We start from the raw sequence: 56,261 nt of genomic DNA on the forward strand, positions 1-56,261 counted from the left end.
AGTGGAAAATTTAAAGGCGCATTAATGTATAAGCCATATTGCGTTTGTGAATCATGCTGCCAATAAGTACTGTATTGATAATTAATAGAAATATTAAAATCATCAAAATATTTATTTAAATATAATTGATAATTTTCTTTTGCTGCCTGAACACCATTGCCTATTCTATCTTCATCCATAAATTGCGTCAGTGTTCGGTATTCTTTGTCAGCAAAGCGGTAACCCGCAAAGGTAATATCGGTACGTAAATCATCGAAAGATTTTGCGTAATTAACACGATAAGAGCGCCCTTGGCGTCTTTTATCTGAAAAATCGGCAAAGGATTGAGTGATATCAAAAGAAACCGCGCCTATTGAAAAAAGATCTCGTCCTATCCCTAGCGCTGCACTTTGGTAATAACCATTAAGCTGAGTTCCGCCATATAATGACCATGCATTTGAAACACCATATGATAATTCACCACTTACAACAGGCTCCCCCGTCAAATGCCGATTGTCATAACGCGTCTTTCCCATCGCAACCTTATAGATAGCCCGTCCAGGACGTGTTAAATAAGGTAACGAGGCGGTACTAATACTAAATTTACTCTCTTCGCCATTTTCTTCACGTACCGTCACATCCAATACGCCACGAATACCACTATCGAGTGTTTGAATTCGAAATGGCCCTGGAGGAACGGCTGTTTCAGAAATAATACGTTCTTGACTGCGAACAGTCACAATTGCATTAGTGTTTGCCACACCAATAATTTCAGGTGCATACCCCACTAATTTAGGCGGTAGCATGCGGTCATCACTTTCTAAAGAAAAACCGGTATATTGCCAAGACTCAAAAATATCCGAATAAAAATAATTTTCTCCCACGGTAAAAATTGAAGCGCTATCTTTCAATGAAGTAAATGCATAAAGACGAGTAAAATCAAAGTTGTGTTTCTCTTGAGGGTAATCCCACCGTTGCTTCTGATAAGATGTACTGTAATCCCCACGTAAGCGCCAAGCCCCCCAATTTACCCCTGTAATCCCATTGCTTGATAAATAGATTTGCCGATTACTATCCGTTTCTTTAGTTGCAGAAATATTCGCATTGTAATCAATAAATGCGCCATCTATTCCCTCTTCCCATAAATTAGCAGGTACCCAATATGGGTCGCGATATTCCATCCGTATTTGTGGAATAATCATTTTCAGCGACAGCGTACTGAGCTCAATGATAGTTTGAATCCCATCTAGCGCAGAAAAATCGAGACATTTCCCATTATGGGAAAGTGTCACCTTTTTCATTGCAGAACGCTTTAAACCAATTAACTCAAGGACATCAGGAGGAATACAGATAGTTTGTGCCACTTGAGTTGATTCACCTGCGATTGGTTTGTTTTCATAAACAGAGATATCGCGGGGTGCCCCTAAACGTTGCCCATTAACAAAGAGAGTAAAAACATAATTCCCCGGTAGCGTATACCCGGCAACCGAAAACTGGCTCATATCAATATTTTGAATATCATCTGCATCTAACACATCTGTATTAAATTCAGTTGCAAATGCTTTCCATCCCATAAGACTCGGTAACAGAAAAGCAATGTGCCAAGCTAGTTTCAATTTTTCGTTAATTTTGAACACCATGCTCTATACCATCCTAGCTATACCAGATTAAATGCAATAAGAATGCATCTTCAAAATGAAGTTTATAAAAGCGTATTACTCGTGTGTGTTATTGGTAATCGATGAAGAAACGGACCAGTCCGTAATAACGACCTGCTTGGATCGGCTGTCCGGTTAATTCCAAACGTAGGAAATAGCGTAGGAAAAGGCTGTACCCTGATTTATCTTGATACAACACATTGTTAGATAATGAATAATCCTTATTAGGTTGTAATCGTATTTTTGCATTATCTAATACCGATATACCTAATCCTTCCGAGGCACCTTGTAGTGTAAAAGCATCAATATATGGTGCATTTTGGCCAACAAAGCGTATCTTCCATGTTTTTAGATCAATGCTTGAATAGGCACTACCGCAATCTTGTAGCTCGATAATAAAAGGCTGGTCATGCATTTCTCGTTGCAAGTTATTAGATAAAAAAGAAAGAGCCAAAGAAGAAAAATCAATAGTTTGATAGCGGTTTTGTAACGAAATTGAACACGGTGCATCAATGACGCTTCCTTTAAGTAACGTTATTGCATTGACGTTGTAGGGTTTACCATTTTTGGTGTCTGCATGTGAATGAATACTAAAAATAAGCATTACCAACAGTACCGTTATATTCATAATCCTTTGATAACTATCCACAACCCCTCCTATAGCGGCTCACTATTTAACCACCAGTTAATTCTGGCGGTTAAACAATTTAGTTATTGATAGGTAATACGAAAGTTTGTGACTGCACTGAACTTACCTTCCGATACACTTTTCGTTGTATCAACAGCTTTCGCTAATGCTTTGAAAGATAAAACATTATCACCTTTTTTATTGATGATCCGTGAGAGTACATCTTTCGCTTTTCCAAATTCAAATCCATCAATGCCAATTCCCACATTGTTGGTATTACCTGCAGAAGTAGAAAGTAAAGTATTTGTTGCATCCGCATAGCTTTGGCCTGTAAACACTAATTCCATTGATTTAACAGCAATAGGTTTTCCGGTTACATCAGTATCGAAATCAGTGAAATCACACCCAGTAAATTCAATATTAAATTTCACTTCAGCCACACGACCATTTTCCAGTGCTCTACGAGATAACTGTCCAAAATCAATAACTTGCTTTAGTGAAGATTGGGCTATATTACAAGGCGTGCTAACAACGACACCCTCAAAATCAACCGTGCCTGTATTGTCTGCAGCAGAATTTGCTGATAATAAACCCGCCATCAATGCAGTAAAAATAAATAACTGAGTTGATTTTGATAATTGAGGTGCAATATTTAATTTGGTTAATCGCATAGATTTTTCCTTTCAATTAAAAAATAAAACTACAACAAATACACTATTAGAAATTTAATAGCGTAAATCTGATTCCCATATTTAATTCAATGAAAGAGGATACAAAAACCAAGTATCACACTATGAGCGCATAATTAAATTAACGATATATTTGATTGAAAATCATCTTTTTTTTGGTTTTCCATAATAATAGAAAAATGATCTTTCGATGAGATAAAAAAGCTCATCCTGTGTTCTTATATCTGCAATTTCACTCGAGTAATTAACTAAAACTTTGAAGAAAAATTCTAGCCAGTTTTTTTCTAATACGATAAGAAGGGTATTCAATACTTCAACATTAATACCAGTTTCCCCTCTTTCATAACGAGAAACCTGCTGTTGACTTATTTTTAATATTTCCGCTAATTGGTATCCTGTTAATGATTTATCAATTCTAGCTTGTCTTAAAAACAACCCAATATCTCGACGTAATAATATATTTGTTTTTGTCATATTATTTCCAATGAGTAGTACTCTTATATGAAATTTTAAATTACTCATTGCTAATTTAAAAATCGATTTATTTTTATATAAAGTAAAATTTAGACACATCAAAAAATAGATAGAAATAACTTAATTTAAATATAGGTTTATTAATTAATTCTGTAAATACGTTTGTATCGATCGAATTTATATAATTTGATAGTCATTTCCTATTAAATTATATAGATTGTGTTTCATGATTAATAAAATTAAAAAATAAACAATTAAAATCAAAGTGTTAAAATAAATTTCAATTAAGATAATAGAAAAGTAAATTAATTACATTAAAATATTAACATACCGGGAAAAATAAAATTAAAAGAACACATTAAAGCTTTCAATTAAGACAGATAAATATATCAAATTTACACAAAAATAGAGTTAAATAATAAAATCAATAAATAAAAAAATGACAAATATAACGCATTAATAATTATTTAAATAATTACTATCAGCTTACGTTATATTCCCCAGAATTAACATAATTAAGATTTAAAATAAAATATCCATTTACTGCATTTTTTATGCATTTATAGCATTTTTTATTTAAACACCTAACAACTTATTCAAATATCCGTTAGAGTAAAACTAAAAAGGAATTCACAATGACAGCAAAATTTTATAGTTACCAACCACAGCAAGGTCACAAGCTACCCCACGACCCTATTCCATCACTTATTGGCCCTAGGCCGATTGGTTGGATATCAACCCGTGATAGCAAAGGTAGAACCAACCTAGCTCCCTATAGTTTTTTCAATATTTTCAATTATTCACCACCTATATTGGCCTTTTCGAGCGTTGGGAAAAAAGATTCAGTCACCAATGCCATTGAAACAGGGGAATTCGTTTATAACCTCGCAACATTGTCACTAGGTGAGCATGTAAATATGAGTAGCGCCACACTCGCACGTGGCGAAAGCGAGTTCACACTAACGGGGCTATCAACTCTCCCCTCGACATTAGTTTCGCCGCCTCGTGTTGCTCAAACACCCGTTTCAATGGAATGTGTTGTCACACAATACCAACAACTTAAACGTGCTGATGGCCAGTTATTGGATACTTGGATGGTGATGGGTGAAGTCGTCATGGTGCATATTGATGAGTCAGCATTGAATGATGGCTTATATGATTGTGCTGGCCAGAAACCACTATTACGAGCAGGAGGACCTGCTGATTATTATTGGATTGAACAACAGCAAAACCTCAAAATGTATCGCCCTAAGTAACCAGAAATCGGAGTAATAAGTATCTTTCTGAGGTTTATTACTCCGATATGTTACTCTTATGGATAGAATTGACAGTTTAGCTGCTCACTGCTTTCTGGATAGGAAAAATGCTCAGTAATTAAATCAAATTGCATTTCAGATGTTTGAAATGGGTTTTCCCCTGCTAAATTGCGGGCCACAAGCCTTGCTTTACACTCATCATTACTGACCTGCAATACATGAAATATATAATGAGCATTAGATGTCTGCGCCAATGATCTTAACCATTGCCTTTGCAAGGGTGTATTAGCAGGAAAATCCATCACAATATTATTTCCAGCCTGTATCAATTGCTTGATATGACCTTCTAATACTTGCTTCACTAAAGCACTTTTCTCAATATAGTGAACTAATTCAGTAATTTCATTAGGGTAAAGTGCAGCAAGCCACTCATCTTCACAAAGCAAAATAGTACAAGGCGAGTTAGCCAATTGTTTTGCTAATGTGGATTTCCCTGAAGCGATTTTGCCACAAAGAAAATGCAAACGAGGTTGATTTTTTAGTAATGATGATGCTTCTGCTAAATTCATAAATCGTTCCTTACTGAAGTATTAACCAGATAAGAACAAAAAACCCGCCTTATCTGGCGGGTTTAGGATGTCGCTTATCCCCACCACTAAGTGATGGTAATAATAATGTTTAAGCTAACGACACCCTGCGACATATAAATTTCCCAAATGGAATTATAATCAACTTATCAGTGGTCAATACAAACTGTCAAACTTAGTTGAATTATGAGCATAAATAAAAGAGGTTTTGAAAATAAATTTGGAAAATCAATTTTTTGATTTTCGGCTGATAACACAAAGCGGGAAAAACCACGCTTTTATCCCGCTTTGTCAACAACCTTAGACCTGAATAAATTCAGGTCTTTTATTTCACTAACTAATGTTTACCATTTTTATGGTGATTAAGTGTTTCTTCTTTTAAATCAAGTTCATCACGTAAACGATGGTACACCCTTTCATTGATATTTTTGCTTTTACGCATTTGATATAACGCGTCCCGTTTTGCTTTTAATGCTGACTTGGACATCTCACGTTCCATATCAATCATCTTATGTAAGTCATACACATCTGACTCAGTTTCATCTGAGTTATCGAGTCGTCTGCCATAAATTTCTAACAGTTGCGCCCCAACCTCAGTACGCATCGCAATTTCATCCATATCATCCGATGGGTGGTTCATCAATTCACGTAAATGCGCCATTGCTGCCTCATTTAAGGCTAAACGCGCTCGAATTTCGTCATTATCATAAGGTAAATCTTGTACCAGCCCCTTGGTTAAAATTGGCAGCGCAATACTGGCAATCAGCAATGAACATAAAATCACTCCCATTGCTAAGAAAATAGCCACATCACGATTCGGAAATAATGAACCATCTGGCATCAGTAATGGTAATGTCAAAATACCCGCTAACGTAATCGCTCCACGCACACCTGCTGTCGCCATAACCGCCATCATACGAATATGCATGACATCAGCTTCTTTACCGCGACGGCGTTTATGGAAGACCGTTAGAGTCATCGAGATCCACACCCAGCTAAACCGTAAAACCGCCAAGGCCACAGTAATGATTGCCACATACACAAATAACATCCAAGGGTGACTCGCCCCAGCCGCTTCTGCGACAGCAGGCATGTTTGTCCACATACCGGGTAACTGCTCACCTAACAAAATGAAAATCATTCCGTTCAACGCGGTTTGTACCGTGTCCCATACCGCTTTACTTTGCATCCGTGTAGCGGCTTGCATACGCCCTGCAATTTTTTCATAGTGCATGGCAATACCAGCAACCACTGCGGCTAAAATACCGGAAACATGTAGATGTTCAGCTAATAAGTAAGCCGTAAATGGCATCAATAGGCTGATCATAATTTGAATAGCAGGCTCTTCACCAGTACGCTTAACTAACAATTGATTTAACCAACCAATTGCCCAAGCCACCAGCAAACCAATTAAAATTCCCCCGAATGCAACGAGCACAAACTGCCCCGCCGCTGAAGCAAGAGAAAATGTACCTGTTAACGCAGCGACCACCGCAAAACTGAAACACACTAGGCCCGTTGCATCATTCAGCAATGACTCCCCTTCTAGAATATGTGCCATTCGCGATGGCAATGGGGAATTGACAGTCATTGCAGACACTGAAACAGGGTCTGTTGGCGACAAAATAGCAGCCAAGGCAAAGGCAACAGCTAAAGAAATAGCCGGAATTAACCAATGTATAAAAAAGCCCATACCAATAACCGTGACAACCACTAGGCCGATGGCTAACGACATGATCGGTTTAATTTCTTGGAATAAGGCTTCTTTAGGAATACGCCAACCGTCCAGAAACAGCAAAGGAGGGATAAATAAAAATAGAAATAGATGAGGTTCAAATTCAACTGTAAAACCGTATAAAGACAAGCCAGCCCCTAATGCTATCTGAATCAGAGGTAATGGAATAATATCTTTGAGCAATCGTGAAACAAAAACGCTCACAACAACGGCTAATAAAAAAACGAGTACAAGTGTCACTACTGACATTGATTGCTCCATGTTTAGCTAATCATTAATTATCAGTTATGCAGTAAATAGATAAATTGAATCAATGTAAAGTAGCAATTAATCATCTGATATAAAAATAATAAATTTAAGAAATAGCCTATCTATCATTAAGTTATAAAATTACCGTCAACTTGAGCCGTCCATAAAAAACTTATTTATCTATTTGATATAGAACAATTAAATTCTTATTTAAACAATAAGTTATGCCTTACTATTAAAAACCAAACTAAAGCACCATTAACTGACTATTCTTTTGTTTCACTAAATCCATTTCCGCTACCCAGCTTTTTCTTTTTATGATTATTATCAGAAGTACTTTTATAGGTAGTATTGGCATTTTCTAGGCTATACCGCTCAATTAATTCTTGTAGTACTTGCTTAATAACCTTACTTTTACGTAACCCCAAGGGCGCTAAAACAGCCTCTTCGTGTTGCTGTGCAGCAATAAGTAAACCATCAACCAATGACATTCCACTTGATGTCACACTAACAAGTGTTATGCGCTTATCACTGCCATTATAGTTACTGTGGCGAACCACGTGCCCCTGCTGCTCTAATCGTTGTAGTACACGAGTAATTGTAGGTTGTTTACTCACCGTTTTTTGTGCAAGTTCGGTGATCCCCATCGAGCCATTTCCTGCCAGTGTGGATAACACTCTCCACTCTAATACTGACAAACCTTTTTCTTCAACAATGGCATGAAACTCGGATGAAACCAACATCCAAGCCTGCCCCAACAGGGCAGGCAAATAGTTATCAACAAAAATCTTTGAGTTTGCCATTCGCTCCCCTTGATAAATTCTTGAATTATTGCGTTTGGTTACAACTCCTCAAGAGTAACAGAAGCCGGCTATAATTCAGCTAAAACTTTCCACTTAACAATGAACCAAACCCATCAACGCGCGTTTCTAAACCCAGCTTTTTTAACATCATATAGGTAGTCGCCACTGAAGAAGACAATACGGGTAAACCAACTCTGTCTTCAATTAGCTGTATCGAAGGTAGTGAAGGCATTTGCACACAGGCAGACGCCACAATTGCATCTACTTTAGTATTGAGTTTTTTAGTAATTTCCACTGGTGCTAATGGATTTTGCCGCCCTACGTCTAAATTATCGGGGATTTCCAGTGAAATACTGTCTACCACCTCAATGCCTTCACTTTCAATATAATCAATCACAAGCTGTGTCAGCGGTTTCATATACGGCGTTAAAATAGACACTTTCTTAGCGCCTATCGCATGCAAACCATCAACCAATGCTCCTGCGCTAGTCACTACTGGCGCTGAATGGCCGTTATCTACCGTTCGTTGGAATAAGCGTTTTTCGGACACTCGATGATAACCCTTACCCATGCTCATAATGGCCACTAAGCAGGCATACCCCAGTACATCAACCGCTGCATCAGACAATTCAATAGCGCAGCGGTCACTATCAGAGTCCATTTTTGCTAATTCTTCTTTGGTCACTTTCTGCATACGCATACGGCTTGAATGGAAAGTGAAGCGTTCCGCAAATAGGGCTTCTCTTGCCCGTAATATGGACGGAATTTCTGTTTCCATCGTCGTATTTGACGATGGGACAATCTGCCCGATACGGTATGTACGTGCTAAACTCATGCCTCGTTCTCCCCAAATGACTCACCTGATTCTGGAAATACGTTTAACGCCTCAGTATCTTGCCCATCACCATGAAAACGTGCGGCGGTTAATGGCCGACGGTTTACCTGTAAATCAAAGATATCAAAACGATTATAATGCCCTGTAATATCATGCATTTGCCGTGGTTGAATGCAGCGATTTAAATCAATTTCACCATAAACGATACCTTCTTCGTCAATCAATGGTTCGCCGACAACACGCCCATCAGGCCCGATAATTCCAGAAAAAGCACTATTTGGCCGAGCCAGTAGCTCCCGTGCTTCTGGGTGAGTTTCAGACATTGCATCAATAATCTCTTCTGACACCGTCGAACAGGAAACTATCGTGAAAACCTTGCCTTCGAAACAGTGGGCTGAAGCGCGCAGACGGATCGCCTCTGCCATGTCATAGTCTTTCGGCGCAACGGGTAAGGCGATATAACTCGCAATATGGACTAACTCACCCTGTGCCAATAAAGCAAAACGAGCCAGTGTATTGGTGTTTTCCCCACAAGCTAAGGCGCCGAGAGGCCCAATACTGGTTTGGTGCACTTTTAATGAGGACGCATCTCCATTTGCCCACGTCAGTTTTTCCGCCCATGTTGGAACTAATTTGCGATGGCGCCCTAAAATTTTTCCTTCATCTGAAATAGTCACTAACGTGTTATATAACGTAGCAATTCCATTCGGATTGCGTTCATTCACCCCTATCACAACATTGATGTGATGACGTGCCGCCGCTTGAGCGATTTTTTGGATTTCAGGCCCTGGGACTTCAATGGCAGATTTGCACAGTTTTTCAAACCATGGGCTGCCGTCTATCGGGTTCATCACCCAGCTCCAATAGGGATAACCAGAAACAAACACCTCTGGAAACGCGACCAATTTCGCCCCGTTGTCTGCCGCTTCTTCAATTAAACGACAAACTTTATCTACCGTAGCATGGGTATCGAGAAACACGGGAGCAGCCTGTACTGCAGCCGCTTTAAATGTCTGCAAATTCAGCATATTTCCCCCTTAAACGGCAACAACTGGATGACGCAATTCACCAATGCTCTCGACATATGCCTCAATGACATCTCCCGGCCAGACCCATTCTTGTGGCGTTCTACCTGCCCCCACACCCTCTGGAGTACCTGTCGCAATGATGTCACCTGGTTCTAATGTGATCCCTTGGCTAATATCTTCAATCAATGCATTTACATTAAATAGCATATGACGTGTATTTGAGGATTGTTTGGTTACCCCATTCACTTTTAAGCTTAAATCTAGGGAATGAGGGTCCGGTATTTCATCAGCAGTGACAATGCAAGGCCCAAATGGCGCATAAGTATCTTGCCCTTTAGAGTAAATCCACTGCCCCGCACGACGGCAATCACGTGCGCTCATATCAATCATCAAGCTGTAACCAAACACATAATTAAGCGCATCTTTTGCCGTAACACTTTTCGCACGCGTGCCGATAATCACTGCCAATTCAACTTCCCAGTCTAATTGTTGGGTAATTTTGGCGTTATGTTCAATAGCATCCCCCGGTCCAATCACTGTAGTTGGTGGCTTAGAAAAAATAACCGGTTGCTTTGGAAGATCTTTTGAAGTGTCTAATGTACGGCTGGATTCCGCCACGTGCTCAACATAATTCAAACCAATACCAAAAATATTTTTACGTGGACGAGGGATTGGAGCCAAAATTTTCACGTTTTGCACCGGCCAAGCAGTCCCAGCAGGAAATTGTCCCTGATAAGAATTTAAGAGTTCAGTTCCAACGCGTACGCCTTGTGGGCCTAAATCGATAAAATCCAACATATTGTCAGGCAAGTATAGCCCTTGCTCTTGGGCAAGAAGAGCTAAATCCACTACTTGATGGTTAACAATTGCTCCTAAACGAGCTGCTGCGGTTACATCAGAACGATAAGTTATTAAGCGCATTTTCTTTCTCCTTGAATGAGGTGTCTCACTCACTTCTTCACGTAAATTGGAATAATAAAATGTTTAAATTAATTAATAATAAATATGGTATTCACCTAGCTAATGACTTTTTGATTCCCATCATTTTCAACTAGAGCTTCTTCATAATAGAGCCCCAAAGATTGCATTACGGGTAAGTCATTAAAGCAAAACAGACATGCATCATCGGTTTGTGAGGTATTCACATGTTCATGGAACATCCATGATGGCACACAGAAAATATCCCGCTCTTGCCAATCAAAACGCTGGCCGTTAATCACCGAATACCCTTGCCCTTTGGCTACTTGATAAATAAAGCTACCCGTATGACGATGAGCTTTACCCACAAAGCCCGGACGTAGTAATTGCATACTTGCCCCAATAGTTGGCATCACCGGCCCACCAGTGAGAGGGTTGGTATAGTGCATTAAAACGTCATCAAATACTGAGCCATCCGCAGCCTTGGCTGCACGGCATAGAGCCTCGTAAGTTGGCCCCCATTGGTATTTAAATAATGGCGAATAAGGTTTATCCCAACCGATATCATGAGGGCGTAATGCCGTTCCCCCCCACATGCCAACTGGGTAGTCGATAGGGCGTGTTTGTGCTTGGTGCAAATCAGGATGCACTTTGTAAAAACCAGCTTCCATGGCATTGACTAACGGGATATCAAGTCCATCTTGCCAGATACAAGGTAAGCCATCTTCCGCAACACCGTGCTCATGCCATGTTCCATTTGGCGTCAGTACAAAGTCGTTGGCTTCTAGCATCATTTTCTGCCCTTCGACAATGGTGTATGCCCCACGCCCTTCCATAATAAAACGCAATGCTGAAGACGAATGAGCATGTGCCGAAGCAGCTTCTCCTGGGTGCATTACTTGCAAACCTGAGTACAGCCAACCGACTGCAGCAGCCACATCTTGGCGGCCGGGGTTATTTAAATAAATTACACGGCGTCCCGCTTTTTCTGGTGTCACCAATTCGACTGAACGTAACACATGCTCACGTAGGTCACGGTAGCGCCACAACACCGGAACTGAACTTGATTTGGGCTGCCATGGTTCAATCTTGTTTGCTACCGTCCATAGTGCGCCTGTCTTCAACGCATCCAATTCTTGGTAATACGCCACTAGTTCAGGGGTATCTGCCACATCGGCACGACCTGCCACATTTTCTCGATATTGGTCATGGGAGCGTGTATTCATGCTGTTTTCCTCTTGGTTTACCAAAGCCTTTAACGCGACTTCAAGGATTGAACGAGTTGCTGGCGCCCATACTCATACGGTGCCGGCCAACAAGTTTCCCACCCATAACGCGCACATTCATGTAAGACCCATGCAGAGTCAGAAAGTAATGGTCGAGATAAAGCGCACAAATCTGCCCGTCCAGCGGCAATAATGCTGTTCACTTGGTCTGCGTCAGTAATCGCACCGACGGCAATAACGGGTATTCCAGCCTCATTACGAATACGGTCTGCCATTGGTGTTTGATACATCCGACCATATATTGGTTGCTGTTGTGGTGATACCTCACCTGAAGAGCAATCAATCATATCCACTCCCACTTGCTTCATTGCACGGCCAATTTCCACTGCATCATCGACCGTCGTTCCACCGTCCACCCAGTCCGTCGTTGAAATACGCACACACAACGGCTTTGACCACACTTGGCGTACAGCATGAATGACAGCTAATGGGAAACGTAAGCGGTTTTCTAATGTTCCACCGTAGTTATCTGTACGCTGATTGGTTAATGGAGAAATAAAGCTCGACAGTAAATAACCCTGTCCTGCTTGCAGTTCAAGCCAGTCAAAACCGGCCTCTTCGGCACGTTTTGCTGCGGCAACAAATTGGCTTACCACCACTGTCATTTGCGCCTCGGATAATTCCACCGGAGTTTGTGAAATATTCGCTAAATAAGGCAACGCTGAAGCAGAAACTAACGGCCAGTTATCCGCATCCAGTGGGTGATTTTCTTTTTCCCACCCTCGCTGAGTTGAACCACGGCGTCCTGCATGACCTAATTGAATCCCAATTTTGGCTTCCGTTTTTTGATGAACAAAATCAGTCACCCGCTGCCATGCGGCGACTTGCTCGTCACTCCAAATACCAACACAGCCTTTTGTCACTCGAGCTTCGGGGGTAATAGCTGTCATTTCAGTCATGACTAATCCCACTCCGCCTAATGCACGACTCCCCAAATGTACCAAGTGAAAATCATCGGGTACGCCCTGATTAGCGCAATACAATAGTGTCGGTGATGCAACCACTCGGTTATTAAGCGTGACACCCCGCACGTGATAAGGCGTCAGCATAGGCGGTACTTTTGCCTTTGAAGTCACACCCGTTTGTGCTGCAAACCACTGCTCGTAATTTTCCAACCATGCAGCATCCCGCACTCGCAAGTTTTCATGGGATATACGCTGTGAACGCGTTAAGAGGGAATAAGCAAATTGCTCTGGTGCTAAGTTTTCATAGCGACAGACATTTTCGAACCACTCTGTCGAATTACGTGCTGCATTCTGAATTTTCAGCACTTCGACACTACGCACCGTCTGGTAATGCGCCAGCCCTTTACGTAAATCACCTTCTGCGGTTTTCAAGCTTTCACACAGCTCAATAGCATCTTCTAATGCTAACTTGGTTCCCGAGCCTATCGAAAAATGGGCCGTATGAGCTGCATCGCCCATCAAGACTACTGGAACATCTTTCCCCTGTGTTGGCTGTGTCCAATGCACCCAATTTTCACAGATGACGCGAGGGAAACGGATCCAAATTGCGGCACCACGTAAATGAGCAGCATTAGCAATCAGTTTTTCACCATCAAGCCACGGTGCAAATAGCTTTTCACAATAAGCGATGCCATCCTCTTGAGACATTTGGTCAATACCCGCTTTAAGCCAAGTTTCTTCCGTCGTTTCAACAATAAAAGTCGATAACCCCTCTTGAAATTGGTAGGCATGCACTTGGAACCAACCGTGCTCATTTTCGGCAAATAAGAAGGTAAAAGCGTCAAAAATTTTCTTTGTGCCCAACCAAACAAAACGGCAACGACGTGGGTCAATATCAGGTTTAAACACGTTTTCGTAACGCGTACGTACCGCACTATTAATACCGTCAGATGCAATGAGCAAATCGGCTTGGTATTCACGAGCAATCGCTTGATCATCTGTGACTTGGGTTTCAAACACCAACTCCACACCCAGTTCCAAGCAACGGTCTTGTAAAATATTGAGTAACTTTTTGCGCCCAATACCAATAAAACCATGGCCACCACTGCGATTACATACACCTTTAAAATGCACATCGATATCATCCCAGTGACTAAATTCTGCAGAAATAGTTTCTGCAGAAACAGGGTCAGCTTGGCGTAAATTAGTGAGTGTGGCATCAGAAAATACCACTCCCCAGCCAAAAGTGTCATAGGGACGATTACGCTCCACCACCACAACACGGTTTTGCGGGTTCTGCAGTTTCATCAGCAACCCGAAATAAAGCCCTGCGGGACCACCGCCAATACACACGATATTCATGGAATTTCTCCTTTACTTACACAGGTTGCTGAGCGGTTAATGCCTGATACAGGGCATCGGGAATGGGGATTGCTTGATGCGTTTCTAATGATGTTGTGACATAGGTTTGCGTCACTTGCATACGCAATACGTTATCAATACCAACACAGCGTTGATGTAACGTCAGAGACTTGCGGCCAATACGTTGGACATGCAGTTCTAGCATCACGTTATCCCCCATTTTACTAATGGCTTTGAACTCTGCTTCTAGGTGTACCGTCGGCAATCCAAAGCGTTGCTCCATGATGTAACCAGCAAAACCTTGAGGAACTAATTCATCAACCCAACGTTCAAGTAAATTATTAAACATCACGAAATACTGGGGATAGAACACGATTCCAGCGGGGTCACACTCCGAAAAGTGGATTTTGTGTGGCTTAGTAAATGTCAGTAAACTCATGATGTTGTCCTTAATTCATTGCTAAACGTTGACGGCATTTTTCTAACTCTTTACCGTGTTCATCAGCTAACGCAGCCTCGCGTAACTCCCGTAAATTAATGGGTGTTAATTTGCTTCCTTGCTGCACAACGATATCCATTAATATTTGGAAATTACGCAATCCTCTTGCATGAGTGTCGCTATAGCCCTTAACAACCCGTTGGCACTGAGTAATTTCTGTTGCTAGAGCAGGGTTAGCTTTCGCTGCTTCAATCACAGTGGCGAGCCATTTTTCAATACGTTGCGTTTCTAGTTGATAGCGTAATGTCGAACGCCGGCCTTTTCGCCATGCCGCTAATACATACAACTGTAAAAAACCAAATAAAGAACTGGTAGTGATAGTGCGCCCTTTTTCGGTCATTTTGCGAAGCGCTTTGTGTAACCAATGTGGGCGCATTAACCAGCGCCCCAAATTTTTGGGAAGCGTTTCGCAAATCTCTTCAATTCTTGGATGCATAAATTCATTGATATCCAATAATTGGCTATCTTTTGCCTGTACTTCATTACGAACGCGAGCAAAGCGGCTATCACGAATTTTAAGGTCAGCAACTCGAATGGTGTCTTCATAGGACATCCACAGTGCTAAGTGGCGTGCAAGTGCTCGTTGCAAACGTTCATCTTGTCCACCCTCTTGCGCAAAGAGGTTATTGAGGCGTTCTAAATACAAAGAGGCATATGCAGGATCTTGGTAATCAATAAGTCGGCGAACCCCTTCAGTGACGAGATACTGCGCATGAGGAGAAAATTCGTGTTGGATACGCGCTAATAGCTGCGATACTTGTTTATTTTTTGGTGAATATACGATGCTTTTTGTTGATTCAGATTGGTACGCATCTTCAGGTTTCGCGGCTTTTTCGGCTCCTAATGTAAAAGCTCGCAAACTTGGCTTTACACCAACACCACCGCGGACAATCGTTTCTTCGAATTGTGCACGGCTAAATGGCAAAACACCGGAGCCAAACAATGCACCAAATAAAACAGCGCTAATCACACTGCCACTTTCTTGTGCCGCTTGCGCCATATCAAAATGAATAAACTGGCGTGCGGATGCCGCAGCATGACGAACCAGTGCTTGGCTATCGACTCGCCCATCACCCATGGCTGATTTTTCAGCAATGGAGTAAACCCGATGTGTCGAGCTAATTAATGTTGTCCGCTCTGGGGTAACAAAACCACGCTGTACCGCTCTGCCCGCTTCCATTAACTCAGAAGCCAATACAACATCTACATCACCAGGCATGGGCATCAGAGCTAACACAGGTGAAGGTGTTTGAGGGTTGTCAGCCCCAGGGAAGAGTTCTACATAATAAATTGTTGCCCCTGTGCGCTGTGCCACACCAGGAACTGAAGTTGTTTGGGCAAAATAGCCGTTTTCTTCACCTAGGTTAACAACCCAGTCAGCAAGCACCCCACCACCTTCACCACCCATGGCTAGAATGGCAATTTTAATCGGCTGTAATGCAACTTTTGTCGATGGTAATGCAGTTGATAACGAATTCATGCATCCCCCTTAAAAACTAAATTGTTCACGTCGACGTGCATCACGACGCTGTAAATAACCAATAAACCAACTACGAACACGGTGACGTAATTTGTCCCAACTATTCGGGTTAGTAATAATTTGAGCCTTAAAGAAAGAAGGGCACAAAACAGCAGCGTGAGAGACTTCGCCACATAACCCACAGCCGACACAGCTATCCATCACTGTTGCAACTGGGTCTGTTCTTAGTGGGTCTTGACTTGGTTTAATGGATAAAGACGGACAACCAGACAAACGAATACAAGAGTGGTCTCCCGTGCAGGTGTCAGGATCGACCCCGAAACGCTCACGTACCACCCGTTTACCGGCAGCAACATCACTGCGTACTTTTTTCTTTTCGCGGCGTTGTTTGTTTAACATGCATTCGCTTTGTGCAATCAGAACTTTTGGACCTTGCTCATCGGTTGTTAGGGCTTCACGTAGCGTATTGGTCATGGCTTTTAAGTCATAGGTGTGTTTAATGGTTTTCACCCAATTGACCCCAACCCCTTTTACTGCTTTTTCAATTTCATGGCCGGTGCTGCGAGTTGGGTTCAGCGCTGTCGACGAGAGAATATCTTGCCCTCCCGTTGCAGACGTATAGTTGTTATCAATAACAATTGTTAAATTATCACTACGATTAAAAACACTGTTGGCAATACCACTGGTTAAACCGTTATGCCAAAAGCCGCCATCACCCATCACTGAAATTGCACGCTTCCCTGCTTTTGCATTCAAGGCCGCAGCACCTGCGCCACCTAACCCATATCCCATGGTGGTGTTACCTAAATTAAATGGCGGTAAGATAGAAAATAGATGACAGCCGATATCGGCACTGACATGGTGTTCGCCTAATTCACGCTCCACTAATTTCATCGCAGTGAAAATAGGTCTTTCAGGGCAACCTGTGCAAAACCCTGGTGGGCGAGCATGGACAGATTCTTCTAATGTCGGCTCTGCCGCATTGACGTACTCAGGTAAGGATTCATCAGGCTGTTGAGTGGCAATATTAATCGTTGGGATACGAATTTGTTTTGCAGCCGCTTTAACTTGTGGCGCTATCTTTCCATAACATTCAAAGAATGAGCGTAAGCCCGCAAGTACTGTCGCAGTATTATATTCTCCCGCCATTGGCAACATATCCTTACCATGGAGAGCAATATCAATCTTGCGTTGACGTAAAATATTCGCCACATTTTGCTCGACAAAATTTGGCTGCCCCTCTTCCAAGATTAAAATCGCTTTTTTATGGCGACAAAAACGTTCAAATTCATCATCAATCAATGGATAAGCTACATTCATCACATATAAGGGAATTTGGCTATTACCAAATACATCGGCTAATCCAAGCTGATTTAATGCGCGGATCAATGTGTTGTAACAACCGCCTTGTAGTGCAATTCCAACATCATCCGAGTCCTCGGAAAAAAACTCATTTAACTCATGTTGTTGAATAAATTTAACTGCTGCGGGCCAGCGAGCTTCTATTTTTTCTTTTTCATGTAAGAAACTAGCGGGAGGTAATACAATGCGACTGACATCTCGGGTTGGGTTCTCGAGTGCATCCTTGACGGTAAATTTTGGATGTTGGTTATCCGCACAAACAAATTGCCCATGAACATGACAAGAACGAATACGCATTTGTAACATAACAGGTGTATTACTGGCTTCAGAGAGCTCAAAGCCATCTTTCACTGCTTGAACGATGGACGGCAAGTTGGGACGAGGGTCAAGCAGCCACATCTGCGATTTCATCGCAAAAGCATGGCTACGCTCTTGCATAATAGAAGAACCTTCACCATAGTCTTCACCAACAATAATTAAAGCCCCCCCTAACACCCCACCAGACGCTAAGTTAGCTAAGGCATCAGACGCGACATTGGTTCCTACAGTGGCTTTAAACGTCACGGCGCCACGCAGTGGATAATTTACAGAGGCTGCCAAAGTTGCCGCTGCAGTTGCTTCGCTTGCGCTATTTTCAAAACGAATACCATATTCGGATAAAATATCTTGCGCATCAGCAAGCACATCCATCAAATGGGAGATGGGAGCACCTTGGTATCCAGCAACATAAGATACGCCTGACTCTAATAACGCTTTTGTGACAGCAAGGATCCCTTCTCCGCTAAAGGTTTCACCTTGCCCCTGCCGTAATTTTTGAACTTCTTGTACAAACGATCGCTCAGCCATTTTAACCTCACCAATCAACATCAGAACGTTTTTATCTTTTTTGTGTTTCTTATTTGTATATCTTTTGTTAATTAAAGGTCAATCCATGATTAATCATGTAAATTAGATTTATGCAGAGAGTGGATAAGGCTTGCAGACAGGGGACAAATAGTGAATTAAAACAACCAGAAAATTCGTTTTCTTTCTAAATAACTTAACAAAAATAACCCAATAAAAATAAATAAAAAATACTGAAAAGTATGAATCAAAAGGAAATAGATCTCACAAAAACAAATGAATCAGGAAAATAAATCACCATAAATAAATTACTTAGAATATTAATCTAATCAAATAAGAAGTAGATGGGTAAATATAGAATACAACATGAAAAATCATGTATATTTTGCTATTGAAAAATAAAAATAACTTTATTTTTTATATTGTTATCGATATCACAATAATCACATAGTTTCTATTTTCTTGCAGTTTTCGGATAGTTTCTGCATGTTTTTATCTAGGTAAGAAAATATGTTTATGTTATGTTCAACTCACAGTTAGTTACGAAATAATTAATAAAATGTTAACAAAAGTAGAGGGAATCCATTTGACTTAAATAGAAGTCATTCCTTCCTCAGGTAATAAGCCATCAAAAATATAATAATTAATTGAATTCATTGAGAAAAACATATAATAAGCAATATTAGTCAGACCCACTTTTGGTTATTCTATAAAGTAGGGTTGGCAAATCATTTTGGAGGTACCTCCGATGTTGAGCAACTCATGGTCCCATTCATCTGCACCTCAGATTGAAAACCAACTCTGTTCTTCAGAGCGTTTATTATTTACCTCAGCAGATCCTGAAGAGATTAAATCGATGGTTGGCCGAGTCATGAAGCCACATCAATTTAACTTACTTAATCCGCATCAACGTCTTGACGCTCGTATGCACTACATCCCAATGGGGGACATTTCTCTTAGTCGCTTGCGCTATGGTGCAGACGTTTCTATTGCACCGGGGCAATTACAAGATTTTTTTCTAGTGCAAATGCCTCTATCAGGTACAGCAATCATCGAAAGTGGCGGAAAATGTATTGAATCAACACCGCAAATGGCGTCACTCCTCAGCCCCGAAGAATCAACAACAATGCGTTGGAATAGCGATAACGATCAATTCATGTTACGTATTTCACGGTCTTTACTTGAAAGATCGCTAGTGGGTCAGCTGGGACATATTCTCGATAAGCCCCTAGTCTTTGAATTAGGATTTGCTTGGCAGTCCTGCATTGCGTGGCGTACTTTAATGAATTACCTCATTGAATGTGCAACCCGTACACCCGATCTTTTGCAACATAAACTGATCACAACACAGGTCGAACAATTAGTTTCTGTCACACTTCTTTCAACCCAAGGCCATAATTATACCGAAGATTCAGGCATGCGAAGAGCAACAATCCGCCCCCGGCACGTACGTCGAGTACAAGAATATTTAGAAGCGCATGCCCATGAGCCAATCACCGTTGAGCAGCTTGCACACATCGCAGGGGTCAGCTTACGTAGCTTATATGCTGGTTTTAAAGAGTTTTTAGATATCAGCCCCATGCAATATTTGCGCGATTTAAGAATGGAACGTGTTCGAGCAGAACTCCTTTCAGGAGAAGCCACAAGCGTCACAGGGGTCGCTTTACGTTGGGGTTTTGCTCATATGGGGCGTTTCAGCGCGGAATATAAACAACGTTATGGTGAGACCCCAAGCCAAAGCATGAAAAAAGCCTAAATTCTCAACAATATCTTTCTTACAAATAGCCCCATATTGTTATGTAAAGGCAATATGGGGTTTTTAATATGCAAATATGTTTTAAAAAGGTATCGATGCTTTCAAATAAATTTGGGAGCCTTCCGGTCGGTTTCTGACTTCAAAATCCTTTTCCCATTTAGCAGTAAATAACCATCCTTGCGGGTTTGCATAGCGAATTGAAGGGCCAATGGAATAAGCTCGAGCTTTCCCTTGTGCTGAATTTGGCCCACTGTCATCTGTCGTTTGCCAAAATGCATAGCCCCCAATTCCTGCCACCCAACCATTACCAAACCCCCAACCTAGGGCGTAATCCGCATGAAAAGCTTGGCCTGAGCGTGTTTTAGTATCGTTATTACGAAAGTTAAAGTCATACATCATTTTCAAGTCAGCATTAACACCAACTGGGGGAATATAGCTAATTGCCCATACTGGCTGCAGTGCCCAGTAATTCTTACCTAAGCTTGAGGGATCCGTTTTGCTGTATTTACCCGTAGGCGCATATGCATCTAACCCAAACACATAGTGTAAATCGGCTGAAGGGTGAAACCCTAATGCAGGACCAAATGTAATATCACCAAGGCCGCGACTGGTATCCTTCTTACCAGCGGCTTTCGCAGTGACATCCAATAATGGCACTATCGTATGAAAAGCGAGGTCACCACCAAAGACTTTTTGGTCTGTCACCCAAATCAGTCGAGGTGCTAATACGTTCACATTGACGCTAAACCCCGGAACTGGGATTTTATCTCCTTTATTATCGCGAATACTGTCGTAATGCGCATTTCCACCATACATCAGTACATGAACCCCTTGCGGCGGCAATGCACCTGACATAAAGTTTTCTAGCCCATCAGGGTATACCCCCAAACCGCCGCCTTCGGTGGCAATCGTACCAAACGATAGTACGCAGAGACAAGAACCTGCTACAAGCTTACCGATTATTGTTTTTTTCATCATGTTTCCTGCCATAGTGGATTGTTTTACTGTGTGTGCTTTGCCTGTTATGTCGCAAATCCCTTGCGGATTTATTATGTCCTGCGTTTGACTGCCAATTTTTGGGCAACAAGGTAACCTGAGCCACCACCAAGACCGGGACCAGGATGTGTTGAAGCACCGATATGAAAAAGATTTTTGACTGCGGTTTGATGTGTCTTTGTTTGGCCCGTCGCAGAAAAAGGTCGCAACCAGAAGAATTGATCGGGAGAACATGTCCCTGAATAAGGATCTCCGCCGACAAGGTTACAGTTATAGTTTTCCAAATCTGCCGGAGAAATGGCTTTGCGGCCAACAATAAGCGAAGAAAAGCCGGGCATAACAAGTTCCAAACGTTGCTGAATTCGGTCAGCAACAGCTTCTCGCACTTGCTCATTCCAACACCCATCATCTGGTATTGAAATTTCACCAGCAGAATCCCCTTTTAAAACTCGGGGAAGCTCCTGCATTTGGATCCATAAGATCCACCCTCCGTCAGGAGCTCGACTGGGATCAAGCGTGGTGGGCTGGCCAATACCAAATGTCGGTTTATCCGGTAAGTAGCCATTGTTTGCCTGCGTTACCGACAAACACACTTGTTCCATGCTTTCGGTGAAATGGACCAGTGGTACATTTAGCAATTCAGGGTTACACCACGGAGGAGGTGCGCTTAAAGCAAAATGAATTTGCATCCCCGCCCGTCCATAGCGGTAGCCTCTAGCTTTTTGTCTTACTTGAGAGGAAACGTTATCGAGCAATGAGCCATATAACTGCGTTGGGGTGACGTTACAAACCACACTTTCAGACGCAGTGACGATTTGCCCATTCACTTTCACTCCTTTAGCTCGTTGGTTTTTTCCCTCGCCGACAGTGATAATTTTTTCAACATGCATACCCGTTTTTAGTTGACCACCGTGTGCTTCAATAACCTGCGCAAAAGACTCCACAATGCGAGCACTACCGCCTTTCACTACAGGCATTCCCCCTGCGACCACAGCTGCAAAGGTTAATTTTCCAATTAATGCAGAGCTGGCTTCGTCTGGCCCCAGTCCAGTATGCAATACCCACGGTGCCATCAAAGCTCGACTAAAATCATGTTGTAATTCACGTTCTGACCAACGGCGAAAGCTTTCTATTCCCGCTTTTGCAAAATCAAGCAAGCCATCAACCCTACGTTTTCGCCATTCTGAAAATAATAATTTCAACATGTTAGCACTGTAGGGATTTTGCCCTAATAGGCCAAACGTCAGTGCTGCGTCTTGCGTAAACAGTTGTTCAGCCATATTACGAAATGCTAAGCCGTCCCCGGGAGCCAATTGGTCAAGTTGTTTCGCCGCTTGGCCGATATCCCGCTTCAGTGCTATCGACTGGCCATCCGGTTGCACTAAACCCGTTGAATAATCACACTGAGCAAACTCTAATCCATACTGTTTTAAATAGGGTTCTAATTCTTGGTATCCTGGGCTGCCAACAAATAAGGAGTACCAGCAAGAAAGTAGGTCGTGGGTATAGCCCTCAAATAAATTTTCAGTGCGGATACAGCCCCCTAAGCGGTCATTTCGCTCAAGAACCAAGACGGACTTTCCACGTACCGCCAACAAGGCGGCACACATCAATGAGTTCAGTCCACTGCCCACGATAATCACTTGAGGGGTCGAATTTGTCGTCATACCTCACCCCACAAGTGCGAGTACACGTAGCGGGCTACCTGAACCCCCTTCAATTTTAAGTGGCGCAGCAACTATCACGATGCCTGTTGCAGGCAGTTTGTCGAGATTCGTCAAGCATTGCAGACCATATTTATTATTGCCATGCATTAAAGTGTGACAGGGATAAGGTACTGGCCAACTGTATGATTGACCCGCATCTGTATTAATGGTTTCAACACCAAACCCTTTGACATCACGCTGATGAATTAACCACTCTACCGCTTCTTGAGATGGCCCTGGAGTGTGTGCACCATCTTCTCGCATACTTACATAAGCAGCTGGGTCATTCGCCTTTTTCGACCAATCCGTTCTAAAAAGCACCCAAGCCCCTTTAGGTATTTTGCCATGTGTTTCTTCCCACTTTTGTAAAAACTCCACAGTTAACACCCAATCTGAGTTTTGAGCGACTTCTTTACTGGCATCCACCACGACCGCTGGTGCTACAAAATTTTCCACAGGAATAGTATCAACGGTGTTATTGACTTGGTCTTTACCACTAATCCAATGAATTGGCGCATCAAAATGCGTGCCAGTATGTTCTCCACAGCTAAAATTATTCCAATACCATGCTGGGCCGTTATCATCGTAGCGAGAAATTTGTTCCATGCTAAATGACCATACTTGTCCAAATTGTTCTGGCAGTTGCAGTGCAGGAAATGATGGAGACAAGGTTTGTGTCAGGTCAATAACTTGAATATTTCCTTGCTGCAATTGTGTAGCAAATGCCATTAATGTTTGCTGGTTCATAGTCTCTCCCGCGCTCAAGGCGCTTCATGTAGGGCAGTAAAGCTACCGCCATGGAACACTAACGGCTTACCCGTTTGACTACCGATACGGCGAACATGCCCCACCATCAATAAATGGTCACCAATCGTGTCTTGCTTATGGTTTTCGCACACCAATGTGGCAATAGCGCCATGCAAGGCAGGAACACCTTCTGGTGTCAGGTGAATCGACACATCTGCAAATTTGTTTTCAATGCGCGGGTTCGCAAAACGCATCGCAAGCTCTTGGTGACCATGCCCTAAAATATTGATAGTAAAGTGAGAACAATCACGAAAGACCGCTAAATTGGGTGAGTGATTTACTAAGCTCCATAGCACTAAAGGTGGATCAAGTGATAACGAAGCAAATGAGTTGATAGTCAACCCAACATCACGCCCATCTGCAGTTCGAGTGGTCACAATCGCCACGCCTGTTGGGTAGCATCCCAGCAGGTTGCGCAATATTTTTGATTCAAACTCAGTTTGGCCCCATTCGCTATCACACATGGCTATATCCTCTGCAACCATAGACATATTGATATCTCCCCCATTAAGCTCTGGCTTCTTCAATCATTTGTGATTGAATATAAGCCTCACAGGCAGCTCCATCTTTCCACCAAGGGAATAATATTGGTGGATAATTAAAGGCATTCGCGATGGTGTGTGCGAGGGATGGCAGCTGCTGGGCTGCACCCAATAGATGTAAAATATGCGGCTCAGGTGGAGCGAGTAAAGAATTGGTCCATTCCACAACATGGCGACCATATTTCCAGAACTGCTCAAATGTGTCATTCATCCACTCGGCAGTGTAGGGCTTGTCACCACGGGCTAAGATTGCGTCATAGTAAACTTTGCAGGCTTTGGTCGCGTTATTTGATCCTTGGCCAGTCAGTGGATCATTGGTGACTAGTGCATCTCCTAAACCAAACACAATGTTACCTGATGGCAAAGTTAACACCGGTTTTCGCACTGTTGGTGCAAATCTTCCTGCTAAGATGCCATTATCATCTGTTAGTTCAACGTTGTGACAACGTTCAGCTTCCCAAGGTAAATAGGTATTGAGAATTTTTTTACTGTAAGCCAAATGTTCCTGTGGAGTACGCGCTTCATTCCATTGATCCATCGGCCCACCGGGGATCCCCTCAAACACCATAATGTGGCAATCACCGCTATTCGTCAGTGATGGGAAGACGAAATACTCCCCTACACCAGGGATCAAATTGAAAGACACTTGTGAAAATTCTGGGGTTGGTAACATGCCATGCACGTAAGTCAGTGCTAAGGCACGTTGTGGCTTGTCATAAGGTGAGCGGGTCGTATCGCGCTCAAGCAATTTCACAATTTCCCCTTTCCCGCCAGCCAACACGACTAAGTCGTGCGTTTGCGCTAAGCGTTCCAGTTCTGCGATACCAACATCTTCAATGCGTAAATTCCCCCCACGAGCAGCGAATAATTCCATCCAGTAAGGCATTTTGATACGTTGGTCGACAGCTTGGGCGTAATTATCGAGACGCGAGCGCCAAGAAATCACTTTTTCCCCTGCTTTTTCGGGATGAGGAACAGTAAAACCAATGCCTTCAACTGGCGGACACTTTTCTTCCCAAAAATTGATCCCTAAATCACGCTCAAATTGCAGTGAAATATCGAACATGCACTGACTCGACATCACGCGGCCATTTTTAACATCATCTGGTGTGCGGTTGGTGGCAACCGTGACTTCATAGCCTTTATCAAGTAGACCTAAAGCCAATGGCATACCCGCTTGACCACCACCTACAATAGCGATACGGCGCATAGTATTTTCCTTTGAAAAATAGTGAGAATGGTGTCTTACTGTGCAAGACGAGGGATTGCGGGCTTAGCTTGTTCAGGCCCCATAGCGGAGTAACCGCCATCAACAGCATAATCAGCACCAGTAACAAAACTGGCCAAGTCAGAAAGTAGGAACGCGACAACCTGAGCGACTTCTTCTGGGTCACCAACGCGTTTTAATAAATGGTAGTCAGCAGCGACACGGTCAGTTTTTTGGCGGTCACCTCCAGTGATTTCATCCATTACTCGAGACCAAGTCCAGCCAGGAGATACCGAATTGACACGAATACCCTCACCCGCATAATCCATTGCTTGGCTGCGAGTTACCTCCAACATGGTGGCTTTAGATGCGGGGTAGAGCCAGCGGCCTGTTTGCGCGACAGAAGAGGAAATACTGGTGAAATTGACGATGGCACCTTTGCCCGATTTTACAAAGTGTACTTTTGCAAACTGTGCGGCCATCACCGCACTTACCACATTTATGTTCAATGCAGTGAGCCAATCCTGCCTTGAGGATAACTGGCCTTCATCGAGATAAGTGGCAGCCAGATTAACTAAAAAATCGAGTTGCCCATATTTTTGTGCAACACGGTCAATGCCTTGTTTAAGCTGTTGATCGTCAGTGATATCGACAGAGAGAAAATCAATATTGGGCTCACTTTGAGCCACCTTTTCACCATTCACAGAATCAATATCAAAAATCGTGACTTTTACACCGTAATCACTCAATACTTTCGCGACGGTTGCACCAATTTTGGTCGCCCCACCGGTAACAATGGCAATTTTATTATTCAAACCTTTCATCTTAGGCACCCTCTTTCTCTCCCCATTCAATTACAATGAGTTTACAAAAAATTAACATAACGAATAGTTACGCAAATATGCTGAAAAGCGGTAGCCGAAGGGCGCAAAAAATATCCATTCTGTGCGGTAATTTAAATAGTAAGGTAATGATATAACTAGGTAAATAGCCACTTTTGGCAGTGGCTATCCAAATAATGAAAAGTATGGCTAATCGCAGAAATTAATGAAACTGCTTATGGACGTTCTAAAATACGGGCGCCGGGGCCTTTCCGGCCAAGCACATCATCAGGGTTACGCAATGGACAATCACTTAATGATAAGCAACCGCAACCAATACAGTTATCCAATTCATTACGTAAACGCGTCAATTGCCGAATACGCTTATCTAAAGATTTACGCCATTGTGTCGACATCTCCTGCCATTGTTCTGAAGTCAGCGCACTATTTGCAGGAAAACGCCCTAGTGCATCTTGAATTTCATGTAATGGGATCCCTGTACTTTGCGCGACTTTAATAATGGCAATATAACGCAGTACAACAGAGTGAAATCGTCGCTGATTCCCTTGAGTTCGAGTACTTTGAATGAGTCCCTTTGATTCATAAAAATGGACTGTAGAAACAGGTACTCCTGAGCGTTTTGCCACTTCGCCCACCGTTAGTGCCCGCGTAAAATCAATTTTTTTCCCCTCGCTTTTCTGAGGTTTTATCGTTTTTGTGTCTTTGTCCGCCATTTTATCTCACCTTTGCTTGACCTCAACTTAACTTAAGGTTTTATAGTGCCACCCTGCTAGTTTGTCAATTGAGGTTACTTTTTAAAAGGGGATAGGTTTATGCCATCGGTGATTACCAAAATGTTAGAAAGCAATAGCTTATGGATTATTGCTCGCTTACTCATCTTGGTTTTATTTATTTCATCTGGTTTAGCCAAAGTTTTTGATTATGAAAATAGTCTGGCCGAAATGCGCGCCGCAGGTCTGCACCCAGATTGGTTTTTCAACATTGCTTCTGCCGCTGTCATGTTAGTTGGCTCTGCTCTTGTGCTATTTAATCGTCTTTTATGGCTTGGAACTGGGGCGCTAGCCGTGTTTTTGTTCCTCACAATTGTGGTTGTCCACACCTTTTGGATCTACACGGGAGAACAGGCTCAAATCGCGATGTTTTGGGCAATTGAACATATCGCTGTTATTGGGGGCTTAATTGCTATCGCCATTGCAGGGCATTTTCGAGGTCTTTATTTCGCGTTAAAAGCGCAGAAATAGAAGGAAAATTTAATGAATAAAAAAACAATAATGACACTTTGTTCCGTTTTAATCGCTGTTGGGGCGGGTAGCGCGATTTATTCGACCTATGCCCAAAATGAGGAAGACGAACAAGCAGCTTACCAATATCCACCCGTAAAAGTGGCATTGGCTCCTGTTAGCTTAGATACCGCGCCTCGCACCTTTTACGGCGTGGGTGAGTTAGAAGCTGGCAGCCAAGTGTTAGTCGCGGCAGAAACCAATGGCCGTATTACGAAAATTGCATTTGAATCTGGCCAACAAGTCAAAAAAGGCCAATTATTAGTGCAGCTCAATGATGCCGTTGAACAAGCGGATTTATCACGTTACCAAGCACAGTTGCGAAATGCGGCTCGCTTATACGAAAGAACCCGTTCATTATCTGCGCAACATTTAGTGGCAGAGGCTCAAGTGGATAGCACACGTGCTGAACGTGATATTGCCCAAGGCCTAATCCGTCAAACCCAAGCATTAATTGCACAAAAAACGATCCGAGCGCCATTCGACGGAACGATAGGTATTCGCCAAGTCCATGAAGGTCAATATTTAAACCCCGGCGAAGCTATTGCCAGCTTGGTGGATACCCAAACCTTAAAGCTCAATTTCTCTTTAGATGAACAGGCCTCACCGGAACTGCATCAAGGGCAAATTGTTGATATTACGGTTGATGCTTATCCCAATAAAACATTTCCAGCTCGTATTACTGCCATTGATCCACTCATTGGTAAATCACGCACTATCGCCCTGCAAGCCACACTGGAAAATAGTGATGGCACCTTAAAAGCAGGGATGTACGCCAACGTGAATGTGGTACGCCAAGCCAGTAATGAGGTCATTACGATCCCAGAAACCGCAGTCACTTATACCGCCTATGGCGATACTGTGTTTATTACGCAAGGTGAAGGGGATGCGATGACTGTTAAGCGAGTGTCCGTAAAAACGGGGCAACGTTGGGATGGCAAAATTGAAATAGAGCACGGCTTAAGTGCTAACGATAAAGTCGTCACTTCTGGGCAATTACGCTTAAACGACGGCTCCGCTATCACTCCAGTTGCCCAAGATACATTGTCTGAATCTGTCGCTAACACAGCTCAAGGTTCATAAGGAAGGCGCAATGAAATTTACTGATATTTTTGTTCGCCGACCGGTTCTGGCTCTCGTGGTCAGTGCGTTGATTGTATTAATTGGTTTATTTGCACTGAGTAAGTTGCCTATCCGCCAATATCCACAGCTTGAAAGCTCGACGATCACCATTACTACGCAATACCCTGGTGCATCGGCTAAATTGATGCAAGGCTTTGTGACGCAACCCATTGCCCAAGCCGTTTCCTCTGTAGAAGGCGTCGACTATTTGTCTTCTTCTTCTGTGCAAGGAAGCAGCCTTGTCACCGTACGAATGGAACTTAACCGAGACTCCACTCAAGCCCTTGCGCAAGTAATGGCGAAGGTGAACCAAGTTCGTTATAAATTACCTAAAGAAGCTTATGACCCTGTGATTGAGCTTTCCTCTGGGGAATCCACTGCGGTTGCTTATATCGGTTTTTCCAGTACCAATCTATCCATTCCAGCCCTAACAGATTACATTTCTCGCGTCATTGAGCCAATGTATTCCTCAATTGACGGTGTCGCCAAAGTTCAAGTCTTTGGAGGGCAACAGTTGGCGATGCGTTTATGGCTTGATGCCGATAAATTAGCAGGTCGAGGCCTAACCGCGGCCGATGTTGCGCAAGCGGTTCGCCAAAACAACTACCAAGCGGCTCCCGGCAAAGTCAAAGGTGAGTTCGTAATTTCCAATGTTTATGTTAATACCGACCTCACGAATGTCGATGAGTTTCGTGATTTAGTGATCCGCAACGACGGTAATGGATTAGTACGTTTAAAAGATGTGGGAACCATCGAATTAGGCGCTGCTTCCACAGAAACCAGTGGTTTAATGAATGGTGAGCCTGCGATTTATCTTGGGTTGTTTGCCACCCCAACGGGTAACCCACTGGTAATCGTTGATGGCATGAATCAATTAATGACAGACATCACCAAAACATTGCCACCCGGTGTCAAAGTGGAAATGGCATTTGAAACTTCGCGCTTTATTAAAGCGTCTATTGACCAAGTTATTAGCACATTAATTGAAGCTCTCTTGATTGTTATTGTTGTTATTTACCTCTGTTTAGGGTCAATTCGCAGCGTAATCATCCCAATCTTAGCTATTCCACTATCAATGTTAGGTGCAGCCGCACTAATGATGGCATTTGGCTTTAGTATTAACTTACTAACGTTACTGGCCATGGTATTAGCGATTGGTCTGGTTGTCGATGACGCTATCGTGGTCGTCGAAAACGTCCATCGCCATATTGAAGAAGGGAAATCACCGGTTTTAGCGGCTTTAATTGGAGCTCGTGAAGTAGCAGGGCCAGTTATCGCAATGACAATCACCTTGGCAGCAGTTTATGCACCAATCGGGCTCATGTCGGGTTTAACAGGGGCTTTATTTAAAGAATTCGCACTCACCTTGGCCGGTGCAGTAATTGTTTCCGGTATTGTGGCGTTAACCCTTTCCCCTGTGATGAGCTCTTTTATGTTGAACTCAAAACAGAATGAAGGGCGTATGGCGCGTATGGCAGAAACCTTCTTTTCTACCTTAGCCCATTACTATACCATTGTATTGAATTTCTCTTTGAAAAACCGTTGGTTAACAGGTGTTATTGCCATTAGTGTCTTCATTAGCTTACCACTGCTTTATCAATCTGCCCCTCGTGAATTGGCCCCTGTGGAAGACCAATCCAGCGTATTAACGGCAATCAAATCTCCTCAACACGCTAACCTCGAGTATGTAGAACGCTTTTCGCGTAAGTTACATGATGTTTTCATGGAATTACCGGAAACAGAAAGTACTTGGATTATTAACGGGACCGATGGCCCTTCCGCCAGCTTTGGGGGAACTAACTTAACGTCATGGGAACAGCGTGATCGCGCTGCATCTGAGATCCAAGGGGACTTACAAGGGCGTGTCGGTGATGTTGAGGGGAACAGTATTTTCGTTTTCCAATTACCCGCTTTACCGGGTTCAACGGGGGGCTTACCAATCCAAATGGTTCTCAGAAGCCCGCAGGATTATTCCGTACTCTATAAAACCATGGAAGAGATCAAGCAGCAAGCACGTGAAAGCGGCCTATTTATGGTGGTAGATAGTGACCTTGACTATAACAATCCTGTAGTAGAAGTCCGTATTAACCGTTCAAAAGCAAATAGCTTAGGCATTCGCATGCAAGATATCGGCGAATCACTGACCTTATTAGTGGGAGAAAACTATATTAACCGCTTTGGGATGGATGGCCGCTCCTATGATGTGATCCCTCAAAGTATTCGTAGCCAACGCTTAACACCGGAAGCCCTTTCACGCCATTATGTGAAATCGGAAGCGGGGACGATGATCCCACTGTCAACGGTGGTCGATATCAATACCCAAGTTGAACCGAATAAACTCACGCAATTTAATCAGCAGAATGCAGCAATTTTCCAAGCAATACCCGCCCCTGGGGTCACATTAGGCCAAGCTGTTGCCTACTTAGATAATATTGCCAATGAGCTACCTGCCGGTTTTAGCCATGACTGGCAATCCGATTCGCGCCAATATAAACAAGAAGGAAACACCCTCGCCTTTGCCTTTATGGCGGCGCTCATCATTATTTACTTAGTCTTAGCGGCACAATATGAAAGTTTAGTCGACCCATTGATTATCTTGATTACTGTTCCACTTTCAATTTGTGGTGCGTTAATTCCATTAGCACTTGGCTATGCGACATTGAATATTTACACCCAAATCGGCTTAGTCACATTGATTGGTTTAATCAGTAAACACGGAATATTGATGGTTGAGTTTGCCAATGAATTACAAGCCAATGAAGGGCTAGATAGACGGCATGCCATTCTCAAAGCAGCACAAATTCGTTTACGCCCAATATTAATGACAACTGCGGCAATGGTGATTGGTTTAGTTCCGCTGCTATTCGCCACTGGAGCCGGCGCCAATAGCCGCTTTGGTTTAGGTTTAGTGATCGTCACCGGTATGTTAGTTGGTACATTATTTACCCTGTTTGTTTTACCAACCATGTATACCTTATTAGCCCGTAATCACAGTGCAACTGCACTGACACCAAGGCGCTATGAGCTTGCCGAAGCGAATCGCCTAATCAAAGAAACTGAGGAGACGTCTCAATGAGAAATACGTTAGCTAGCCGTCATCAACGTAACAACCGTACAGTCAGCGAAGTTGAAGTGAATGCGATGAGCAATAGCATGGCAATGCTATTAATTTATCATGGTCTCCCTGCTGGCTTGGAAAAATCCCATTCCACCTCGCCCTCGAATACCTTAGGTAAGCCTACCCGCTAATGTAAATAGCCGCCAAATTATTTAGGTTTGGCGGCTATTATCAAACAACATGACAAAGAACTCTATTGGCCTTCGTAAAAAGCTAAAACAAGATTACCTTCCCGAATAATAATTGGGTTGCCGGGTAATGCATCCAACAATTCACGCTGAGAGCTTTCTACGACCACCGCCACATCTTTATAATGGTAGTTTTTCAATAAGTCAGGTAGCTGTTTTAAGCTGTAAAACCGATTAGCGGCATCTGGGTATTTGAGCCCGTAGCCCAATTCCCCAGTTTGGTGAAGCATTGTAATATCACTACGTTTAAGTACCCATGCCAATGCGGTACCGAGCCCTACATTATTGGTTAACAATACAGATTTATCAGCTAATTGGTGATGATATTTCGCAATCACCTCTTGCGGGGTATTATTACTGGCAATACGAGATGGGATCACATGCCCTACCGTTAAGCTAATTGCCACCGTACACACCGCGGCTAAATACCAAAACCGTTGTTTGAAAGAGACCAAAGCAACCAATAACCAAAAAATAAAGGCACCCGCAGCTAACCATAATTTTCCACTTTCATCGGCCTGATACACATTCAGTTTAGGGTAATAAGCAGAAACAATAATTCCCCCAGCAATAGCGCCACCAATTAATGTGTTAATCAATGCATTCAAACGAATAGGCAGTGTTTTTTTCTCAGTGAGAATTTTTTCAATGTAGGCCGCCATAAGAACAGCAATAGGTGCAATACAAGGCAAAATATAGGTCAGTAATTTTCCTTTAGTGATACTGAAAAATACAAATGGCGCAATAAACCACATTAGAAAATAAATATGTACCCCTTTTTGCTGCCATGCATGGCGTAGTGCGCCAAAAAGGTACCCCAGCCAAGGCAATACCGCGGCAAGTAAAATAGGGATATAAAACCAGAATGGGGATTTATTTTGCGCATTATTCGCCATAAAACGTTGAATATGCTCAACCCAGAAGAAATAGTTCCAGAAATCAGGCTCACGACTAGCAATGACAAAAGCCCAAGGTAAGCACACGACAAAGGCAGTAAATAGCGAAACAAAAGAGAAAACAAACACTTCTTTGAATTGCTTAAAGTAGATGGCAGTTACTGAACACACCAGCAAAGGTAACACTAAAACAAGAAAACCTTTTGTTAATACGCCTAACCCACAGGCTACTCCCATCATCATGAAGGCGAATAGTTTATGAGAGAAGTATTTTGTCGTTAACCCCCATTGGAAAAAGAAAATCACCATAGTGATAAATGCTGTCACGATGGGGTCAAGAATATTGTAGGTGCCGATGGTAAAGACCATCAACATTGAAAGATAAATAAACACCGCGTTGAAAGCGAGACGTGAGTTTTTCCAAGCCATTTTGGCACTGAGATACACAAATAGCCCACTGACTAATGTACTAAATACTACGCCAAGGCGAACAGAAATGTTATTTTCACCAAATAACATTTGGAAAATAGCCCCTACCCAATAACCAAAAATAGGCTTCTCAAAATAACGAATATCTAAAAGTTCAGGAACGCTCCAGTTATAACTAATAATCAATTCCCGACTAATTTCCGCATACCGCAGTTCATCCGGTTGCCACAATAACCTACCGTTTAATGGTAAAAAATAGGTTACTAGGACAAAACCAAATAACAGGCACCATTTAAGGTAGGCAACTTTATTGTTTGCCATAATCATCTCATCTCAACCATTCTTGTTATTGATATTTAATAATTTTATTTAGTTCATTTGAAAAGCACTTTCATTTTATTTAGCTATTATCGTTATGACAATTAAACCCCATTTAAACAAGTCAAAAGTTAATTGGTATGAATACCGCTATATATAAACAATTAATAAATGGAAACTACATTTTGTCGATAAAAGAGATAAGAATCGCAGATTAAGACTGAATACTTAAAGAATAGTTCAGTATTTAAAAATAAGATAAAAATTAACTTACTCTTAATGTTAGTCATTAATACAAAAAAACATACAGTAACTTATAAACAAAAACCGGTCAGAGCATTCGCCATAACCGGTTATTATTCATGCCAAGTAAAGCTATTTGGCTGCAACTAACGCTTGTTCAAGGTCGGCTAAAATATCATCGATATGTTCTATACCAATTGATAAACGAATCATATCTCGGGAAACCCCAGCTTGTGCTAATTCTGCGTCATTGAGCTGGCGATGCGTCGTTGATGCAGGGTGGCAAGCTAGTGATTTAGCATCACCAATATTCACCAACCGCACAATCAGTTTCAAGGCATCAATAAAGCGAGCTCCTGCTTCTTGCCCACCTTTAATACCAAACGACATAATACTGGCAGGCTTGCCGTTCATATATTTCTGCGCTAAATCATGTTCAGGGTTGCTAGGTAGTCCTGCATATTTCACCCATTCCACTTGAGGATGATTTTCGAGGTAATTCGCAACTTTTAGTGCATTTTCAGTATGTCTATCCATTCTTAACGCGAGAGTTTCTAACCCTTGTAGAATTAAAAACGCATTAAATGGTGACAATGCGGCACCCGTTCCGCGCAGTGGGGCAACACGGCAACGCGCAATAAAGGCAGCGGCGCCAAAATGTTCAGTATAGCTTACGCCATGATAAGCCACGTCAGGCTCTATCAATAATGAAAAACGGTCTGGGTACTCTGCCCATGGGAATTTACCTGAATCAATAACCATTCCACCCAGTGATGTACCATGGCCGCCAATATACTTAGTCAATGAATGAACCACGATATCTGCCCCATGTTCAAATGGGCGGCATAAATATGGGGTCGCTACGGTATTATCGACAATCAAAGGCACACCATGGCGATGTGCAACTTCAGCGAGTGCAGCAATATCTACAATAAAACCCGCTGGATTTGAAATTGACTCACAGAATACGGCTCGAGTCTTGTTATCAATAAGCGCTTCAAGTGCTGCTAAGTCATCGTGCTCTGCAAAACGGGTTTCAATTCCTAAGCGTGGCAAAGCGTGGGCAAGTAAATTGTATGTTCCGCCATATAATTTTGCCACGGAAACAATGTTGTCACCTGCTTGTGCGACTGTTTGGATCGCATAAGTAATTGCCGCCATTCCAGAAGCAACAGCCAACCCTGCTACCCCCCCCTCAAGGGCAGCAACACGTTGCTCTAGAACATCATTCGTTGGGTTCATAATTCGCGTGTAAATATTACCCGCGACTTTTAAATCGAAGAGATCAGCGCCGTGCTGAGTGTCATCAAAAGCATAAGAAGTCGTTTGGTAAATCGGTACGGCAACAGACTTGGTAGTAGGATCAGGGGAGTAGCCCGCGTGAATCGATAATGTTTCTAATTTCATTCGTTATCCTTGTTACGACACACTGGAAAATGCAATTGCCAGAGGAGGTTCATAATTATGTTGTTATGATGCTGTGATAACTCTAGATATTACCTAAGACACCATAGCGAGCAACTAATTGAACTTGAAATTATTTCACATTGATAGATGCAGCAATGGTGATTATCACACCCTTCAGCTTAAAAATGAGTTATATCAGTGTCTATCCTTATAACCTATTTCGTATTGATATAAAAAAAGCCACAACCCCTACAGGTCGTGGCTTTACGTCTTATATAACTTTATTTATAACTATAAGAAAGCGCCATAAATAACCGAAGTAATAGATGCTAACCCACAAATAAAGGTGAAAATTTGTGCCAGTTTTGACGTGCTAAATTTCTTCATTGCTGGAACAATATTCATCGACACAACAGGCAGAATAAACAGAATAGCGGCAATCATTGGCGCCCCCATCGTTTCAATCATGCCTAAAATACTTGGGTTACGAATAGTCACAATCCACGTTGTAATCACAATAAATAACATGGATGCCATTTCAATTTTCTTTACAGAGAAAGAAGAACGAGACTTGATTAACCCAACTAAACCTTCATGAGCCCCTAAGAAGTGACCAAAGTAACTCGATACAATCGCAGCAAAAGCAACAATCGGCCCTAAGTAGGACAAGATTGGCGATGGATTGATATTCGCGATATGTGATAACACACTGATATTTTGTTCTTTCGCAACAGCAAGTTCAGCAGGGCTTAATGATAACACCACAGAGAAAACGAAAAACATCACAAAGCCAGTCAGCATTAATGCAGCACCGCCAGTGATCATATCTGTTTTCACAATAGCATTATTGCCGAATTGTTGGCGCTGGTCTTTCGTGAATTGGCTGATGATTGGGCTATGGTTAAATGAAAATACGATAAGGGGGATCGCCATCCAAACAACCACTGGCATTGAACTCCAGTCTGGTGCCACCTCTAGCATTGACATATTCCATTCAGGAATTAAATACAATGACAAAGCTAATAAAATAAAGACCAAAGGATAAACCATTAGAGACGTGAGCTTTAACATAAGGTCACGACCAAATACCACCCCAGCTGTCATTGCAGCAATCAGCACGCCAGACAGCAACCATCGTGGTAGTGGATCTATACCTAATTGATTGACTAGGAATGAATCAACCGTATTCGTGATACCCACACCGTAAATCAATACGATAGGGTAAATAGCAAAAAAGTAGGCAAAGGTAATAATATTTGCGCCTATTTTACCAAAATGCTCTTCGACCGTATCGGTAATATCCGCATTGGGATTTTTTGAAGATAAAACAAAGCGGGCTAACCCTTTATGGGCCAGCCAAATCATTGGAGTGGCAATTATTGCCAATACAACTAATGGCCAAAACCCCCCTGCACCAGCTTTAATTGGCAGGAATAGAACACCTGCGCCAACAGCGGTTCCAAATAAAGAAAGTACCCAAGTAAAATCCTTATAGGTCCACTTACTGGCAGGTTTATCGACTGCGACTACTGCTTTTTCAATTGTGCTCATCTTGTGTTCTTCATCATTAACGTTATTAAAATAAGATGTGCAGATTTTGCATTAAATGAGCAACAGTACCTAATTTAATTACGCTATTTTTTTCAACTTTTTGGTGTAGATCTCGTTAATAACGTAAAAAAAACAAATACCACATAATTATTCTGTAAATAAATAATTTCGCAATTAATTAAAAGAGTAAATTTTAGATATAAAGTATTTAATTTTTAATTCGAGAAAGGGCTGAATGATTCGTTCAGCCCTTTTTTTTATCTGAAAAACTGAAGTTTTACAGATAGACAGGCACTAATATTTCTGTCGCAATCACGACCACAACCAATCCAACTAATACTGGGATTGACGTTCTTTTCACCACTTCGAACGGAGAGATTTTTGCCATACCAGACACAGCCACGACAACCCCTGATACAGGCGATAATGTCCGCCCTAAGTTAGAGGCTTGCAGCATTGGGATCACTAAATAAGCTGGATTGACCCCCATTTGTTTTGCTAAGTGAGGAATTAACTCAACAAATGCATAGAATGGGGCATTACCCGAACCCGTTGTCATCGCGGCTAACATCGTGATCACCACCAGTGCGATCATCATCACTATAGCGCCTGAACCGAATGATTGAGCAAGGTCAATTAGCCCTTTAATAAAGCCAATCGTGCTTAAACCTTGTGCAAATACCCCTGCTGCCACTAATAACATCACGACCGTTGCAAATGCTTCTGCCATGCCTTTGTAACAAACTTCTAAGCCACTATAGACATGTTTAGCGCTGAAACTACGAATAAATTCAATGACTGCTGCCAAAATAATACAGCCAACAATAATAGTAACAATATGCAATTCAGGCGCCCATTTGCCATCAAACACTAAAACACCAATAATCGGTGTGAAAGGTAAAATAGCGTAGAAAGCAGGTGCATGGGTTTTAATTTCATTAACATCTAACATTTCAGTTGTGACATTTTCTTTTCTGTCGAGATAACGCTGCCAGAAAAAGTGGGCGATTGACATTGCCACAATTGCCGCGATAGAAATCGGTAAGGTCGTTTTAAATGCAAAGTCGATTAATGGCATTTCGGCTGCTTTTGCCGCTAAGATAACATCACCAGACGTTGGCGCTAAAATAATTGCCGCTGGCGATGCACAGATTGCCGCTGCTGCACCACGACTGATCCCGACATTCACCATGACAGGGAATAGCGTCGCCATCAGTAATACCCCGAGGCCAGTTGCAGAGGAAACGGCTAGTGACATCAAACATGCCACAATATAAGCAGCAACCATCAACAAATAAGGTGAGTTGATCATTTTTAATGGCTTAGATGCGATTTTCACCACGACATCATTCGCCCCGATATGAGTCATATAAGATGCAAACCCACATAGCACCATGATCATCATACCAAGGTCGCCACCTCGGCTCATTAATAGGAATTTTATGTATTCCAAGATATCTGTTACACGCCACCCCGTCGTCGGAACAGAACCTGGTAAAATACTTTTTCCCATAATAGCGGTAATGATCAGAAGTAAAATACCCCCGGTCATTAACACTCCCGTTGCGGAATATCCTTTTATGATATAACGCCCAACTCCAATGGCGACAATTACGCCGATTAAGAGCTCAATCATTTATTTCTCCTGCCTGTCTTATTTTGTAATTATAAAAAAAATTACTCTGCCTAATTATTAAGCAAAATTCACTGACAATGATCATGTCAGCAGATGATTTTTAATATAGAAATGCGTTAAAACACAAGAGAAATAAATAAAAAATCTATTTTGGGCGCCCATTTACAGCCGATAGCCCCAAATATTAATAAAGAATAGGAAAATCAGCTTTGTTTAGCGATGTAATGTTTTTCACATTAAAGAGGAAAATTGATTAACTAAATAACTCATAAATCATATCACCAAAAAAGCCGCGATATTGCAGATAACGAATTTGCTTGCTCTTTTCTTTAAAATCTTTAGGAATGCTATCCCCAAACTTCTTATTGCGCACCCATGCGGCCTTTTCAAACCAGTCTACATCTAAAGTGGCAAAATGCTTTTCCACAATTGTTTCAGGAAAACCTTTCTGCCGCATTTCTTGTTTTATCCGCAATGGGCCGTATCCCTTGCGCAGAAAACCTTGCATTAATAACCCTGCGACACGGTCATCATCAAGAAAATGTTGCTCACTTAACCGCTCAAGCACCAATTCAATTAAAGGCTCGTCAATAATGCCTTCATTTTTTTCATACATACGCCGTTTCATACGGGCAAATAGCTCAGCTTTACCGTAATCACGGCGGGAAAGCATAAATAAGGCATATTGGTAAAGCTCGGATTCATTCATGGCGTTAAACTTTCATCATTAAATTGGGCGCATTGCGCGCCCAGTCTAACATAAACCTTTGTACTCTACGTTACATGTAGGCGACAAACGAAGACAGACCGATGAGCATACATAAGTATGTGATTCGGCTGGCTAAGTGCAGTCAACACCCATGCAGCTTGAAGTATGACAAATATATACTCTAAATAATTCAAGTTGCATGTAGGCGACAAGCGAAGACAGACCGATGAGCATACATAAGTATGTGATTCGGCTGGCTAAGTGCAGTCAACACCCATGCAGCTTGAAGTATGACGAGTTAGTGAACTTGAGTACCACTTAGCAGTTTATATATCGTATCTGGGGTATAGCTGCCGTCTTGGAAATAAATTGTCCAGTCCGTAATATCATCACGTGTTAATGGGTAAACTTCCCCTTCTTGCATATTTTTCACATAAAAAGGATGGTTTATTAAGCGCCCTTCAAATTGGTCACCATGCCAAGAAACGGGTTCAAACCACATATGTTCATGACCATCGAAATCTTCTTCCGCATCATGGTAGCCAATACCGCATTTCACTAAAAAGCGCCATTCAGAGTCTTCAGTTTCCTCGTTTTTACCGAGGAATTTGGCAAAAAAACCTTTCTTCTGAGCAACCGGTTTTGGCCCGTAGTTATCTAACATATGAGTGAAATACTCCCAACGTAACTTAGCTTTGCGAGACATATCGGCCGTTTCTTCGTCAGTACGCATAAACATCATGGCATTTTGATCTTCAAACCCTTCAAAGAAGCTTTCTAAGGTTGGGTTTTCTTGTGTTACACGGAATAACATGGCTGAAGGATGTTGATGAGATTCGTCTCTATCATGCCAATCTCCCATAAAACGCTCTGATGATGCATCTCCAAACTCGAAACTCATCTCTTCTAGCGGTTTTAAATCATCAATGGGTGTGGATTTACCTACATGTAGCAGCCCTTCTTCAAACGGTACTGCAACTAAATATTCATAGCCCACCTGGGTTTGTCCAATAAAAATCGGCTCATTAAACACGATTTTTCCGTGAGTAATGCTGTTATTCACGAAGCTCCAAAACAGTTCGGGAATACCATAATAAGAAGCAATCGGGTGCGGTATAATAATTTCTGCTTCTGATAAACCACAACGTGCCAAGCCGTGAGTGTGGAACCAATACATGGTCGGCGCACGCTCTTCTTCCGGCTTGTCTTCGTTATCTTCTTGGTCATAAATAGCATGAACAACATACAAAGAATCAATGCTTGGCATCAAATCATCAATGAGTTGGAAATTAAGCCACTCACGAGTAAATACTTTCCCTGCGGCAGAAATATCCAAGCCCAGTAATAAATCGGGTACCAAGATTTGAATAATCTTTAGCTGCTGCAGATAATTGACTAATGGTTGCCCTTGAAATAAGCACTCAACAATCACCGCTTGGGGGGCAGCACTTGCTTCTGCATACAGCTCAGGGCTGATTGGGTCAGTGGCAAAATAAGGGTTGATGGTATATTCAGGGTCGCTATCCACTAAAGCGATATAAAAACGTAATTCTTCTTCATCTTTTTTACAGCTAAAGAAAAAACCGCCATCCTCTGGAATGTAATCTATCTCACCCTCGGTGAAATAAGTTTGTTCTTCTAAACGCTGCTCAAGTAATAAAGACGTCAGCTCAGAACCAGGAATAGCAACCATCATTGATGCTTCTTTCTCGCCCTCACCTGCTGCGGTATCAAGGTAGTGTTGTTTATTATTCATTTTCAGACCTATTAATAAGTGACTGTGGCGAGGATATCAGCTTATATTCATTAAGAATATTGTGATTATTCTTAACAAACTGAGATTGTGATTTGATCCTTCGTATTGCAACTAAGTTAATAAATAATCATTATTCGACAATCAGTTATTCTACTTTTCATACGGTATTGGCTGAGGCACAATAATGCTCTTTCTTTAATTTGCTTTATATTGATGAAGCAAAAGTCCTATTTCAATAAAGGTAATTCAAATATGGCTGATTTAACCAAAGCACAAAAAGAATATGTCGATGACCTCGCAATGCAGCGTGTTTTTGATATGAATAATGATGACGTTTTTGTGGATGCTTTAGAACAAAAAATTCACCAATTAGAAGACCATTTGAAAGCCTATTTTCATGAGCGAGTTAAGTTTCATCAGCAAACTAAAAAATAGCCTTTTGCCTGCTCAGTGCTGGTATTGTTTATTATATCGGCACCTGCTCTATCCCTTTCATATAGCCATCTTAAATAGATAATAAACGCACATTTCTTTAGTTCAACTTATCAACAAAAAAGCATTAAGCGCCATCTAATAATAAATTTCTAATGATAGAATTCCAATCATCACTGTACGACTAATAACAATTTATCTATTACACTTCTTTATTGTCCAAATATTGAGCCAATTTTATGAAATGCATTCAATTCAGTACTGCACTGATCCTTTCTTCTATTATGAGCATGTCTGTGAGCTTTGCCGATAGCGATCGTCCATTATTTTCAGTCTCTGTAAGTGAGTCTGGAGTACCACAAAATAATAGCGAAGGCGGCATTACTCGTTCTTCTACCACAGAGTCACGAGTACTGCCGATTTGGGGTGATGAAGCCCGTGCTCGAGGGTATGATTTACCAGAACCATTTGGGGCAAGTTATGGTTATATGAATATGCGCCAAGATATTGTGGTGGATAGAATCGGGTTTATTATGCCTAAAAACCCAGATACCGCCGCTGCGCTAAGTATTGATGCAGGCCACACACGACAAAAAAGTGAAACACACACTCTAAAGATAGACTCTTGGATTTTTCCTTTTTTAAACATTTACGGGTTATATGGCCACACTAAAGGCAAATCACATACTACATTAAACGGCGGTAGTTTAGGTGGTTTATCCTTAGATTTTTTACTTAAAGATCAACCTTTTGATTTAGATTTCAAAGGAAAAACTTATGGTGCTGGTTTTACTTTAGCCGGAGGTTATAACGACTTTTTCACAACATTAGATTTAAACTACACCAAAACTAACCTTGATGTTTTAGATGGTGACATTAAAGCTTTAATAATTTCCCCTCGTATTGGTTATCAATTCACTTTTGATCCATTAATTGATGGGCAAGGTGATACAAAAATTCAAATTTGGACTGGTGCCATGTACCAAGACATCACCCAACGCTTTAAAGGGAATGTAAATAAACTCGATTTACCGCCGGCATTTCAAGGTTTTATTAATGCCCTAGATGACCCTGGCATGAAATTCGATGTAAAACAACATCTTGCTCATAAATGGAATAATACTGTCGGTGCTCGTGTCGAGTTTACGCGTAATTTTAATGTGCTCACTGAATTCGGTTTTAATAACCGTAATACCTTCTTTGTATCTGGGGAATTCCGTTTTTAATGTGGCATTCGGCAATTATTCAAAGGCTGGCCTTGCTCAGCCTTTTTATTATTTTTCCTGCTAAAGCAGATTTTCTTCCTGACCGCCAGCAAATCGATGGCTGGCTAAACGATCTCGGTGGAGAAAATAGCTTTGATGAAAATAAAACTGTTGATTGGGGCATATTGCCAGGACCATTTTATACCCCCGAAATGGGCATTGGTATTGGCACCGCACTGGTTGGTTTATATCGAATAGATAAAGAAGATAAACAAACCCAGCCATCTTCTATTGGATTAAGCGGTTTTGCATCGTCGACCGGCGCATTTGGATTAAATTTTACCAATTATAATTTTATTGATAACGACCAGTGGCGGTTATTTGTTTCCGGTACCATTAACAATATTCCCACTTATTATTGGGGTAAGGGATATTCTGCAGGGAAAAACGATCACAATAAAGAAAAGTACCATTCTCAAGAGTTCCAAATAACTCCAAGAGCCTTATACCAACTGGCTGATTCTACTTATGTTGGGCTCGGTTGGAACTTCTCATCAATCAATGCCAGCGATCCTGATGATGGTGCGAAACAGTATTTCTCCAAGTCAATTGGGGGCCGTTCGGTGTTAAATTCAGGCATCAGTGCATATTACAGTTATGACACACGAGATTTCCTGCCCAATGCCCATCATGGTCAAACTTTTGAGGCCGTTTATACTTATTTTACACCTAGCCTCGGTAGCGATACACGCTTCCAAACCACCCAATTACAATATGCCTATTACCATGCCTTAGCCGAAGAAACTGTTATTGCATTCGACAATTATGCAAGGTTTTCAAGCGGAAATGTACCGTGGAACCAGCTATCATTACTTGGTAATGGTAACCGCATGCGCGGGTATTACGAAGGCCGTTATCGCGATAACAATATTTTCACCAGCCAAATAGAACTCCGCCATAAACTCGATTGGCGCCATGGCGTTGTTGGTTGGTTAGGCACAGGAACCATGAGCGATACTGCATCCGACTTAGGCCAAAGGCATTGGTTGCCCACCGTAGGTGTTGGCTACCGTTTTGAATTTAAACCAAGAATGAATGTTCGCTTGGATTTAGGTGTCGGCCGCAACAGCACAGGGGTTTATTTTCAGGTTGGGGAGGCATTTTAATGTTCAAATGGGTTCTGGCAATGGGGATTGCGCTTTTATTAGCCGCCTGCCAAAGTCATGACAAACTGGAATTGCCTGCCATTGAGCCTGTAATTACCCCCTATACTTTTGAAGCGGCCTCACAAGCTTGGCCTGTGGTTGCTTCCTTAGCTCCTCCACAAGGTTTGCGCGCTTGCTGTGCTTTTGGCTACAACTTGCAAGCTGAACTGTGGGGATTACCAGTCCCATTTTACACTATCGATAATATCGTTGAAGCAGATAGCCTCGGTGAACATCATTATAATGACAGCTTTTTAGGTGCCTCTGCAGCATTAATGGGGCTCAGTAATGAAAAAATAGGCTTACTCTATACGGATAAAAGCGGGTTTATTGATATTTCCCATGTCAGAGATACTGCAGATTATACTTTTTACTTATTTAGCCAAATTTACCCACGCCTTGGCCAACAATGGTCGCTGTCACTTAGTGAAGAGTTAGCAGATAGACAAATTCATTTCAGTGCATTTGAACCACCACAGTCTGCCAACCAACGTTATACCCTAAGCGCCTACTTAGCCGCAAAACTGGCTTTCCAGCTCGCAGTATGGCATGAAATTGCGCAGTGGTATGGTTATCAATCTGTACCGGGATTTTCCGAAGGGATTTCCGCATTTTCCCCTGAAGACCTGTACTCAAATTTACTTGGTTCCCGTCTCGCCTTAACTTTGATACTACAAGGCCGAGCAGACTCTTTAGCCACTTATTCTCAATCAATGGAAAATATTCTTCCACGAGCACTTCAGCGGCTAGGTAGCAAAGAAAAAAGTATAACCCGCAAAATGTTTGATAGCGTAGATGGCTTATGGTGGAACAGTTACCGTAGAGTACCGGAGAAATTTCTTGTTTTAACAAGGGATTACCAAACAAGTGACCAACGTTATCCTCTGATGCCCCCACAAATTATGCCATCTGAAAGCTTATTTTTAACGTTGCCTGATCGCTATCTCAAATATGATTTGTCATTACTCGCACAACTGCGTTTGCTCCCTACTGGTAACATGAAACAGCTCCCCAAACCAACCTCTTATTGGACAGTGGCAGATTTTCCACAGCTGGCGGAAGATGCGAAGCAACAAGATTTACTGCAACAAATTTTAAAGCCTTAAGGCCTATTTGTGATATCCATATTACTCACCCTATAGGACTTTATTCTGACATTACCGCACTTAAAACTTAAGGTAAATGTCACTTTTTACTCATTTGCAGATAATAATCTAATTTCACTTTTGTCTCATCGATAGGCTTTAATAAAACGATGGAGAACTCATTTTGATTAAAAAACAGCCTATCAACTGCTTATTTTTCAGACAAAATAACCCTATAATAACTACATGAATTGTGTGTTTTTCACTCAGATTTGACTTAAGTAAAGCCAAGGCGTTACGGAAATAAACAGTTTAATTTATCATTCTTCATGTGAAAATATATCAACAGAAACTTTATACCAATTAAAATCAGTAAATTCATAATAATATAAAAAAGTCTACAAAATAATACAGAAATTTCCCTAATGTCACCCGGATAAATGTAGCTCGTAAAAAATTAATCTGCTAATATTCGCTCGAATTTTGTTCAGAGATACTTAGGAGAAGCAAATGCCCTCTCGAACGATGAGGACAAACGCCGTCTTCGCTTTCTTATTTTTACTTTTATTTTCGAGCCTGAGTATGGGCTCCACCAGTACCAGCACAATGCTCAATAAAGAGTATACTAATAAAACTGTGCAACAGAATGTAAGTCAGGCTAAAACCTCACTCCCTGATTTACGTAAATACCCTTCTGGTACACCTCGAAAGAAAGCATTTTTGAAAACGGTTGTCCCTGTTATTGAAAAAGTGAATAAGCAGATCATGGCTGAACGTACTTGGTTGTTATCAGTACGAGCTAACAAGAAGTGGAGCGCCCAAGAATTGCGCCGTCTTGAGCAAATCTGTAATAGTTATGGTATGAAATGTAGTAACCCAAAACGTTTAAATTGGGACAAACTATTGAGTCGTGTCGACATCATGCCAACGCACTTAGTTGCAACACAAGCAGCAACAGAGTCTGGCTGGGGTACTTCACAACTCGCACTGCAAAACGGTAATTTATTTGGTATGCGCTGCGGTAGCGGCTGCCAAACTAAGCAAGGGAAAGTCAAAGGCTATTCTTCCTATGCTTCTGTAGAAGATACCGTAACTGCTTACATGAAGAACATGAATACCCATAATGCTTATGAGTCACTACGTACTTCACGAGCAAAGCAACGTCTATCAAAAGATGAGCTAGATACTAAAAAGCTAATCAATGATATGAAAGGATATTCAGAGTTAGGTTCAACCTATAACCGCTATTTACAAGAGATGTACGCGAGTAATGAAGAATTGATTACACAAGCTCAACAAAGAGCAGCCACTCGCATTTAATTTTGTATCACCAGGTACAAGACATAAAAAATCCACTTCGTTAAGTGGATTTTTTTATTATTTTTTAGATTGACTCTATTGCTCTAAATAGTTCGAGTGGTGGCAAGGCGGCAAGAGAGGCTATCCCTAGGAGCATACATAAGTATGTGACTAGGGTAGCTGAACGTAGCCAACAAAGTCACCATTCGAAATATGACGAGCAATATGACAAGCAATATTCTGATTGCATAGAAAAAGAGATCAAATATCATATACCCTCACCTTCTAACAAAATAATTAACATCTTTGAGTCTAATATGAATTTCTTCTCTTTTGAGTTTCTTGGCTCTTTCTTAATTTTTTTTCTTATTTATTGGGGTTGTCAGCCCAGTGCAAAACTACAGAATGGCTTATTAATCACTGCTAGCTATTTTTTTGTTTATTCATTTAGCCCTGACTTTGCTTATATTTTATTTAGCTACACACTGATCATTTATTTGCTTACCAATGTGGCAACTAATTGGCTCTCTAGTCGATGGATATACGGTATTCTTACCGCCGTCATTATTGGTTTCTTTACCACTTTTAAGTATTACTCATTCTTCCAAGAGACTATCCAGCAAACACTCGACAAATTTGGTTTTAGTGTTGGCCTTCCTATATTGGAGATACTCGCACCTCTTGGCCTCTCCTTTTATGTATTCCACTCGGTAAGCTATACCGTATCGGTTTGCCGCAAAGAAATTCCTAAAGCTGATTTCTTTGACGTAACACTATACCTTGCATTTTTTCCAAGTATCGTCGCGGGACCAATCAATCGTGCGAAGAACTTTCTTCCTCAAATACAAGCTGAAAGCCGTGAGGTTTTAGATCCTCGAAAAGCCATATTGCTTATCTCATTAGCACTGGTGAAATTATTTTTATTTAGCTCTTACTTATCTGAAAATTTTGTAAACCCTGTCTTTGATGCCCCTGTGGGTTACAGTGCGGGAGAGATTCTAATAGCAACCTATGCGTATGCTTGGAATATTTACTTTAACTTCTCTGGTTATACCAACCTGGTGACGGGCATCGCGTTATTATTAGGGTTTAGAGTTCCTGTTAACTTTAATGCGCCTTATTTAGCTGCAAATTTAAAAGAGTTTTGGGCTCGCTGGCATATCAGCTTATCAACCTTTATTCGCGACTACATTTATATTCCCCTTGGCGGTAACCGCAAAGGTTTTAGTCGTATGAACACTAATGTATTCCTTGCTATGGTCATTTCAGGGTTATGGCACGGTGCTGCAATGACATTTGTGGTATGGGGAGCCATTCATGGATTAGGGATTGTATTACTCAATCTTAAGAGTTTATGCATGGAAAAATTAGGATGGACTCAAGTGATCCCTAATAAAACATTATCAGTTTGGGTTTCGCGTATTATTACTTTCCATTTCGTCTGTTTTGCTTGGATCTTCTTTCGTAGTGCCTCATTTGATGATGCACTGCTAATAGTCAATCAAATCACTGCACCTGGTTTTATCGCTTCTATTAATGCAAGCTTGGGATTATTAGTCGCATTTTGGCTACTACTGATTACCTACCCTTATTTTGTACAAGGCTACCATTATGTGGCGAAAAAATACCAAACTATTCCTTGGTATTATTACCCTATTCCGCTCGCGATTATTCTAACCATTATGTTTATGCTTTCTCCTTCAGGTATGCCGGGGTTTATTTATGCTAACTTCTGAGTTTAAAAATACCCTCATCAAGGTTGGGCAGATTTTATTTATTGTCCTCGTTGCCGGCCTATTATTAATTTGGTTGAATCAAAGCTCACTAGAACGATTTTGGCAGCAGAAATATCATCAAGATACCCCATGGGCAAAAATGTCGGGTAATCCTATCTGGGATTACGGAGCTTATTTACATGATGGTGCACTTGAAGCTGGAAGCCTATTTACTTACTACGCATCAGGGCAAAAAGCGCAAGAGGACAATCAAGCGGCAGAAATCGCATTGGCCAATAAAGACAAAGCACTCAGTTTTCCCACCGGGTTTCAAGTTGGTCTTCATTTTGTGAATGGCTATGTTTACCCAGCTGAAAGCTTATCGATTACCTTCCCTGAACGCCTGAAACGGCCACAAGCTAGGGAGAAAAACCCCAAAATTAACTTTGGTGGTTTTACTATCAAAACAGATCAGCCAATCGTGCCAAAACATGTTGCCAATATCGAAAAAGGCCAACAAGTTCTGTTTGCGGGGGACTCCATGATGCAAGGTGTTGCTCCACATGTTAAAAACATGCTCTTGAAAAAATATAATATTGATAGCATTAATCTAAGCAAACAAAGTACAGGATTAGCATATCCACGCTTTTTCAATTGGCCACAAACCATTGCCAAGGCATTGAATGATAACCCGAACATTAAGGTTCTCGTCGTTTTTTTAGGCCCTAATGACCCTTGGGATATGCCACCACAAACGGGTTATAAATACGTCAAATTTAAAAGTGAAGATTGGGAAAAAGTGTACCGTGAACGGATTAGTGATATAATATCGACCGCTCGCCAGCACAATGTTGATGTTATTTGGGTTGGCCCCCCTAATATGCGTAAAAATACGCTCTCCGATGGTATGAAATTCTTGAGTAGCCTCTACCAATCTGAAGTTGAGGATAACGGCGAAATTTACTTTTCTGTCAATGATGTCTTTAAATATAAAGGCGATACCTATTCTGACTATATCGGTGATGCAAGCAGTACAATTAAATTGCGAAGTGGTGACGGGATCCATTTCAGCGGAAAAGGCCAACAATTGATTGCTGAAAAAGTATTCTCACTCATTCATTTCGAAGAAGAGGAAGAAAAGGAACCTCATGAAACTGAACAAACTGTGTCAAGCTAAGTCCAAAATATTGGCGGGTAGCGTGATTGCGCTTTTATCGCTGGGCTTATTGTCTTGCCAGAACACATCAGACAAAACACGTACGACTAGCCTCCCCAAAGGCCAGCCTGCGGTTGCACAAGGGCAGTTGATCAATAACGCCGAACCTAATTTGCCACTGTTGGCGAAAAAGCTACGCCAAGGCAACCAACAAGTGCATATCGTCCAAATTGGTGACTCACACACCGCCGCTGACTTTTTCAGTGGCAATTTAAGAACCTTGTTCCAGCAACGCTATGGGGATGCTGGCCCAGGTTTTATTCCGCCTATTTCAGTGCCGGGGCAACGTACCGCAACCATTAATCGCACAAGCGAAAAGAAGGAGTGGTCTCTGGCTTCCAGCCGTAAAGATGAGCGCTTTGATTACCCACTTGGTGGGCTAATCGCCGAGCCGCAAACTGCCAACAGCAAAGTAGTGCTCAAGCCTTTACAGGCTGCGCTAGGGGCTTACCAGCTACAGACTCTCTATCAAAGCGCAGGTGATTCACAAATGCGTGTCGCTCCTACTGTTTCTCCCAGTGTTGCATTGCCAGCCACGGGTAACCAGTGGGTATTTTCATCCCCTGTAAATACCCAACTTCCCGTTCAGGTTACTGTTAATAAAGGTAATGGGTTAAAAATTGGTGGGTGGTTAGTGCGTTCACAAAAACCAGGAGTGATGCTTTCAGCACTTGGGCTCAATGGTGCAACATTAAGTATGGCAGATAAATGGCAGCCACAATGGAGCGAAACTTTAGCGCAAATGTCGCCTGATATGGTGATTTTAGCTTATGGAACCAATGAAGCTTTTAATGATACGTTAGATTTAGCCGCTTATGAGCAAAATTTACGCGCTAAAATCCGCTTAATTCGCCAACAAATGCCTAACAGCGTTATTTTGCTTATCGGCCCGAATGATTCACTTAAATTTAATAATGCAGCTAGTTGCCAAGCTCAAATGCCTGTGAATCTAATGAGTGTGATACAAATTCAAAAGACGGTTGCTGCTCAGGAAAATACGTTATTTTGGGACTGGCAAGCCTTTATGGGTGGCCCTTGTTCAATTCGCACATGGGCAGCTCAAGATTTAGCCCGCCCAGATAATGTTCACCTTTCTGTTGAAGGGTACAAAAAGAGTGCTCAAGGTTTATATAGTCAGTTAAGCCAAATATTAAATTAATTACTGACTCAATGCACGATAAGGCAGAGGTATTTTCAACGTACCCTGCCTTTTTATTTACTACTATTTTTAATATTTATCGCCTAATAGTGGCTATTTCACTTTAGCTTTTTTCTTACTTATCTTTTTGTCACTCTAAAAGTCCAATTCCAATTTTAGAGCTAAAATAATTATTTCAAATAAAAACAACAAATTAAAAACATCACTCTCGGAATACTACTGACTAATTACGAATTTATTTTTCCTTCTAAAAAACATAAAAAATCGTGACCATTAATTAAATCAATATACACCGCATAAAATTAGTATCCCTGCGTTCCTTCTAGTAAACCATATCGCTATACACTGCGATTTATAAAACAAGGAGGTAATGACAAACCACTTTGCAGCTTATGCAAGCTCAGGGTTTGTTGTTAAAAAATGGAAACCGTGAACAATTCTTTGACACAACCAGAATATTTTTACGGTCGCAATCGTAGGTAATATTTATTTAGGTTCAAAAATGTCGACTAATTTCTGTGTAAAATCGTTTCATACCTATATTGAAACGCTATCAAATAAAATAAAAAATAGCTTTTACCTCACTCACTCCCTACTCTTTAAACTGAGCTCGGGTGAAATTGATATGCGAATAGAAGAAGGCCCATGGCAAAAACTGATAGCCTCAGATATCTGTTTTCTCCCCAAAGGATCCTCAATTGAGATAATCAATCGTGATAATCACAATCTACTCGCTGTGGATGTACTTCCAATGACCACAGACATGTTAAAATCTTTTTATCAACAACAATCTGCATTATTTATTAATAAGAAAAAAACATCTTCAATAGGTCAAATTTGTTGTACTAACTTACAAGAAAACCCAATTATTGAAGATGTATTTCACTCTGCCATTAAAGAAGTTAACTCAACTGCCAACCAGGATATTATTCATATTCATTTGGGTTTTATTTTGTCATTTTTTTTACTGGTAAATGAATTTATCCCTACATTATATGCATCAATAAATATCTCGATAAAAGATAAAGTGTATGACTTAATTTTTCATAGTGCAGGTAAGCAATGCCATACTTTAGATACTATCGCGAAAAAACTTCATATGAGTTCTTCAACGCTTAAACGACGACTGGCCAGTGAATACACCAGTTTTTCTAAAATTAGCTTAATGTCACGAATGAATAAAGCGATGATATTATCGAGAACAGAAAATATGCCTATGACACGTATTGCTCAAGAAGTCGGCTATGATGATGTGCCTTATTTTTTACTCGCATTTAAAAATTTTCATTCCCAGTCAAATCTCACCTACCCCCTGCTCTAATACGCTTTATCTCTTTTAATCATCATCTATAAATACTTGAGCCTCACCATTTCCATGGTAAGGCTCTAGTTTACCTAAAAATAGTGATTATCAATATCTATCGGTAACATTGTGGTATCTATTGGGGGGATATCAACATGGTTACCCCCTGTGTTATCTACGGGAGCAGGGGTGACGGCTGCATCTGGTAAACTTGAATCAATCACAATACTCCCTTTAAGCTGTGCCTGATTCCCCGCTTGGTCATAGACATTAATTTCATAAGGGTAGGCCCCATCATTAAGTGGGTTTGCCACGGTAATTTCCCATTGACCCTGTCCGTTTGTTTTTTGCTTATAGGTATGGTTATCAATAGTTAAAAATACGGTGGTATTGGCCTCTGTTACTCCACTGAATTTTGGCGTTTTAATGTTGGTAATTTCATTCTGTTCACCGCCTGTATTCGTTAGTTCATCTAGCTGCCCAGTAAGTTCAGGCGCTTTTGAATCAATGGTAACTTGCCCTGTTTTTACCATACCATTTCCTGCTTTATCTTTTACCTCAATACGGTAATTATAAGTGCCATCACTCAACGCTTCAGTCATAGAGACAGTCCATTCTCCCTTTTCATTGGCACTCTCTTGGTAAGTTTTTTTGTTGATTGTAAACTCAACCAATGCGTTCGGCTCTGTCAGCCCATTGAATTTGGGTCGACTATGATTTGTTACAGCATCATTTAATGTGCCGGAATTAGTACTAACATCTAAGCCAAACTCAGTCATATCAGGTAGTATCGTATCTATTGTTACTTTTCCTGTTAAAAGTTGCGTTCCTGCGTTACCTGCAAGATCAGTTATCTTTATTTGATAATTATATTCGCCATCTGTGAGTGAATTAGGTAAAGTAAACGCCCACTCACCACATTGGTTCACCTTAATATCTTTATAAACCTGTTGACCAACAGTTAATTGTAGATAGGTTCCTGGTTCTGCAATCCCTGCAAACGTAGGTGTTGGAGTATTCATTACAATATCTTGTTTAGTTATAGAATCTGTGGAGTCAAAAACCCCACCAATAAGAAAATCGGGCGCTAATGTATCAATAATCAATTGCCCTGAAACTTGGCCTTGAATACCTTGAATATTATCAATCGCAAAAATCACATAATCATGAACACCTTCACTCAATTCAGTATTAACGTGAATTGACCATTCCCCTTTTTCATTAGCAATGGTTTCAAAAGCTGAAACCACTTTATTATCAAAAACTAATCGAATTATCGCATTCGGTTCAGTTATTCCAGTGAATATAGGCTTATTGATATTTGTGTAGTTATCGCCCTGAATGCCCGAATCTGAGTTTGGTGTTAACTCTCCCGTCGCCAAAGCGATAGTTTTTACCGTAAAATCGCCCGATATGGGTTGCATACTAGTTTGGCCAAGTATGTCATGCGCTTCGATTTCATAAGAGTAAGCCCCCTCAGCAAGTGCTTCCTTATCCGATAGTTTAATTTGCCAGTTACCATCGTGATCCGCAGTCGTATGATAAATATTTCCATTGATCTTCAAGCGTACTTGCGCGTTAGCTTTAGTTGCTCCACTAAATGTAGGTTGGTTAACATGAATAATACCATCACTTGTTAGTGAATCGTCTAAGACTGCGGTTAATTCAGGAGGGGAGATGTCATAGACTAAATCAAACTCAAACTGCGTTTCACGGTTAACTAAATCCTTTGCGCTAACCAATAATTTAATACTTTCTCCGTCCTTAATACCAACAGGAACAATGTCGTTGGGTAATTTTATTTGCCAACTTCCTTGGTTATTTGCCTTCGTTGTACCCAGTATTTTTCCATTTGTATCTTTGATGCTCACCAGACTTGCGACACTTGTAGTCCCAGTGAGTGTTAAGTCATTTTGGTTGAAAAGTAATTTTCCGTCTTTTTCAGAAATTAATTGTTTATCATTCACACCAAATTCAATACTTGGGGCAGTCTTTCCAGGCACGTCACTGAGCACTTTAATCATCACTTCATGATCAGTTTTATTACCGGCGATATCAAATGCCGTTATTTTTGCCACATGCTCACCGTCAGGTAATACTAGCTCATTAGCAAACACCGTTTTAGAGCCATTATATTTAGTTTGTAGCTTACTATGCCGAGTCGTTTTTCCATTCACGTTTATCAGGTAATAATCCATGTTTCCATGATAACTGAAAACCAGTTTAGGATTGGTTACATTCGCAACTTGCGTCCCCGCATGAACCTGCTTATCAACAACATGAAAATCATTAAATGTTGGCGCCGTAGTCAGGATGTTGAGCGTCGTTTGCGCTGTCGTAAGGCTACCATCATCTTGAATAAAGGTAATATGGTAGGCACCATCCCCTTGAACTGGCACCTCAAAGCGCCACTCTCCTCTATCGTTGGCTTGGATAGGGTAACTTTTGCCATTCATCTTGGCTAAAATAATGCCGCCTGGGGTTATTTTACCTTTATAAACCGGGTGCTTATGGTTAGTATAATGGTTTCCGAGTTGCCCAGAATCGGTATCAGGGTCAAGGTAAAATTTAAAATCACTAATGGTGACGAAAGAAGAGAACTCCCTTACTGAGCCATAAACATCTTTAAATGTTAAGGTATAAGGTACATCGCCTAAAGGAAGCTGAACATCATCGGGGACTTTAAAATCCCATTTTTTACGTCCATTCGTTAGCAGAACGTTATATTGTTTACCTCCTATCATTATAGAGGCCGAGAGTTCATCACGATCCGACGCCCCAGAAATCGTTCCCTGTAACTTTGGCGAGCGGCTTGAACTTAGTGAGCTATTGATTTCTCCGGTACTGCTCGACTCCGCGGCCACTTGAAATGTCACATTTAAAACACTGTCCTTGATTTGAATACCTTTTTTTTCAATTGATTGCTCTGTAACAATTCCTGATGACGAAGTTGCAACCAATACCATTTGGTCAAGATCATAACGACGATCCGCGACAAGAAAACCGGGGGGCAAACTAAAAGACCAATTTCCTTCTTTATCAATCTCGGTAATGGAAAAAACATGCTCCTCTTTCTTACTCAATCTAAATTTAAATTTTAAACTTGAACCCGGGGTTACCTTCCCTGTAAATGTTGCCTCTAAGTCATTAGTCGATTTATCACCATGAAATTTACCTAGGGTCCACGGTGAAGCTAAAGCCGCATTCGTTATCTTTGGTGGATTAACATTAATCGCCAGTGTACCCATTTTTTTGAATTGATTATCTGCCGCATCCGTGACAACAATTTTATAGTCACCAATAAAATCTTTCGGTAATTCGTTAGGTAAAGTCAAACTCCAAAAGCAGTTGTTATCAACAACTGTTGAAACTAACTCATTATTTAATTCCAGTACAATTTCACTACCCGGTTCACTTTTTCCGGTAAATACAGGTTTGCGATGTGCCGTAATAAAGTTTCCTTTGGTTCCAGTATCCGCTTCTGTGCCGAGTTCAACGGTTAATGTGGGGGATATCGTATCAATAAAGATATTTCCAGAAATATCCTTTATTTGCCCATTTGTCGGGTGCTCAGCCGTCACAAGATACTGGTTATTTCCTTCCACAAGCTCCTTAGCTTGAATTTCCCAGTTTCCAGTCACGTTATCAGCGAATACAGAAAAGCGTTCATTCCCGATGATCAGTGTCACTTTAGCCCCCGCTGTAGCGAACCCTGTAAACTTAGGGGCTGTAATATTGGTGATATAATCACCTTTCTTTCCACTATCACTCGCAGCGTCTAATGTGGCGACAAGAATCGGAAATTCAGCTTCCCCACCTCCCACTGATGGGGGTTGATACGTGAAACTCTGACTGATTGTATCTTGGTTGCCCGCCGCATCCTCTGCGGTGATCTTGTAGTGATTATCCATACCGACATCTGCATCAACATCAAAAATCAGAGACCATTTTCCTTGGCTATCGGCATAAACTGTTTTAATTTGTCCTTTGAATTCAGCCGTAATTTTACTTTCGGGGTCAGCTTCGCCACTAATTTGTGGTCTTTTTAAATAAGTCACCGAAGTATTCGGGTTTTCTTGGCTTGCAGGATCTAAATGTACGGTCAGTGTAATATTGCTATCGACAATGAACTGACCGTTGGATGTACCAACATTTCCAATGGTATCGGTCACACTCACTTGATAATCATACTTGCCGTCTTTATCCACCGCAGGCAACGTTATTTGCCACTGCCCGTCTTTGTCTGCAATGGTGCTGTACTCCTGCCCCGAAAATTGGATAACAATCGTCGATTGGGGTTTGGTGCTCCCTGCCAAGGTCACCGCTTGTTGTTGGGTGATATGGTCGCCTTTGATCCCCGAGTCACTGCTTTCGGTCAGTGTCGCTTGTGCGGCGGGTGGGGTAGTATCGATATGCAGTATTTCACTGATTTTCTCACTATTACCCGCAATATCAGTAACCTGCACCTTAAGTGAATGGCTTCCCGACGTGAGCGGTGAGGTGATCAACACCGACCAATTCCCTTGACTGTCTGCTTGCGTAGAATATGTTTTCCCG

At 41.5% G+C, this 56,261-nt stretch carries 44 protein-coding genes (1 of these 44 only partly in view); 15 read left to right on the forward strand and 29 right to left on the reverse strand.

Annotated features, from left to right (window positions below):
- The 4 genes from PSE60_RS17390 to PSE60_RS17405 form a co-directional block, all read right to left on the reverse strand.
- Window positions 1-1,619, reverse strand: the 5' portion of a protein-coding gene (locus PSE60_RS17390; protein WP_272666254.1) for a fimbria/pilus outer membrane usher protein. 934 nt of this gene lie to the left of the window's left edge; the window shows 1,619 of its 2,553 coding nt (coding positions 1-1,619); its start codon is at window positions 1,617-1,619; its stop codon lies beyond the left edge, outside the window.
- Window positions 1,620-1,707: 88 nt separating this feature from the next.
- A complete protein-coding gene (locus PSE60_RS17395; protein WP_210835750.1) occupies window positions 1,708-2,265 on the reverse strand; it encodes a fimbrial protein in 558 nt (185 codons plus the stop codon).
- Window positions 2,266-2,348: 83 nt separating this feature from the next.
- Window positions 2,349-2,864 carry a fimbrial protein gene (locus tag PSE60_RS17400; protein WP_210835751.1) on the reverse strand — a complete coding sequence of 172 codons (516 nt, stop codon included), beginning with the start codon at window positions 2,862-2,864 and terminating at the stop codon, window positions 2,349-2,351.
- 234 nt (window positions 2,865-3,098) lie between these two features.
- Window positions 3,099-3,428 (reverse strand): helix-turn-helix domain-containing protein, encoded by a 330-nt coding sequence (locus PSE60_RS17405; protein WP_272666255.1) that lies wholly within the window; start codon window positions 3,426-3,428, stop codon window positions 3,099-3,101.
- Between the two features lie 635 nt (window positions 3,429-4,063).
- Between PSE60_RS17405 and PSE60_RS17410 the strand changes: the two genes are divergently transcribed.
- Window positions 4,064-4,684, forward strand: coding sequence for a flavin reductase family protein (locus PSE60_RS17410; protein WP_210840431.1), 621 nt, complete (start codon window positions 4,064-4,066; stop codon window positions 4,682-4,684).
- A 56-nt stretch (window positions 4,685-4,740) separates the two neighbouring features.
- On the opposite strand, the gene PSE60_RS17415 is transcribed toward PSE60_RS17410, so the two are convergent.
- From PSE60_RS17415 to PSE60_RS17465, 11 genes are all read right to left on the reverse strand, one after another.
- Window positions 4,741-5,253 (reverse strand): AAA family ATPase, encoded by a 513-nt coding sequence (locus tag PSE60_RS17415; RefSeq protein ID WP_272666256.1) that lies wholly within the window; start codon window positions 5,251-5,253, stop codon window positions 4,741-4,743.
- A 355-nt stretch (window positions 5,254-5,608) separates the two neighbouring features.
- Entirely contained in the window at window positions 5,609-7,255 is a 1,647-nt protein-coding gene (locus tag PSE60_RS17420) for a Na+/H+ antiporter (protein ID WP_004915075.1), read from the reverse strand.
- A 266-nt stretch (window positions 7,256-7,521) separates the two neighbouring features.
- A complete protein-coding gene (locus PSE60_RS17425; RefSeq protein WP_272666257.1) occupies window positions 7,522-8,058 on the reverse strand; it encodes a MarR family winged helix-turn-helix transcriptional regulator in 537 nt (178 codons plus the stop codon).
- Window positions 8,059-8,137: 79 nt separating this feature from the next.
- Entirely contained in the window at window positions 8,138-8,893 is a 756-nt protein-coding gene (locus PSE60_RS17430) for a maleate cis-trans isomerase family protein (RefSeq protein ID WP_272666258.1), read from the reverse strand.
- The gene (locus PSE60_RS17435) at window positions 8,890-9,921 is read right to left on the reverse strand and encodes a carbon-nitrogen hydrolase family protein (RefSeq protein WP_272666259.1); all 1,032 of its coding nucleotides are present in this window, start codon (window positions 9,919-9,921) and stop codon (window positions 8,890-8,892) included. Before PSE60_RS17435 ends, PSE60_RS17430 begins: the two co-directional genes overlap by 4 nt.
- A 9-nt stretch (window positions 9,922-9,930) precedes the next feature.
- Window positions 9,931-10,842, reverse strand: coding sequence for a fumarylacetoacetate hydrolase family protein (locus tag PSE60_RS17440; RefSeq protein ID WP_272666260.1), 912 nt, complete (start codon window positions 10,840-10,842; stop codon window positions 9,931-9,933).
- Between the two features lie 95 nt (window positions 10,843-10,937).
- Window positions 10,938-12,065 (reverse strand): cupin domain-containing protein, encoded by a 1,128-nt coding sequence (locus tag PSE60_RS17445; RefSeq protein ID WP_210840024.1) that lies wholly within the window; start codon window positions 12,063-12,065, stop codon window positions 10,938-10,940.
- Between the two features lie 29 nt (window positions 12,066-12,094).
- Window positions 12,095-14,392: a bifunctional salicylyl-CoA 5-hydroxylase/oxidoreductase gene (locus tag PSE60_RS17450; RefSeq protein ID WP_210840023.1), complete on the reverse strand. Its 2,298-nt coding sequence runs from the start codon at window positions 14,390-14,392 to the stop codon at window positions 12,095-12,097.
- 16 nt (window positions 14,393-14,408) lie between these two features.
- On the reverse strand, window positions 14,409-14,831 hold the full coding sequence (locus tag PSE60_RS17455; protein WP_272666261.1) for an acyl-CoA thioesterase: 423 nt from the start codon (window positions 14,829-14,831) through the stop codon (window positions 14,409-14,411).
- 10 nt (window positions 14,832-14,841) lie between these two features.
- On the reverse strand, window positions 14,842-16,371 hold the full coding sequence (locus tag PSE60_RS17460) for an indolepyruvate oxidoreductase subunit beta family protein (protein WP_272666262.1): 1,530 nt from the start codon (window positions 16,369-16,371) through the stop codon (window positions 14,842-14,844).
- Window positions 16,372-16,380: 9 nt separating this feature from the next.
- Window positions 16,381-18,579, reverse strand: a complete 2,199-nt coding sequence (locus PSE60_RS17465; RefSeq protein ID WP_272666263.1) for an indolepyruvate ferredoxin oxidoreductase subunit alpha — start codon at window positions 18,577-18,579, stop codon at window positions 16,381-16,383.
- Window positions 18,580-19,324: 745 nt separating this feature from the next.
- Here PSE60_RS17465 and PSE60_RS17470 point away from each other — a divergent pair.
- Window positions 19,325-20,332: an AraC family transcriptional regulator gene (locus tag PSE60_RS17470; RefSeq protein ID WP_272666264.1), complete on the forward strand. Its 1,008-nt coding sequence runs from the start codon at window positions 19,325-19,327 to the stop codon at window positions 20,330-20,332.
- Window positions 20,333-20,413: 81 nt separating this feature from the next.
- Here PSE60_RS17470 and PSE60_RS17475 read toward each other — a convergent pair whose 3' ends face one another.
- The 7 genes from PSE60_RS17475 to soxR form a co-directional block, all read right to left on the reverse strand.
- Window positions 20,414-21,307, reverse strand: coding sequence for a SphA family protein (locus tag PSE60_RS17475; protein ID WP_272666265.1), 894 nt, complete (start codon window positions 21,305-21,307; stop codon window positions 20,414-20,416).
- Window positions 21,308-21,381: 74 nt separating this feature from the next.
- The gene (locus PSE60_RS17480) at window positions 21,382-22,995 is read right to left on the reverse strand and encodes a phytoene desaturase family protein (protein WP_272666266.1); all 1,614 of its coding nucleotides are present in this window, start codon (window positions 22,993-22,995) and stop codon (window positions 21,382-21,384) included.
- A gap of 3 nt (window positions 22,996-22,998) precedes the next feature.
- A complete protein-coding gene (locus tag PSE60_RS17485) occupies window positions 22,999-23,781 on the reverse strand; it encodes a cyclase family protein (RefSeq protein WP_272666267.1) in 783 nt (260 codons plus the stop codon).
- Between the two features lie 14 nt (window positions 23,782-23,795).
- Window positions 23,796-24,332, reverse strand: a complete 537-nt coding sequence (locus PSE60_RS17490; RefSeq protein WP_247605438.1) for a flavin reductase family protein — start codon at window positions 24,330-24,332, stop codon at window positions 23,796-23,798.
- Window positions 24,333-24,348: 16 nt separating this feature from the next.
- Complete coding sequence (locus PSE60_RS17495; protein WP_272666268.1) at window positions 24,349-25,593, reverse strand: styrene monooxygenase/indole monooxygenase family protein; 1,245 nt, start codon at window positions 25,591-25,593, stop codon at window positions 24,349-24,351.
- 35 nt (window positions 25,594-25,628) lie between these two features.
- Window positions 25,629-26,414 carry an SDR family oxidoreductase gene (locus tag PSE60_RS17500; RefSeq protein ID WP_272666269.1) on the reverse strand — a complete coding sequence of 262 codons (786 nt, stop codon included), beginning with the start codon at window positions 26,412-26,414 and terminating at the stop codon, window positions 25,629-25,631.
- Window positions 26,415-26,647: 233 nt separating this feature from the next.
- Window positions 26,648-27,145: a redox-sensitive transcriptional activator SoxR gene (soxR, locus tag PSE60_RS17505; protein WP_272666270.1), complete on the reverse strand. Its 498-nt coding sequence runs from the start codon at window positions 27,143-27,145 to the stop codon at window positions 26,648-26,650.
- Between the two features lie 99 nt (window positions 27,146-27,244).
- Between soxR and PSE60_RS17510 the strand changes: the two genes are divergently transcribed.
- The 4 genes from PSE60_RS17510 to PSE60_RS17525 are packed head-to-tail and all read left to right on the forward strand — an operon-like array spanning window position 27,245 to window position 32,083.
- Window positions 27,245-27,673 carry a DoxX family protein gene (locus PSE60_RS17510; RefSeq protein ID WP_272666271.1) on the forward strand — a complete coding sequence of 143 codons (429 nt, stop codon included), beginning with the start codon at window positions 27,245-27,247 and terminating at the stop codon, window positions 27,671-27,673.
- 12 nt (window positions 27,674-27,685) lie between these two features.
- Window positions 27,686-28,795: an efflux RND transporter periplasmic adaptor subunit gene (locus PSE60_RS17515; RefSeq protein WP_272666272.1), complete on the forward strand. Its 1,110-nt coding sequence runs from the start codon at window positions 27,686-27,688 to the stop codon at window positions 28,793-28,795.
- 10 nt (window positions 28,796-28,805) lie between these two features.
- Window positions 28,806-31,910 carry a MexW/MexI family multidrug efflux RND transporter permease subunit gene (locus tag PSE60_RS17520; protein WP_272666273.1) on the forward strand — a complete coding sequence of 1,035 codons (3,105 nt, stop codon included), beginning with the start codon at window positions 28,806-28,808 and terminating at the stop codon, window positions 31,908-31,910.
- A complete protein-coding gene (locus PSE60_RS17525) occupies window positions 31,907-32,083 on the forward strand; it encodes a hypothetical protein (RefSeq protein ID WP_272666274.1) in 177 nt (58 codons plus the stop codon). Before PSE60_RS17520 ends, PSE60_RS17525 begins: the two co-directional genes overlap by 4 nt.
- A 62-nt stretch (window positions 32,084-32,145) precedes the next feature.
- Here the strand turns inward: PSE60_RS17525 and arnT are convergent, their stop codons facing one another.
- The 6 genes from arnT to PSE60_RS17555 all read right to left on the reverse strand — a co-directional run bounded on the left by arnT (window position 32,146) and on the right by PSE60_RS17555 (window position 41,085).
- A complete protein-coding gene (arnT, locus tag PSE60_RS17530; RefSeq protein WP_336298618.1) occupies window positions 32,146-33,792 on the reverse strand; it encodes a lipid IV(A) 4-amino-4-deoxy-L-arabinosyltransferase in 1,647 nt (548 codons plus the stop codon).
- Between the two features lie 366 nt (window positions 33,793-34,158).
- Window positions 34,159-35,433: a bifunctional O-acetylhomoserine aminocarboxypropyltransferase/cysteine synthase gene (locus PSE60_RS17535; protein ID WP_272666276.1), complete on the reverse strand. Its 1,275-nt coding sequence runs from the start codon at window positions 35,431-35,433 to the stop codon at window positions 34,159-34,161.
- Window positions 35,434-35,724: 291 nt separating this feature from the next.
- Window positions 35,725-36,984 carry an aromatic amino acid transport family protein gene (locus PSE60_RS17540; protein ID WP_272666277.1) on the reverse strand — a complete coding sequence of 420 codons (1,260 nt, stop codon included), beginning with the start codon at window positions 36,982-36,984 and terminating at the stop codon, window positions 35,725-35,727.
- A 277-nt stretch (window positions 36,985-37,261) separates the two neighbouring features.
- Window positions 37,262-38,620, reverse strand: coding sequence for an anaerobic C4-dicarboxylate transporter DcuC (gene dcuC / locus PSE60_RS17545; protein ID WP_004915139.1), 1,359 nt, complete (start codon window positions 38,618-38,620; stop codon window positions 37,262-37,264).
- A gap of 253 nt (window positions 38,621-38,873) precedes the next feature.
- Window positions 38,874-39,329, reverse strand: a complete 456-nt coding sequence (locus PSE60_RS17550; protein WP_272666278.1) for a regulatory protein RecX — start codon at window positions 39,327-39,329, stop codon at window positions 38,874-38,876.
- Between the two features lie 298 nt (window positions 39,330-39,627).
- Window positions 39,628-41,085 (reverse strand): DUF4026 domain-containing protein, encoded by a 1,458-nt coding sequence (locus PSE60_RS17555; RefSeq protein WP_272666279.1) that lies wholly within the window; start codon window positions 41,083-41,085, stop codon window positions 39,628-39,630.
- Window positions 41,086-41,337: 252 nt separating this feature from the next.
- Between PSE60_RS17555 and PSE60_RS17560 the strand changes: the two genes are divergently transcribed.
- From PSE60_RS17560 to PSE60_RS17600, 9 genes are all read left to right on the forward strand, one after another.
- On the forward strand, window positions 41,338-41,520 hold the full coding sequence (locus tag PSE60_RS17560; RefSeq protein WP_210838271.1) for a hypothetical protein: 183 nt from the start codon (window positions 41,338-41,340) through the stop codon (window positions 41,518-41,520).
- Window positions 41,521-41,756: 236 nt separating this feature from the next.
- Complete coding sequence (locus PSE60_RS17565; RefSeq protein ID WP_272666280.1) at window positions 41,757-42,743, forward strand: hypothetical protein; 987 nt, start codon at window positions 41,757-41,759, stop codon at window positions 42,741-42,743.
- Window positions 42,743-43,888, forward strand: a complete 1,146-nt coding sequence (locus PSE60_RS17570; RefSeq protein ID WP_272666281.1) for a BamA/TamA family outer membrane protein — start codon at window positions 42,743-42,745, stop codon at window positions 43,886-43,888. The genes PSE60_RS17565 and PSE60_RS17570 overlap by 1 nt, the downstream gene beginning before the upstream one ends.
- The gene (locus PSE60_RS17575; protein WP_210838265.1) at window positions 43,888-45,033 is read left to right on the forward strand and encodes a DUF4056 domain-containing protein; all 1,146 of its coding nucleotides are present in this window, start codon (window positions 43,888-43,890) and stop codon (window positions 45,031-45,033) included. The genes PSE60_RS17570 and PSE60_RS17575 overlap by 1 nt, the downstream gene beginning before the upstream one ends.
- Window positions 45,034-45,522: 489 nt before the next feature.
- Window positions 45,523-46,332, forward strand: coding sequence for a protein bax (locus PSE60_RS17580; RefSeq protein WP_210838263.1), 810 nt, complete (start codon window positions 45,523-45,525; stop codon window positions 46,330-46,332).
- A gap of 296 nt (window positions 46,333-46,628) precedes the next feature.
- Window positions 46,629-48,047 (forward strand): MBOAT family O-acyltransferase, encoded by a 1,419-nt coding sequence (locus tag PSE60_RS17585; RefSeq protein ID WP_272666282.1) that lies wholly within the window; start codon window positions 46,629-46,631, stop codon window positions 48,045-48,047.
- Window positions 48,034-49,203 carry an SGNH/GDSL hydrolase family protein gene (locus PSE60_RS17590; RefSeq protein ID WP_272666283.1) on the forward strand — a complete coding sequence of 390 codons (1,170 nt, stop codon included), beginning with the start codon at window positions 48,034-48,036 and terminating at the stop codon, window positions 49,201-49,203. The genes PSE60_RS17585 and PSE60_RS17590 overlap by 14 nt, the downstream gene beginning before the upstream one ends.
- Window positions 49,175-50,401 carry an SGNH/GDSL hydrolase family protein gene (locus PSE60_RS17595; RefSeq protein ID WP_272666284.1) on the forward strand — a complete coding sequence of 409 codons (1,227 nt, stop codon included), beginning with the start codon at window positions 49,175-49,177 and terminating at the stop codon, window positions 50,399-50,401. Before PSE60_RS17590 ends, PSE60_RS17595 begins: the two co-directional genes overlap by 29 nt.
- A 502-nt stretch (window positions 50,402-50,903) precedes the next feature.
- Window positions 50,904-51,722, forward strand: a complete 819-nt coding sequence (locus tag PSE60_RS17600) for a helix-turn-helix domain-containing protein (protein ID WP_272666285.1) — start codon at window positions 50,904-50,906, stop codon at window positions 51,720-51,722.
- Between the two features lie 74 nt (window positions 51,723-51,796).
- Here PSE60_RS17600 and PSE60_RS17605 read toward each other — a convergent pair.
- The coding region (locus PSE60_RS17605; RefSeq protein ID WP_272666286.1) for an Ig-like domain-containing protein at window positions 51,797-56,261 on the reverse strand (4,465 nt) is incomplete at its 5' end.

The organism is Providencia sp. PROV174 (assembly GCF_028480685.1).
GTDB classification, from domain to species: domain Bacteria; phylum Pseudomonadota; class Gammaproteobacteria; order Enterobacterales; family Enterobacteriaceae; genus Providencia; species Providencia rettgeri.

Excerpts from the sequence above, each read along its gene's own strand:
- PSE60_RS17410 (WP_210840431.1), top strand. The coding sequence starts at position 4,064 with ATGACAGCAAAATTTTATAGTTACCAACCACAGCAAGGTCACAAGCTA.
- PSE60_RS17475 (WP_272666265.1), bottom strand. The coding sequence starts at position 21,307 with ATGAAAAAAACAATAATCGGTAAGCTTGTAGCAGGTTCTTGTCTCTGC.
- PSE60_RS17400 (WP_210835751.1), bottom strand. The coding sequence starts at position 2,864 with ATGGCGGGTTTATTATCAGCAAATTCTGCTGCAGACAATACAGGCACG.
- arnT (WP_336298618.1), bottom strand. The coding sequence starts at position 33,792 with ATGATTATGGCAAACAATAAAGTTGCCTACCTTAAATGGTGCCTGTTA.
- PSE60_RS17500 (WP_272666269.1), bottom strand. The coding sequence starts at position 26,414 with ATGAAAGGTTTGAATAATAAAATTGCCATTGTTACCGGTGGGGCGACC.
- PSE60_RS17425 (WP_272666257.1), bottom strand. The coding sequence starts at position 8,058 with ATGGCAAACTCAAAGATTTTTGTTGATAACTATTTGCCTGCCCTGTTG.
- PSE60_RS17600 (WP_272666285.1), top strand. The coding sequence starts at position 50,904 with ATGTCGACTAATTTCTGTGTAAAATCGTTTCATACCTATATTGAAACG.
- PSE60_RS17565 (WP_272666280.1), top strand. The coding sequence starts at position 41,757 with ATGAAATGCATTCAATTCAGTACTGCACTGATCCTTTCTTCTATTATG.
- PSE60_RS17515 (WP_272666272.1), top strand. The coding sequence starts at position 27,686 with ATGAATAAAAAAACAATAATGACACTTTGTTCCGTTTTAATCGCTGTT.
- PSE60_RS17450 (WP_210840023.1), bottom strand. The coding sequence starts at position 14,392 with ATGAATATCGTGTGTATTGGCGGTGGTCCCGCAGGGCTTTATTTCGGG.
- PSE60_RS17480 (WP_272666266.1), bottom strand. The coding sequence starts at position 22,995 with ATGACGACAAATTCGACCCCTCAAGTGATTATCGTGGGCAGTGGACTG.
- PSE60_RS17395 (WP_210835750.1), bottom strand. The coding sequence starts at position 2,265 with ATGAATATAACGGTACTGTTGGTAATGCTTATTTTTAGTATTCATTCA.
- PSE60_RS17440 (WP_272666260.1), bottom strand. The coding sequence starts at position 10,842 with ATGCGCTTAATAACTTATCGTTCTGATGTAACCGCAGCAGCTCGTTTA.
- dcuC (WP_004915139.1), bottom strand. The coding sequence starts at position 38,620 with ATGATTGAGCTCTTAATCGGCGTAATTGTCGCCATTGGAGTTGGGCGT.
- PSE60_RS17460 (WP_272666262.1), bottom strand. The coding sequence starts at position 16,371 with ATGAATTCGTTATCAACTGCATTACCATCGACAAAAGTTGCATTACAG.
- PSE60_RS17495 (WP_272666268.1), bottom strand. The coding sequence starts at position 25,593 with ATGCGCCGTATCGCTATTGTAGGTGGTGGTCAAGCGGGTATGCCATTG.
- PSE60_RS17560 (WP_210838271.1), top strand. The coding sequence starts at position 41,338 with ATGGCTGATTTAACCAAAGCACAAAAAGAATATGTCGATGACCTCGCA.
- PSE60_RS17580 (WP_210838263.1), top strand. The coding sequence starts at position 45,523 with ATGCCCTCTCGAACGATGAGGACAAACGCCGTCTTCGCTTTCTTATTT.
- PSE60_RS17470 (WP_272666264.1), top strand. The coding sequence starts at position 19,325 with ATGTTGAGCAACTCATGGTCCCATTCATCTGCACCTCAGATTGAAAAC.
- PSE60_RS17445 (WP_210840024.1), bottom strand. The coding sequence starts at position 12,065 with ATGAATACACGCTCCCATGACCAATATCGAGAAAATGTGGCAGGTCGT.
- PSE60_RS17590 (WP_272666283.1), top strand. The coding sequence starts at position 48,034 with ATGCTAACTTCTGAGTTTAAAAATACCCTCATCAAGGTTGGGCAGATT.
- PSE60_RS17575 (WP_210838265.1), top strand. The coding sequence starts at position 43,888 with ATGTTCAAATGGGTTCTGGCAATGGGGATTGCGCTTTTATTAGCCGCC.
- PSE60_RS17555 (WP_272666279.1), bottom strand. The coding sequence starts at position 41,085 with ATGAATAATAAACAACACTACCTTGATACCGCAGCAGGTGAGGGCGAG.
- PSE60_RS17510 (WP_272666271.1), top strand. The coding sequence starts at position 27,245 with ATGCCATCGGTGATTACCAAAATGTTAGAAAGCAATAGCTTATGGATT.
- PSE60_RS17595 (WP_272666284.1), top strand. The coding sequence starts at position 49,175 with ATGAAACTGAACAAACTGTGTCAAGCTAAGTCCAAAATATTGGCGGGT.
- PSE60_RS17405 (WP_272666255.1), bottom strand. The coding sequence starts at position 3,428 with ATGACAAAAACAAATATATTATTACGTCGAGATATTGGGTTGTTTTTA.
- PSE60_RS17415 (WP_272666256.1), bottom strand. The coding sequence starts at position 5,253 with ATGAATTTAGCAGAAGCATCATCATTACTAAAAAATCAACCTCGTTTG.
- PSE60_RS17420 (WP_004915075.1), bottom strand. The coding sequence starts at position 7,255 with ATGTCAGTAGTGACACTTGTACTCGTTTTTTTATTAGCCGTTGTTGTG.
- PSE60_RS17550 (WP_272666278.1), bottom strand. The coding sequence starts at position 39,329 with ATGAATGAATCCGAGCTTTACCAATATGCCTTATTTATGCTTTCCCGC.
- PSE60_RS17520 (WP_272666273.1), top strand. The coding sequence starts at position 28,806 with ATGAAATTTACTGATATTTTTGTTCGCCGACCGGTTCTGGCTCTCGTG.
- PSE60_RS17435 (WP_272666259.1), bottom strand. The coding sequence starts at position 9,921 with ATGCTGAATTTGCAGACATTTAAAGCGGCTGCAGTACAGGCTGCTCCC.
- PSE60_RS17490 (WP_247605438.1), bottom strand. The coding sequence starts at position 24,332 with ATGTCTATGGTTGCAGAGGATATAGCCATGTGTGATAGCGAATGGGGC.
- PSE60_RS17535 (WP_272666276.1), bottom strand. The coding sequence starts at position 35,433 with ATGAAATTAGAAACATTATCGATTCACGCGGGCTACTCCCCTGATCCT.
- PSE60_RS17570 (WP_272666281.1), top strand. The coding sequence starts at position 42,743 with ATGTGGCATTCGGCAATTATTCAAAGGCTGGCCTTGCTCAGCCTTTTT.
- soxR (WP_272666270.1), bottom strand. The coding sequence starts at position 27,145 with ATGGCGGACAAAGACACAAAAACGATAAAACCTCAGAAAAGCGAGGGG.
- PSE60_RS17465 (WP_272666263.1), bottom strand. The coding sequence starts at position 18,579 with ATGGCTGAGCGATCGTTTGTACAAGAAGTTCAAAAATTACGGCAGGGG.
- PSE60_RS17430 (WP_272666258.1), bottom strand. The coding sequence starts at position 8,893 with ATGAGTTTAGCACGTACATACCGTATCGGGCAGATTGTCCCATCGTCA.
- PSE60_RS17485 (WP_272666267.1), bottom strand. The coding sequence starts at position 23,781 with ATGAACCAGCAAACATTAATGGCATTTGCTACACAATTGCAGCAAGGA.
- PSE60_RS17455 (WP_272666261.1), bottom strand. The coding sequence starts at position 14,831 with ATGAGTTTACTGACATTTACTAAGCCACACAAAATCCACTTTTCGGAG.
- PSE60_RS17585 (WP_272666282.1), top strand. The coding sequence starts at position 46,629 with ATGAATTTCTTCTCTTTTGAGTTTCTTGGCTCTTTCTTAATTTTTTTT.
- PSE60_RS17525 (WP_272666274.1), top strand. The coding sequence starts at position 31,907 with ATGAGAAATACGTTAGCTAGCCGTCATCAACGTAACAACCGTACAGTC.
- PSE60_RS17540 (WP_272666277.1), bottom strand. The coding sequence starts at position 36,984 with ATGAGCACAATTGAAAAAGCAGTAGTCGCAGTCGATAAACCTGCCAGT.